The following is a 56,503-nucleotide window of genomic DNA, read 5'->3' as shown; positions in this document are numbered from 1 at the left end:
CACGGTCGGCGCGGTTCGCGCCCGCGGGGCTCACCAGCTCACTCCTCGCGCTCACCACACCAGCCTGCCAGACGGGCGGCCGATCGCCCATGCCCCCGCCCGTTCTACGGCTTGGGAATGCCGTCGAACTGGTCGGGCACGGTCAGCCAGGTGGCCCGGTTGACCGGCCAGAAGACGGTGAACGCCCGCCCGACCACCTCCCCCTCGGGGATCGTGGCCTCGGTGATGTTCTGGTTGGACTGCTGCCAGTGCTCGAGCGAGTCGCCCGAGGCGGACCGGTGGTCGCCCATCACCCACAGCCGACCCTTCGGCACGGTGATGTCGAACTCCTGGTCGGCCGCCTTGTCCTGGACGCCGTCGATCGAGAAGATGTACGGCTCGTCGAGCGACTTGCCGTTGATCATCAGGCGCTCCTGCGGGTCGCAGCAGACCACATGGTCGCCGCCGACGCCGATGACCCGCTTGATGAAGTCCTCGCCGTCGGGGTTGCCGCTCCACGCCGTGGGGGCCTTGAAGACGATCACCTCGCCGCGGTGCGGTGACCGGAAGTCGTAGACCAGCTTGTTGACCAGCACCCGATCATCGATCTTGAGAGTGTTCTCCATGGACGGGGAGGGGATGAAGAAGGTCTGCAGCACGAAGGCGCGGACCAGCACCGCGACCAGGATCGCCACACCCAGCAGGATCGGCAGCTCCTTCCAGAAGGAGCTACGCGGCTTGTCGGTCTGCTCGTCAATCACGCCAAGGAGCCTACGTTGCCGGGCCGGACGTCACCGTCCGGAACGCGCGGGAACCCCTCAGCACCACCGCCAAGGGGAGGATCAGCAGCACTCCGCCCTGCGGGGACGGGTGGGTCGGCGGCACACCGGCGGAGGCCGTGGCCGGGGCGGCCACGTCGTCGAAGGTCGCGGGCACCGACAGCGCCGCCCAGCGCGACGAGGGCCACACCACCATGAACGCCCGGCCGACGACGTTGTCGATGGGCACCGGCCCCTGACAGCGCGCGTCCTGGGAGACCTCGCGGTGGTCGCCCATGACGAAGATCTGACCCGGGGGTACGACCACCTCGTCGAAACGCCGGGAACGGCACTCCTGCGGGTTGGGCGGCAGGTCCAGTGGTGAGTCGCGCAGCACGTACGACTCGTCCAGCGGGGTCCCGTTCACGGTCACCCGCCCCTGCGAGTCGCAGCACTTCACGCGGTCACCGGGCACACCGATCACCCGCTTGATGAAGTCCTTCTCGCCGGGGCGGCTCACCCCGACCAGGTCCCCGACGGTCCGGCCGAGCTTGCCGGCGAACCCGGGCTCCGGCTGCTGGTCGACCTGCGGCGCCCACCGGTCGGTGCCCCGGAACACCACCACCTCGCCGCGCACCGGGTCACGGACGTCGTAGACGACCTTGTTGACCAGCACCCGGTCGCCGATCAGGAGGGTGTCCTCCATCGAACCGGACGGGATGAAGAAGGCCTGGAGCAGGAACGTGCGGATCAGCACCGCCAGGCAGAACGCCACCACCAGCAACAGCGGAAGCTCCTGCCAGAGGGGCATCTGTCGCCGAGTGCGGCGAACCCGCCGGCGCCACGGATCGACGGTGCCGTCCTCGTCAAGCGTCTGCACCACGCCACTCCCCGGTCCGCAGAAACACCACCGCCCGGGAGCCTCGTCGAGGCCCCACGGGCGGTTGTGGACGGCTGCCCGCCTCGTCGGCGGGGCCACCGCCTGACTGCGCCCGTACGACCAGGGTAATGCGGTCCGGTCGGTACGGCATACGCGCAGTTCAGGCGGCGTGGCGAGCGGGAAGTCAGCTGGGCTGCTTCTCCCGCTTCTCCTTGATCTTGGCCTTCTTGCCGCGCAGCTCGCGCAGGTAGTAGAGCTTGGCGCGACGCACGTCACCGCGGGTCACGACCTCGATCCGGTCGATGCCCGGGCCGTTGAGCGGGTAGGTCCGCTCGACGCCGACACCGAAGCTGACCTTGCGGACCGAGAAGGTCTCGCGCAGACCGTCACCCTGGCGGCGGATCACGACGCCCTGGAAGATCTGGACACGGGACCGGTTGCCCTCGACGACCCGCGCGTGCACCTTGACGGTGTCACCGGCACGGAAGTCGGGGATGTCGGTCCGCTTCGACTGGGCGTCAAGGGCGTCCAGGATGTTCATCGCTGCGTCCTCGTAAGGCTCACGGCGCACCGTCACTCGGTGCGCGGATGGGTGATTCTGATTCCCGGGTGGTGGCCGGCGGACCGACCCCGGTCGGGGATCCTCGCAGCCGCCCGCGGGCGCGGACGGATACGGCAACCTCCCTACTTTGCCACATCCCCCGGCGGTGGCTGAAATCCGGCCTGTTCCAGCGCCACGATGTCCCGTTTGTCGAGCCGCTCGGGGGGCAGCGCGGCCAGCAGGTCCGGACGTCGGGCCGCCGTGCGCAGCAGCCCCTCCTCGCGCCGCCAGCGGGCGATCCTGCCGTGGTCGCCGGAGCGGAGCACGTCCGGCACGTCGTGGCCGCGCCAGCTCGGCGGCTTCGTGTAGATCGGCGCCTCCAGCAGCCCGTGCGCGTGCGACTCCTCGTCCAGCGAGCCGGCGTTGCCCAGCACCCCGGGCAGCAGTCGGGTGACCGCCTCCAGCACGACGAGCACAGCGACCTCGCCGCCGAAGAGCACGTAGTCGCCGAGCGACACCTCGGTGACCGGCATCCGGGTGGCGGCGTGCGTCAGGACCCGCTGGTCGATCCCCTCGTACCGGCCGCAGGCGAAGAGCAGGTGCGACTCGGCGGCCAGCTCGTGGGCCATGGCCTGGGTGAACGGCACGCCGGCCGGCGACGGCACCAGCAGTCGGGGCGGCGCGGCCTCGGCCGGCGCGAGCGCGTCGAGCGCCGCACCCCACGGCTCGGGCTTCATCACCATCCCCGGGCCGCCGCCGTAGGGGGTGTCGTCGACCGTACGGTGCACGTCGTGGGTCCAGGTCCGCAGATCGTGCACGGCGAGCTGGAGTACGCCGTTGGCGCGGGCCCGACCGATCAGCGACAGGTCCAGCGGGGCGAAGTACTCCGGGAAGATCGACACGACGTCGACGCGCATGGGGGGTGGTCCTAAAGATCGAGCAGTCCGGCCGGCGGGTCGACGATCACGCGTCCACCGGCCAGGTCGACCTCCGGGACGATCGCCCGGACGAACGGGATCAGCGCGGTACGACCCTCTGGCCGCCGCAGCACCAGCAGGTCGGACGAGGGCGCGTGGTCGATGCGGGCGACCTCGCCCAGGTGTTCGCCGGCCGGGGTGACCACGGCGAGGCCCACCAACTGGTGGTCGTGGAACTCCTCCGGGTCCTCCGGAGGCTCGACGTCGGCGCTGTCCACCACGAGCAGCGTGCCGCGCAGCGCCTCGGCGGTGTTGCGGTCCAGGATCCCGTCGAAGGCGACCAGCAGCCGACCCTGGTGGAACCGGGCCTGCTCGATGGTCAGCTTTGCCGGCACCCGGAACGGCACGCCCGGCCCGTCGGCGGGCGCGGGCGGCGGAACCGCCCCCGGCTCAGTGCTGAGCACTGCGCCGGGGGCGAACCGTGCTTCGGGCTCGTCGGTCCGCACCTCCACGGTGACCTCACCGCGGATACCGTGCGGCTTGCCGACCCTTCCGACGACGAGCTGCATCAGTACGAGTCGACGATGTCGACGCGTACGCCGCGCCCACCGATGGAGCCGATCACCTGACGCAGCGCCTTGGCGGTCCGGCCGGACCGCCCGATCACCGTGCCGAGGTCCTCGGGGTGCACGCGGACTTCCAGCCGCTTGCCCCGACGGGAATCGACCATCCGGACCCGGACGTCGTCCGGGTGGTCGACGATGCCCTTGACCAGGTGCTCCAACGCGGGACGCAGAGGCATGTCAGGCCTGCTCACCGGCGTCGGCGGCGGGGGTCTCGGCCGGCGCCTCGGTCGCCGGGGCCTCAGCGGCCGGCGCCTCGGTGGCCTTGGCGGCCTTCTTGGCCGGCTTGGCCGGGGTCTCCGGGGCCAGCCCGGCGGCGGCCTTCGCCTCGGCCTCGTACGCCGCCTTGCGGTCGGCCCGCTCGGGGGCGACCTTCAGCGGCGGCGGGGCCGGCAGACCCTTGAACTTCTGCCAGTCACCGGTCAGCTCCAGCAGCCGCTGCACCGCCTCGCTCGGCTGGGCGCCGACGGACAGCCAGTACTGGACCCGCTCCGACTTGACCTCGATGACCGAAGGGTCCTCCTTCGGCTGGTACACCCCGACGAACTCGATCGCCCGGCCGTCACGCTTGGTGCGCGAGTCGGCGATGACGATGCGGTACTGCGGGTTGCGGATCTTGCCCATCCGCAGGAGCCGGATCTTTACGGCCACAGTTGTTTCGCTCCTGTTGCGATCTCACCAGCCCACGACGGGCGGTGTGCATGGGTGAGCGCCGACCGGCACAGTGGGGTTGGGCCGGAGACAACTCGGTGGACTGGCGACGCGCCCGGGTTAGAGGGCGCCGGACGCGCGCCGGATACCAGCGACCTATTCTGCCAGATCCGACGCCGATCATTCGCACCGGACCCGGACACCACGTCACCGGTGATCCGGAACACCTCTCAGCGCACCGGCGGGCGGTCCCACCCTGGCGGCAGTTCGTCCGGTACGTCCCAATCCGCGGGCGGGGTGAAGTCGACCCAGGTGCCGTCGAACGGGAACGCGCCGGCCTCGGCGAGCGCGATCACCCGCTCCCCCTCGGCGCGGACCGCCTTCTCGTCGGTCACCCAGTAGTCGGCGCCGAAGGCGAGCCGCTCGACGAACTCGTCCTCGTCCTTCCACTCCCAGCTCAGGTCCGGGCGTACCACCACGTCGAGGTCCTGGTCCACCACGTCGACGCCGGCCACCGGGCCGTCGTCCCAACGGACGCCGGGCTCCTCCAGGTTGACGTACCAGTGGGCGAACCGACCCTGCGCGTCCCGGAACCACCAGACCGAGTGCGCCGCCCCGGTGGGCAGGAACTTCAACAGCGGCGGACCGTTCCAGCGCCCGTGCGCCAACCGGTACGACGACGAGACCCACTGGGCGAACGGCATGGCCCGCATGTTCAGACCCGCCTCGGTGACCTCGTGGGCCACCGGCGAGTCCCGGGCGATCCAGACCAGCAGGCCCCGCTCGTCGTCGCTGACCACCCGCCCCGGGCGTACCCAGCCGATCCGGCCGTGTCGCACGTTGCGGTGCATGATCAGCCGACCCGGCTGGAACCGGTCGACCAGCACCTCAGTAGGCGCGGGCGAGGATGGCCACCAGGTCGGGCTCGTCCTCCGAGTCCGGCACCGAGCCGTCGGCCCGCAGCAGGCAGCGCACCGTCACGCCCTGCCCGTTCGCCTCGGCCTCGCCGGCCACGCCGACCGCCGACCACGGCACCCTGGCCCAGCCGGTGGCCGCCGCCTCGATCGCCTCGGCGAGGGTCGACACCTCCACCGTGCGGGACTGCCGGTGGGCCAGCGCCTGGTCGTGCAGCGCCTGCTGGTCGGCCTCCAACGCCGCGAGGACCGCGCCGACCACGTCGGCCACCGCGGTCGGGGACTTCGACCCATCGGTACGGCGTACCACCGTCGCGTTACCGGCGGCCAGATCGCGGGGGCCGACCTCGACGCGTACCGGATAGCCGCGCAGCTCGGCGTCGACGGCCCGGCGGCCGAACGCGGTGTCGGTGCGGTCGTCGAGCGCGACCCGGACACCGGCGTCGCGCAGGCCGTCGCGCAGCTTGGCCGCCGCTTCCGCGACGCCCTCGCCGTCCTTGACGATCATGATGTACGCCTGGATGGGTGCCAGCCGCGGCGGCACGCGCAGGCCGTTGTCGTCGCCGTGCGCCATGATCAGACCGCCGAGCATCCGCGTCGACGTGCCCCAGGAGGTCGTCCAGGCGTGCTCCCGGCCGCCCTCCTTGGAGGAGTAGCTGATGTCGAACGCCTGGGCGAAGTTCTGGCCCAGCTCGTGGCTGGTGCCCAGCTGGAGCGCCTTGCCGTCACCCATCATGCCTTCGCAGGTGTACGTGGCGGTCGCCCCGGCGAACCGCTCCCGGGCGGTCTTGAGGCCCACCACCACCGGGATGCCCAGCACGTTGACCATCAGGTCCTCGTACGCCTCGTGCAGGATCCGCCGCGCGTAGGCGCGGGCGTCCTCGCGGGTGGCGTGCGCGGTGTGCCCCTCCTGCCAGAGGAACTCGCTGGTCCGCAGGAAGATGCGGGGACGCAGCTCCCACCGGACCACGTTCGCCCACTGGTTGAGCAGCAGCGGCAGGTCCCGGTACGAGTCGATCCACTTGGCCATGAACTCGCCGATGACCGTCTCGCTGGTGGGACGCACCACCACCGGCTCGGCGAGCTGCTTGCCACCACCGTGCGTGACGACCGCCAGCTCCGGGGAGAAGCCCTCGACGTGCTCGGCCTCGCGCTTGAGGTAGCTCTCCGGGATGAACAGCGGGAAGTACGCGTTCTCCGCGCCGGCCGCCTTGATCCGGTCGTCCATCTCGGCCTGCATCCGCTCCCAGATGGCGTAGCCGGCCGGTCGGATGACCATGGTCCCCCGGACCGGGCCGTTGTCGGCCAGCTTCGCCTTGGCGATCAGGTCCTGGTACCAGCGGGGGAAGTCCTCCGCACGGGGAGTGAGCACGCGTGCCATGACCGCACATCCTATGCGCCGGGCGAGGCGCCACCGCGCCCGGGAGGCGTCGCGCCGCGCACCCCGCCCTTCACGAGGGCGCGGCGGGCCGGCCGGCGGCGCGCAGAATTCGACCATCATGACTGCGACGACGGGTGCCCCGCGCCCCGCGCCCCGCGCCCCGCGCCCCGCGCCCCGCGCCCCGCGCCCCGCGCCCCGCGCCAAGATCGTCACAACATCCCCGATGTTGCTGCCTCAGACGTGCCGGATGCAGCAACATCCCTGATGTTGCGCGGATCTTGGGCGGCAAGATCGTGCTACATCCCGGATGTAGTGGCATCCCGCGATGCCGAGGCCACTACATCCAGGATCGAGTGCGATCTTGCGCGGCACGGCGCAGCACGGCACGGCACGGCACGGCGCAGCACGGCACGGCGCAGCGCAACGTAGCGCAGACCAACGTGGCGCAGCGCAGCCCAAAGCGGCGCGGCAGGGGGTCAGCGCACTACTCGGCCGCGCAGGATGGTGCGGGACGGGGCACGGACGACCCGCAGGTCGTGGCGGGGGTCCTCGGGGTAGACGGTGAGGTCGGCGAGGCCGCCCTCGACCAGCCCGGGAAAGCCGAGCCACTCCCGGGCGCCCCACGAGGCGGCGGCGAGCACGTCCTCGGCGGGCAGGCCGGCGCGCTCGTGCAGCAGCAGCATCTCCTCGGCGGCCAGCCCGTGGTCGATGCCGCCGCCGGCGTCGGTGCCCACGTAGATTGGCACGCCGGCCTCGTGCGCGGCCCGTACCACCTCGGGGAAGCGGTCGCGCAGCGCGAGCATGTGTTCGGCGTACCCGGGGAACTTGGCTCGCGCCTGCTCGGCGATCCCGCCGAAGGTCGCAATGTTGATCATCGTGGGGACGAGGGCGGTGCCCCGGCGGGCCATCTCGTCGATCAGGTCGAGGCTCAGGCCGGTGCCGTGCTCCACGGAGTCCACCCCGGCGCGCACCATAATCTCGACGGCCGACTCGGAGAAGGTGTGCACCGCGGCGCGTACCCCGGCGTCGTGTGCGGCCCGCACGGCGGCGGTGAGGGTGTCCGCGTCCCAGGCCGGCGCGAGGTCGCCGACGCCCCGGTCGATCCAGTCACCGACCAGCTTGACCCAGCCGTTGCCGGCCTTCGCCTGGGCGGCCACCGTCGCGGCGACCTCGGTGGCGTCGACCTCCACGCCGATGTCCCGCAGGTAGCGCTTCGGGGGCGCGACGTGCCGGCCGGCGCGGGCCAGTCGCGGCAGGTCTGGTTCGTCGTCCAACTCGGGGTACGGGTACGGCGAGCCGGCGTCCCGGATCGCCAGCACCCCGGCGTCCCGGTCGAGCCGCGCCAGGTCACGGGCCTGGTCGAGCGAGGTGATCGGCGCGGCACCTCGGGCGATGCCGATGTGGCAGTGCGCGTCGACCAGACCCGGCAGGACGAAGCCGCCGTCCACGACGGTCTCCGCGTCGGGTACCGGGGTGAAGGTCACCCGGTCGCCGACCAGCCAGAGGTCCCGCACCTCGTCGTCGGGGAGCAGCACGCCGCGCACATGAAGGGCCATGCGCACAGTCCTACCCGATCACTCCTCGTCTGGGGCGAGCAGGTCGTTCTTCCGGCCGGTCAGCGCCGGCAGGTCCACGGAGACCTTCCACGGCCGCTCGGTGACGAACAGGTCCTCGGTATGCGCGACCTGCTCGTACTCGCGGTTCGCACCGAGCGCGTACTCGGTCAGCGTGACGCGCTCCTGCGACGGGTCCACCACCCAGTAGGACCGGATTCCGGCGTGCGCGTAGACCTTGGCCTTGTCGTACATGTCGCGGAAGCTGGAGGTCGGGGAGACCACCTCCACGGCGAGCAGGGCGTCCTCGACCGGAACGGACGACCGGTTGGCGTGCGTACGGCGGATGACGACCACGTCGGGGCGTGGCTCGTTGCGCCGGTCGACCCGCATCGACAGGTCGATGCTGACCAGGTAGTCCGGTGGACAGTTGACTTCGACGGCCAGCAGCAGTCGAACACAGAGATCTTGGTGCACGGCAGTCGGCGACGGCACGATCAACCTTCCGTTGATCAGTTCGTACGGAAGGTCCTTCGGCAGGTCACCGAGGTCGTCGACCGTCCACTCGTGCCGTTCGGGCAGGATCGGGGCCGCGGTCATGACATCTCCTTCCAGGGGGCGACATCACCCTAAGCGGCCGATCAGTCGCTCGCCGTTACCGACACGCGTCAGCGCGGGCCCTTGTCGCCGCCCTTGCCGAGCTTGTTGAAGTCGATCTTCGGCAGCTTGAAGCCGGGCGGGAGGCCCTGCCCCGCGGCGAGGTCGTTCGGGTCCATCCCCGGCGGGAGCTGCGGCATGCCACCCGGGAAGCCGGCCGGCATTCCGGCACCGGTACGCGGACGACCGCCGCCCTTGGTGCCCTTGCGCTTGTTCTTCGGCGACTTGGTCGCCTTGCGCCGACCGCCGCCGGGCAGGCCCATCATGCCGCCCATCTGCTTCATCATCTTCTGCGCGTCGGCGAAGCGGTTGAGCAGCTGGTTGACGTCCATCACGGTGACGCCGGAGCCGTTGGCGATGCGTGCCCGGCGGGAGCCGTTGATGATCTTCGGGTTGGTGCGCTCGCCCGGGGTCATCGACCGGATGATCGCGGTGACCCGGTCGAAGTGGCTGTCGTCCAGCTCGGCGAGCTGGTCCTTCATCTGCCCCATGCCGGGCATCATGGCCAGCACGTTGGCGATCGGGCCCATCCGCCGTACCGCGATGAGCTGGTCGAGGAAGTCGTCCAGGGTGAACTGCTCGCCGCCCATCAGCTTGGCGGTCATCTTCTCCTTCTGATCGGCGTCGAAGGCCTGCTCGGCCTGCTCGATCAGAGTGAGGACGTCGCCCATGCCGAGGATCCGGCTGGCCATCCGGTCGGGGTGGAAGACGTCGAAGTCCTCCAGCTTCTCGCCGGTGGACGCGAAGAGGATCGGCTGCCCGGTGACCTCGCGAACCGACAGCGCGGCACCGCCACGGGCGTCGCCGTCGAGCTTGGAGAGCACCACGCCGGTGATGCCGACGCCGTCGCGGAACGCCTCGGCGGTGCGGACGGCGTCCTGACCGACCATCGCGTCGATGACGAAGATGACCTCGTCCGGCGACACGGCGTCGCGGATGTCGGCGGCCTGCTGCATCATCTCGGCGTCGATACCGAGCCGGCCGGCGGTGTCGACGATGACGATGTCCCGGGCGGCACGCTTGGCGTGCTCGATCGACGCGCGGGCCACCTGCACCGGGTCGCCGGTGCCGTTGCCGGGCTCCGGCGCGTACACCTCGACCCCGGCCCGACCACCGAGCACCTGGAGCTGCCCGACGGCGTTGGGGCGCTGAAGGTCGGCGGCGACCAGCAGCGGCTGGTGCCCCTGGCCCTTGAGCCAGCGGGCCAGCTTGCCGGCGAGGGTGGTCTTACCCGAACCCTGGAGGCCGGCCAGCATGATCACGGTCGGCGGCTGCTTGGCGAACTGGAGCCGCCGCCCCTCGCCGCCGAGCACGTTGATCAGCTCTTCGTTGACGATCTTGATGATCTGCTGGGCGGGGTTGAGCGCCTGGGAGACCTCGGCGCTGCGGGCGCGCTCCTTGACGGCCGCGATGAAGCCCTTGACCACCGGCAGCGCGACGTCCGCCTCCAGCAGCGCGAGGCGGATCTCACGCGCGGTGGCGTCGATGTCGGCGTCGGTGAGCCGTCCCTTGCCGCGGAGCTTGGTGAAGATCCCGGACAGGCGGTCACTCAAGGTGTCAAACACGCGAACATCCCGTTTGTCAGTGTTCCGGCGGGCACAACGCGGCCGGCACTGCGGAGTCCGGCCACCGCTAGGGTAGCCGCCCGGCCGCCCGGCCGCCCGGCCGCACGGCCGCTGGCGGCCCGGCCTCACCCCGAAACCAAGCCCGATTGGTACGCGAAGACGACGAGCTGGGCCCGGTCCCGGGCTGCCAGCTTGCCCATCGCCCGGCTGACGTGGGTCCGCGCGGTCGCCGGGCTGACCACCAACCGGGCGGCGATCTCCTCGTTGTTCAGGCCCTCACCGACCAGGCCCACCACCTGACGTTCCCGGTCGGTGAGCGTGTCCAGTCGCGGGTGCGGACGGGGTGCCCGCGACGGCCGGGTGGCGAACTCCCGCACCACCCGGCGGGTCACCGACGGCGACAGCAGCGCCTCCCCCTCGGCGACCAGCCGGATCGCGCGCAGCAGCTCCGGCGGCCGGGTGTCCTTGGTGAGGAACCCGCTCGCGCCGTGACGCAGCGCGTCGAAGACGTACTCGTCCAGCTCGAAGGTGGTGAGCACCACCACCCGCGTACCGGTCAGGTCGGGATCGGCGACGATCCGGCGGGTCGCCTCGATCCCGTCGATGCCCGGCATCCGGATGTCCATCAGGACGACGTCCGGCCGCTCCCGCCGGGCCAGTTCGACCGCCCGCAACCCGTCGGCGGCCTCACCGGCGAGCGCCAGGTCGTCCTCGCTCTCCACCAACGCGCGCAGCCCGAGGCGGACCAGGTCCTGGTCGTCGGCGATCAGCACCCGGATCACGGGGACGGCTCCACCGGCAGCCGGGCCCACACGCGGAACCCGCCGGACGGGCGCGGTCCGACGGTCAGCTGCCCGCCCAGCGCCGTCACCCGCTCCCGCATGCCCGCGAGACCGTGCCCACCGGCCTGGCCGGGCCCGCCGCTCCGACCAGGGGTCAGGTCGAGGTCGCCGGCCGTGCCGTGCCGGCCGCCGACGCCCCGGTCGGTGACCTCGACGGTCACCTCGTCGGCCCGGTAGCCCACGGTCACCTCGGCACGCGCCACCCCGGCGTGCCGCAGCACGTTCGTCAACGCCTCCTGGACCACCCGGTACGCGGCCAGGTCCACCGCCGCCGGCACCTCCCGCGGGTCACCGACCAGGCGCAGGTCGAGGACGAGACCCGCGCCCGCCAGGCGGTCGCACAGTGCGGGGAGTCGCGCCAGACCGGGCACCGGTTCACGCTCCGCGCCCCGCCGTACCGCGCCCAACGTGACCCGCAGTTCGTCCAGCGCCTCCCGGCTGGAGCGGCTGATGGCGGTCAGCGCGACCTCCGCCTGCTCCGGCCGTTTCGGCAGCAGGTGCAGGGCGATCTCCGCCTGCATGCTGATCGCGGCCAACCCGTGCCCCACCACGTCGTGTACCTCCTGGGCGATGCGCAGCCGCTCCTCGTCGGCCTGCCGCCGGGCCTGTTCGGCACGCTCACGGACCTCCTCGGCGCGGGTACGGGCAGCCGCCTCCCGGCTGACCCGCACCACCACACCCACCGCGAACGGTACGACCACCCAGGCCGACGCGGGGAGCACTCCGGTCCAGCCCGGCGTGGGGCCGCGCGAGACGAAGACGTGCGCCAGCAACACCACGAACGCGCCACCGGCGGCGAGCGCCGCCGGACGCACCGGCAGCCGCGCCGCCACGGTGTAGACCGCGACCAGGAAGGCGAGCAGGACCGGACCGTACGGATACCCGAGCACCAGGTACGTCGAGGTGGCGAGCGTGACCACGACGAGCGTGCCGACCGGGGCGTACCGGCGGCCGGCCAGGGCCAGCGTGGCGACCGCGAGCACGACGCGGCAGAGGCCGTCCACCGGTCGGGATCCCGGCTGGTTGTCTCCGGCCAGCCCGGTCGCGAGTTGTCCGAACCCGAACAGCACGAGGGCGAGCACGGCGTCCGCCACCGCGTCCCGCGCCCGCCACCCGTTCCCCCGCATGGCCGTCATTCTGCCCGCGCAGACGCCTCCTGACGTGCGCCCACGAGCGGCACTGCCGCTACGTCCCGGGACGTAGCCACCACCTCGCCCACCCCCGTCATCCCGGCCCGGGCCGCGGACGTGCCTTGCGCGGCCGATGGCGTCGCAGCGGCCGCAGGGGCCGACGGCATCTGAGGGCGGGCGGCGTCTGAAGGGCCGACGGCATCTGAGGGCGGGGCGTCTGGCGGCCGGAGTCCCCCGGGGCGGCGGGCACCGCCGTGAGCCTGATGCCTGTGCGGCATCTTGATGCCACTGAGTCATCACGCGCAAAGAGCCCAGGCGGGCTGCGAGCGCCCGAAGGCTCCGAAAGGACCCACGACGACCGGCTGGGCCACGACCGCCAGCGCGGGCGACCGCTGCCAACGGCGGGCGCCACACGGCGATGGCAGCAGCGAGGACCGCAGCCCTCAGCCGGTCCCGGGGGCGCGTCGTCCGGCCGGCCGTTGGTCAGACGGCGGCGAGGACGGCGGCCTCCAGGCGGGCCCGGGTCGCGTCGTCCGGCCAGCCGCCCACGAGGTAGAAGGCGTCGACCACGTCCGCGCCGAGGGTCGAGATCCGTGCGGCCCGGACCAGGGCGCCGGCCTCGTCGAGCGCGCCGGCCACCCGGTAGAGCAGCCCGGCGGCGTCGGCGGCGCGCAGCTCGAGCAGGACGGCGTCGGTGGCCGCCTCGCGGTGCCAGACGACCCGGGGTGCGGCGCCGCTGCCCCGGGCGGCGAGCGCACGACCCCGCAGCCGTTGGGTGACGGACACGTCGCCGGCGACCGCACGGCGCAGGTCGGCACGGAGCGGGACCGGGTCGGCCGGCAGGCCGTAGCGGGGTTGCACCCGGCACTCGACGAGCGCTCGGCCGTCGACCACTGAGGCGTCGGCGGAGAGCACCTCCAGTCGGTGCAGGGCGAGGCAGCCGGCCACGGTGGCGAGCAGTCCCCGCCGGTCGGCGGCGGCCACCGCCACCCGGTCTCCGGTGAGGTGGACGACCGGCAGCGGCCCGGCCAGCAGCGCCGGGTCCGGGGCCGGGGGCTCGGGCAGCACACCGGTGTCCAGCGCGGTACGGACGCGGGCGACCAGTTCGGCGACGAGTCGACCCTTCCAGTCCGACCAGGCGGCCGGGCCGGTGGCGGCGGCGTCGGCGCGGACCAGGGCGTGCAGCAGGTCGAGCGTGCCGGTGTCGCCCACCGCCTCGGCGACCGACGCGATGGTCACCGGGTCGGCGAGATCCCGCCGGGTGGCCACGTCCGGCAGGAGCAGGTGCAGCCGGACGAGGGTGCCGATCAGCGCCACCTCCGGGGCGGGCAGCCCGACGCGGGTCGCCACCGTCTCGGCGAGCGGCACCCCGACGGTGCTGTGGTCGCCGGGCAGGCCCTTGCCGATGTCGTGCAGCAGGGCGCCGAGCAGCAGCAGGTCGGGGCGGTCCACCTCGCGGGCGTGCTTGCTGGCCTCGTGGGCGGCCTGCACGAGGTGCCGATCGAGGGTGTAGCGGTGCACCGGGTTGTGCTGGGGCAGGCTACGCAGCCGGGTCCACTCGGGCAGCCAGCCGTCCACCAGCCCGTACCTGTCGCAGGTCTCCCAGGCCGGAACCAGGCCGGGACCGGCGCCCAGCAGCGTGGTGAGCGCGGCCCGAGCCTCGGCCGGCCAGGGCGCCGGCAGCGGGGGGCAGTACGCGGCCAGCCACTCGCAGGTGGCCCGCGCGATGGGCAGCCGGGTGGTGGCCGCCGCGGCGGCCACCCGCAGGGACAGGCTCGGGTCGGGACGCGCGCCGATCGCCGTCCGGGCCAGCACCAGCTCTCCGTCGTGCTCGACCACGTCCCGGGCCACCGGTCGACGGACCGGGCTGCCGTTTCCGCCTCGCGACCGGCCCGAGCGCAGCCGGTCGGCGGCGCGGAAGGCGTCGTCGAGGGCGTGGCTGACCGTGCGCGCGTCCCCGGCCACCCGCCGCAGGAGGGCGTCGCCGTCCTCCACGACGGCTCCAGGCCGCCGCGCGGCGTCAGACGCGCCGGGCTGGAGTTGTCGTAGGCCGAGCAGCGCGGCGACGCCGTCGCGTTCCTGCGCGACCAGTCGGTCGACCCGGCGGCCGACCTGCTGGTGCAGGGCGTCGCGCGTGTCCAGCAGCCGCAGGTGGGCGGCGCGGACGGCGGGACGCAGCGCGTCGGTGATCCCGGCGGCGGAGATCGCGCGCAGCAACCCCACGTCGCGCAATCCGCCGGCGGCCTCCTTGAGGTCGCCTTCGAGGAGGAAGGCCAGCTCGCCGTGCGCCTGCCAGCGGGCGACGGTGACCTCACGCAGACCGGGAAGCTGGCGTACGGCGGTCCGCCGCCAGTGGTCGGCGGCGGTGCGGATCAAGGCGTCGGCGAGCGCCTGGTCGCCGGCCACCAGGCGGGCGTCGAGCAGCCCGAGGGCCACCTTGACGTCGTCCTGGGCCATCGAGAGCGCCTCGGAGACGGTCCGTACCGAGTAGTCCAGGCGCAGGCCGGCATCCCAGATCGGGTACCAGACCTTGGCGGCCAACTCGTCCGTGCCGGGCACTCCGGCGTGCAAGAGCACCAGGTCGAGGTCGCTGTAGGGGGCGCACTGCCGCCTCCCCAGGCCCCCGACGGCCATCAGCGCGACACCGTCGCGCGCGGGCAACAAGCCACGCAGGAACTCGTCGTACGCGGCCGCCCGCCCCACTCGGGCGGCCTCCCCGATCCCCCCGGGTACGCCGACGACCTCGTTGATCAAGAGGTTCGCGTCACCGTTGTCGGCATCTCCCGACGCGTTCTTCTTGATCAACGAGGTCATCTCCGTCGTTGTCCGGATCAGAGGGCGTCGAGGCCGCGCTCGCCGGTACGCACCCGGACGACCTCCTCGACACCGGTGACCCAGACCTTGCCGTCGCCGATCTTGCCCGTACGGGCGGCACCGACGATGGCGTCCACGATCTTCTCCACGTCGATCTCGTCGGTGAGCACCTCGACCCGGATCTTGGGCAGGAACTCGACCGTGTACTCGGCACCCCGGTAGACCTCGGTGTGCCCCTTCTGCCGTCCGTACCCCTGAACCTCGCTGACGGTCAGCCCGGCCACGCCCAGGGCGTGCAGAGCTTCCTTCACCGCGTCCAGCTGGTACGGCTTGATGACCGCGGTCACCAGCTTCATGTCCAACCCCTCCATCTAGAGAACGTTAACCGGCGACCTTGGCGCTGACCGGCTCGGTGGAGTCGGTCTCGGGGGCGACGGTGCTCGACGCGCCACCGGAGGTGCCGATGCCGGCCATCGCGAACGCGCCGCCCGTGCCGCCTCCGGCCGGGGACAGGTCGTAGCTGCTCTCGGCGTGCTCGGCGATGTCGATGCCCTCGACCTCGGCCTCGTTCTTGATGCGGAAGCCCATCGTCTTCTCGATCGCGAAGGCGAGCACCCAGGCGATGCCGAACGACCACGCGGTGACGATCAGACCGGCGAGCGCCTGCCGACCGAGCTGGGTCACGCCGCCGCCGTAGAACAGGCCGTCGGAGGCCCCGACCACGTCGCTGATCGCGGCGTTGACCGAGTTGGTGGCGAAGAGGCCGAGCCAGAGCGAGCCAATCCAGCCACCGACGAAGTGCACGCCGACCACGTCGAGCGAGTCGTCGTAGCCCAGCTTGTACTTGAGGCTGACGGCGAGCGCGCACACCGCACCGGCGACGATGCCGAGCAGCACGGACGCCCACGGGGCGATGAAGCCACAGGCCGGGGTGATGGCGACCAGGCCGGCGATGGCACCGGACGAGGCACCGACCATGGTCGGCTTGCGGTCCTTGATCCACTCGACCGCGATCCAGCCGAGCACGGCGGCCGCGGTGGCGAGCTGGGTGTTGATGAAGGCGAGGCCGGCGACCCCGTCGACGGTCAGTTCCGAACCCGCGTTGAAGCCGAACCACCCGAACCACAGCAGACCGGCACCGAGCGCGACGAGCGGGATGTTGTGCGGCTTCATGCCCTCGCGGGGCCAGCCGAGACGCTTGCCGAGCACCAGGGCCACGGCCAGGGCCGCCGCACCGGCGTTGATGTGCACCGCGGTACCACCGGCGAAGTCCAGCGCCTTGATGTGCAGCCCTTCGGCACCGGCGCCGATGAAGCCACCACCCCACACCCAGTGGGCGACGGGGAAGTAGACCAGGGTGGCCCAGCCGAACGCGAACAGCAGCCAGCCGGCGATCTTGGCCCGGTCGGCGATGGCGCCGCTGATCAGCGCGACGGTGATCACGGCGAAGACCATCTGGAACGCCATGAACACGTAGAGCGGGATGCCGATGCCGCTGGGGTTCTCTGCCGTGGCACCCCACAGGTCGGATTCGGCGAGGAAGGTCTTGGTACCGAGGTACGTGCTCGGGTCACCGATGATGCCGCTCTGATCGGTGCCGAAGGCGACGCTGAAACCGTAGAACCACCACAGAACAGAGATGAGCCCGATAGCCGTGAAGCTCATCATCATCATGTTGAGTACGCCCTTGGCCCGGTTGAGGCCGCCGTAGAACAGCGCCAGTCCAGGGGTCATGAGCAGCACGAGCGCGGTCGAAACCAGCAGCCACGTGGTATTGGCGCCGTCGATCGTCGGTGCTTCAGGCACGCTGGCCTCCTAAAGGTGAAGTCCTCCTTCGCGGCTTTCCGGGGCAGCGTCGCCCGTAGGCCGGTTGCGCGGAAGCTTTGTTGCCGGCTGTTTCACCCAGGGTCCCGTGCGGGTTTCCAATTCGTGACGGGTTGTTTCGTACGTGTCACGGAGTCCGCACAGTACGCGGCATGGACAGGGGTGGATCGCCCGGACGGTGTACGTCGATGGCTGACCGGTCAGGCGCATCGACCAGCTCGCCGACCACGACCGGCCGGGCATCGACGAATCCGCGCTCAGCGGAGGGCGTTCTCCAGAGCGTGCCGCTCGTAGTCGAGTAGCCGCAGGTCGCGCATCGGACGCCGCAGGTGCCCCTTGTGCACGATCCGGACGAACGCCGGCTCACCGGCGGCGGCCATCCGGCGGATGCCCTCGACGTGGTCCACGATCCGCTTGCGGATGGTGCGGATCAGCCGGTGCCGGTCCCGGGGGATCAGCCCGTACGCGTCGGCGAAGAGCCGCAGCCGGCGTGGCCGGTCCGGGTGCTTCCAGCCCAGCGTGATCGAGTCCCGGTCGGCGAAGATCGGCACCCAGGTCCACGCCGCGTACGCCACGTCGTAGATCCGCGCACCCGGCGAGGCGAGGTCGAAGTCGATCAGCCCGAGGGTGCCGTCCGGACGCCAGATCACGTTGTGCGGGGCGGCGTCGTGGTGGCAGATCACCTCGGTGTCCGGCGGCGGGGGCCCGAACGAGCGCCAGACCGCCCCGGCCGGCGGGGCGAAACCGTACTGCGCGTCGTGGAACATCCGCAGCATGGTGGCGACGGTGACCAGCGCCTCGTCGGTCACCCAGTGCGGGGCGAGCGGGTATTCCCCGCACTCCCCCTCCAGGTACGACAGCACCTCACGGTTGCGCTCGTCCATCCCGAGCGCCCGGGGGGCACCGGTGAAGCCGACGTACTCCAGGTGCCGGAGCAGGGCGTGCACGGACGGGGTCCACGGCCCGGCGTTGCGACGGACCGTGTCGCCGACCCGGACCACGGTGCTCACGTTGCCGCCGTGCAGCGGGATCTCCTGCGAAGTCACGTACGGTCTCCCGAGGCGCTGCGAGGAATGGCCGGGGTCACGCCAGCCCGCGTACGCGCGATCGTCACTGGTCACCCGAGACTACGCGTCCCGTCCAGCGGGCTCGGTGCCCAGCAGCGCGTCGACGAACTGCGCCGGGTCGAACGGCGCGAGGTCGTCCTTGCCCTCGCCGAGGCCGACGAGCTTCACCGGGATGCCGAGCTTGCGCTGCACGGCGATCACGATGCCGCCCTTGGCGGTGCCGTCGAGCTTGGTCAGCACCACACCGGTCACGTTGACCGCCTCGGTGAAGACCCGGGCCTGCTCCAGACCGTTCTGGCCGGTGGTGGCGTCGAGGATGAGCAGCGTCTCGTCGATCGGGCCCTGCTTCTCCACGACCCGCTTGACCTTGCCCAGCTCGTCCATCAGGCCGACCTTGTTCTGCAGGCGACCGGCAGTGTCGATGAGCACCGTGTCGACGCCGGTCTCGATGCCCCGCTTGACGGCGTCGAACGCGACGCTGGCCGGGTCGGCCGCCTCGGGGCCGCGCACGGTCTCCGCGCCGACCCGCTCGCCCCAGGTCTGCAACTGGTCGGCGGCGGCGGCCCGGAAGGTGTCGGCCGCGCCGAGCAGCACGCTGCGGCCGTCGGCGACCAGCACCCGGGCGACCTTGCCGCAGGTGGTGGTCTTGCCGGCGCCGTTCACGCCCACCACCAGCACGACCGCCGGCACGCCGTCCTTGGGCGCGGTGCGCAGTGCGCGGTCCATGCCCGGGTCGAGGGCGTTGACCAGCTCGGCCGCGAGCAGCGCGCGGAGTTCGCCGGCCGAGCGCGTGCCCAGTACCCGGGTGCGTTCCCGCAGCCGGTCGACGATGTCGCGGGTGGCGTCCACGCCGACGTCGGCGGTGATCAGGCTGTCCTCGATCTCCTCCCAGACGTCCTCGTCGAGGTGGTCGCGGGCGAGCAGGCCGAGCAGTCCCTTGCCGAACACGTTCTGCGAGCGCGACAACCGCGACCGGAGCCGGACCAGCCGCCCGGCGGTCGGCTCGGGGACCTCGACCTGCGGTTCGAGCACCGGCGGCGGCTCGACCAGGACGCCGGTGGACAGATCGGACTCCGGTGCCTCGACCGGCGGACCGGCGAGATCCTCTTCGGCCCGGGTGTCGACCTCGGTGCGCGGAAGCGGCGGCTCGGGCCGCCGCCGCAGACGGGGCACGACCAGCCCGACTGTGCCGGCGATCAGCACACCGAGCAGGACCAGAGCGAGGACGAGATATTCGGCCATGCCGGAATCCTGTCAGATGCCGGCGACGGCGTCCCAGCCACCGCACCCGGCCGGTCTCCGGAAACCGGCGGTAGGCTCGCGTCATGCCCGCCGCACACCTCCTGATCGGCCCACTGCTGCGGCGAGTGGTCGACACCCGGGCGACGATCTGGGTGGAGACCGCCGCGCCCGCCGTGGTCACCGTCCGCACGGCCGGCGGCGCCACCGGCACCGCATCCACCTTCTCGGCGTACGACCACCACTACGCCCTCGTCGTGGTGGAGGGCCTCACCCCGGACAGCACCACCACGTACGAGGTGCTGGTCGACGACGAGCTGGTGTGGCCCGTGGAGAGCAGCGGCTTCCCGCCCAGCGTCATCCGGACCCGGGCGGCCGACGACCTGGACCAACCGGTCAACCTGATCTTCGGTTCGTGCCGGGAGACCACCCAGCACGCCACCACCCGCAAGCTCCCGCCGGACGCCCTGGACGCGTACGCCCGGCGGTTGATGGCCGACCCGGAGTCGAACCCGCTGCCGGACCTGCTGGTGCTCCTCGGTGACCAGGTGTACGCCGACGTCACCTCACCGACCGTGCGTCGGCTGCTGCGCCGACGCCGGCGGCGGCCCAAGGGCGCTCCGGCCGATCAGGTGGTGAGCTTCGACGAGTACACGAAGCTCTACCTGGAGTCGTGGCGCGACCCGGAGATCCGCTGGCTGCTCTCCACCGTGCCGAGTGTGATGATCTTCGACGACCACGAGATCATCGACGACTGGAACACCTCGGCGTCGTGGCGGGCCGAGATGCGCGAGCAGCCGTGGTGGGCCGAACGGATCGGCAGCGGGCTCGCCTCGTACTGGGTCTACCAGCACCTGGGCAATCTCGCGCCGGACGAGATCGCCGCCGACCCGGTCTACGCCAAGGTCGTCGCCGCCGAGGACGCCACCGGCGTGCTGCGCGAGTTCGGGCACCGGGTCGACCAGGAGGCCGACCTGGCGCACGACACCGAGCGCTGGCGGGCCGTGCAGTACCAGTGGAGCTACGCGCTCGACCTGGGGCGTACCCGGCTGGTCATGCTCGACAACCGGTGCAGCCGGGTGCTCGATCCGGGCAGCCGGGCGATGCTGCCGCCGGGTGAGTGGTCGTGGTTCCTGGACCAGGCCCACGGCGTCTACGACCACCTGGTGGTGGGTGCCTCGCTGCCGTGGCTGCTACCCCAGGGCATCCACCACATCGAGGCGTGGAACGAGAAGCTGGCCGACTCGCGTCGGCCGTGGGTGGCCCGGACGGCCGAGAAGCTGCGCCGGGCCCTCGACCTGGAGCACTGGGCGGCGTTCCGGCGGTCCTTCGAGGCGCTCGGTGAGACGTTCGCCCGGATCGGCACCGGCACTCCGAGGGCGTCCGGCGCACGGATCGGGGCCGGCCCGGCGTACGCCCCACCGGCGTCGATCAGCGTGCTCTCCGGGGACGTGCACCACTCGTACGTGGCCCGGGCACGGTTCGCCGACCCTTCGGTGGTCACGCCCGTGCACCAGCTCACCTGCTCGCCGATCCACAACCAGGTGCCGGCCGGCATCCGACCGCTGATGAAGATGGGCTGGTCGTCGGGGCCGGCGGGCGCGACGCGGGCACTGGCCCGCTCGGCGGGTGTCCGCCGGCCAGGGGTGCGCTGGCGCAAGCTGGCCGGCCCCTACTTCGGCAACGCCGTCGCCACCCTGACCCATCGGGGTCGGCAGGCCGACGTGGTCATCGAGGGCACCACCAGCGACGGGCACCTACGCCCGGTGATGAGCCGCCGCCTCTCCGGCGACGGATGACCGGGCCTCGCCGTACTCTCTAGGCCGTGAGCGAGCATCAGCCGGAGCCGATCCGGGCCGTCGAGCACGAGCTGACCGCGCTGCTGCGCCGGGGGCGGGCGGTTTCCTGGGAGATCGCCCGCGAGGTGCACCCGACCCTCGAACCGAACACCTACGGGCTGCTGCTCTGGTTGCGGCGCAGCGGGTCGATCCGGCTGACCGAGCTGGCGGCGCGCCTCGGCGTGGGCAAGGGCACGCTCAGCCGGCAGATCAACGGGCTGGAGGCGCTGGGCCTGGTGCACCGCGAGCCGGACCCGACGGACCGGCGGGCGGCACAGATCAGCCTCACCGAGGAGGGGCAGCACCGGTTCGACGTCGCCCGGTCGGCCCGCTTGGGCGAATTCCTGCGCACGCTCGACGACTGGCCGGCCCGGGACGTGGAGGAGTTCGCCCGGCTCCTCGGCCGGTTCAACGATTCCTGGAGATGACCCGTACGCGGGGAATGTCGCCGCCATCGGCCTAGTTGTTGCTTGAGGCAACCAAACGTACGGGCTGGAGGCACCACACGATGAGCCAGGCGACAGCGTCCCGAGCGCCCGCGGTCGACATGACCCACCGGCAGATCCTGGAGGCCCTCTCCGGACTGCTGCTGGGCATGTTCGTCGCGATCCTCTCCTCCACGGTCGTCTCGAACGCGCTGCCGCGCATCATCACCGAGCTGCACGGCGGACAGTCCGCCTACACCTGGGTGGTCACCTCGGCGCTGCTCGCGACCACCGCGACGACCCCGATCTGGGGCAAACTGGCCGATCTGACCAGCAAGAAGACACTTGTCCAGCTCGCGCTGGGCATCTACGTCCTGGGCTCGGTGCTGGCCGGCCTGGCACAGGGCACCGGCGAGCTGATCGCTTGCCGGGTGCTCCAGGGCGTCGGCGCCGGCGGCCTCACCGCCCTGGCGCAGGTGATCATGGCGACGATGATCGCGCCGCGGGAGCGGGGCCGCTACAGCGGCTATCTCGGCGCGGTGATGGCCGTCGGCACCATCGGCGGGCCGCTGATCGGCGGCGTGATCGTCGACACCTCGTGGCTCGGCTGGCGCTGGTGCTTCTACGTCGGCGTGCCGTTCGCCATCGCCGCCCTGGTCGTGCTCCAGAAGACCCTGCACCTGCCGGTGGTCAAGCGCAGGGCGCAGATCGACTGGTGGGGCGCCACCCTGATCACGGCGGCGGTCTCGGTGCTGCTGATCTGGGTCTCCCTCGCCGGTGACCAGTTCGCCTGGGCGTCCTGGCAGACCGTCGCGATGGTCCTCGGCGCTCTGCTCCTCGGCGCGCTCGCCATCCGGGTGGAGACCCGGGCCGCCGAGCCGATGATCCCGCCGCGGCTGTTCCGCAACCGCACGATCACCCTCGCCGTCGTCGCCAGCGTCGCGGTGGGCGTGGGCCTGTTCGGCGCGTCGATCTTCCTGGGCCAGTACTTCCAGATCAGCCGGGGCGAATCGCCGACCATGGCCGGCCTGATGACCCTGCCGATGATCCTCGGCCTGCTGGTCGCCTCGACCGTCGGCGGGCGGATCATCACGAAGACCGGCCGCTGGAAGCGGTTTCTGGTGGCCGGCTCGGCGCTGCTCACCGTCGGCTTCGCGCTGATGGGCACGCTGCGCGCGGACACCAGCTACACCCTGCTCAGCGTCTACATGCTGCTGATCGGCGTCGGCCTGGGCCTCACCATGCAGAACCTCGTCCTCGCCGTGCAGAACACCGTCGGCACGCACGAGCTCGGCGCGGCCAGCTCGGTGGTGGCGTTCTTCCGCAGCCTGGGCGGCGCGATCGGCGTCTCCGCCCTCGGCGCGGTCCTCGCCCACAAGGTCAAGGACTACACCGCCGACGGACTGGCCCAGCTCGGCATCCCCGCCTCCCGCTCCGGCAGCGGCGGCACCCTGCCCGACGTGCACACCCTGCCCGGTCCCCTGCGGACCGTGGTGGAAGCCGCGTACGGCCACGGCGCCGGTGACATCTTCCTGGCCGCCGCCCCGTTCGCGCTGATCGCGTTCATCGCGGTGGTCTTCATCCGGGAGGTGCCGCTGCGGCAGCACAACGCCAGCCCGGTTTCCGGCACGGGCGAGCGGGAATCGAACCCCGTAGTGAGCGTCGGCGCGACCCCCGCCGACGGGCAGAGGTGAGGTAGAGCCATGAGCGTGGGAGCACCGGACCGCGAGGAGTACGGCCCCCGGGTCAGCTCGCTGCCCTTCGAGCGCGGCACCGACGGCCCGCGGGTGATCATGGTGGGCGTCGACGGGACCCGTACCTCCGGACGGGCCGGCTCCTACGCCGCCGGGCTGGCCCGCCGGCAGGGTGCCGCCCTGGTGGTGGTCTTCGTCAGCTCGGCGAGCGGCCTCACCTCGCTGGTGCCCGGGATGGACGCCGGCGCGGTCCAGCGCACCCACGACGAGCTGGCCGACGAGCTGCGCCGGGAGTGCCGGCGCGGCGCCGAGCAGCTGGGCATTCCGGTGACGCTGCTGTGCCGGCGCGGCGACGCGTACACCGAGCTGTGCGCGGCGGCCGACGAGTTCCGGGCGGACATGGTGGTGGTGGGCGCGTCCGAGCAGGCCGGTCACCGGCTCGTCGGCTCGGTCGCCACCCGGCTGGTCCGCAAGGGCCACTGGCCCGTCGTCGTGGTGCCCTGAATAACCCGTCGCGAACGGTCACAGGTGCCCGGCAGGATGCGCGCCATGACATGGACCGCACCGGAGATCACCCGGACCCCTGAACCGTACGTCGGCGACGAGCGCACCATCCTCGACGGCTGGCTCGACTACCACCGGCAGACCCTGCTGCTCAAGTGCGCAGGGCTCACCGAGGAGCAGTTGCGCACGCCGAGCGTCGAGCCGTCCGGGCTGACCCTGCTCGGCCTCGTCCGGCACCTCGCCGAGGTGGAGGCGTGGTGGTTCCGGGAGAACTTCGCCGGCGAGCGGGTCGACTACCCGTACTTCACGCCCGAGAACCCGGACGCCGACCACGACGTGAGCGCGGCCGACGCCGAGGCGGACTTCGCCATCTTTCACCGCGAGGTGGCGCTGGCCCGCGCGGCCGCCGCCGGGCACTCGCTCGACGAGACGTTCACCGAGGTCGGCCCGAAGAAGCGCACCTTCAACCTGCGCTGGGTGTACGTGCACATGATCGAGGAGTACGCCCGACACAACGGCCATGCCGACCTGATCCGGGAACGCATCGACGGCGCCACCGGCGAGTGAGCGAAGCTCAGTAGTCCAGGGCCGCCCGCAGGTAGCGCAGGTCGGTGTGGCCGCCCCAGCGGTGCGCCGACAACCCGGCGGCCCGCGCGCCCCGTACCGCCCAGTCCTCGTCGTCGACGAAGAGCACCCGGGCCGGCGGGGTGGCCAGCGCCTGGCAGGCGGCCTGGAAATACTCCGGCGCGGGCTTGTGCACACCGAGCGTGGACGAGTTGACCACCACGTCGAACTCGCCGACCAGGCCGAGCGCGGCGAGGTCGGCGTCGAGCAGGTCGGTGGCGTTGGTGCCCAGGCCGACGGGAATGCCGGCGGCGCGCACCTCCCGGACGAAGTCGAGCACCTCGGTGTCCACCTCGCCCCGGTAGCGCTGCCACTGCTCGACGGCCGCGCGGGCCCGGTCCGGCCCGCCGGCCGGCTCGGCGAGCGCGTCGGCCACGCTGCTCACCCAGTCGGCGTGGCTGACCTGGCCGGTGAGCACCGGCTGGAGCCTCCCCCACTGCATGGCGATCTCGGTGAGCACCCCCTCGGAGAGGCCGTACTCCCGCTCAACCCCGGCGGCGACCGCCGGGTCCCACCGACGCAGTACGCCGTCGAAGTCCAGCAGGAGCGCCTTCGCGCGTTCCCGAGCCACTACCCGTTCTCCTCGCCGCGGCCGGGCCGCTGGTCGTCCTCGTCGGCCCGGTTGAGCCTCTGACTGATCACCTGGGTGACCCCGCTGCGCATGGTCACCCCGTAGAGCGCGTCGGCGATCTCCATCGTCCGCTTCTGGTGCGTGATGACGATCAGCTGACTCTTCTCCCGCAACTGTGCCAGCAGCGTGATGAGCCGGCCCAGGTTCACGTCGTCCAGGGCCGCCTCCACCTCGTCCATGATGTAGAACGGGCTGGGCCGGGCGCGGAAGATCGCCACCAGCATGGCCACCGCGGTCAGCGACCGCTCGCCACCGGAGAGCAGCGACAGTCGCTTGATCTTCTTGCCCGGCGGGCGGGCCTCGACCTCGACGCCGGTGGTGAGCAGGTCCTCGGGGTCGGTGAGGATGAGCCGGCCCTCACCACCGGGAAAGAGCACCGTGAACACCTGCTGGAACTCGCGCGCGGTGTCCTCGAAGGCACTGGCGAAGACCTCCAGGATCCGCTCGTCCACGTCCTTGACGACGGTGAGCAGGTCCCGACGGGTGGCCTTGAGGTCCTCCAACTGCTCGGAGAGGAACTTGAAGCGCTCCTCCAGCGCCGCGAACTCCTCCAACGCGAGCGGGTTGACCTTGCCGAGCAGGGCGAGTTCGCGTTCCGCCTTGGCGGCCCGCTTCTCCTGCACCGGCCGCTCGTAACGGACCGGCTCGGGCACCGGCAGACCGTCGCGCTCGGCGGCGGCGACGTCGACCTGGGTCGGTGGAACGAGCTGGGTCGGGCCGTACTCGGCGACCAGGGTCTCCACGTCCAGCCCGAAGTCCTCGGCGGCCTTCGCCTCCAGTTGCTCGATGCGCAGCCGCTGCTCCGCGCGGGCCACCTCGTCGCGGTGCACCTGGCTGGTCAGGCGCTCCAGCTCCGCGCCGAGGCGCTTGGCCGCTCCGCGTACCTCCTGAAGCTCGGCCTCGCGGGCGGCGCGTTCGCGCGCGACGGCGTCGCGGTGCTGCTCGGCCGTCGCGATCGAGGTGGTGAGCCGGGTGAGCGCCGCGCGGGCCCCGCCCGCGACGGCCCGGGCGATGCCCGCGCCCCGGGCGCGCGCGGCCCGCCGGGCGGCGGCGCGCTCCCGGGCGGCCCGCTCCGCGGTCGCCTGCCGGGCGAGGGAGTCGGCGCGGCCGGCGATCGAGGAGACGCGCTCCTCGGCGGTACGCACCGCGAGCCGGACCTCCATCTCGTTCTGGCGGGCCTGCGGCACCATGGCGGCGAGCTGGTCCCGCTCCTCGGTGGAGGGCTCGGCGTCGACCGGGGTCTCCTCGGCCAGCCGCAGCCGCTCCTCCAGTTCGTCAAGCGTGGCGAGGTCCCGTTGCCGGGCGGCCTCGGCGCGGGCCCGGGACTCGCCGAGCCGGTCGGTCTCCGCCTTGGCGGACCGGGCGGCCGCGCCCAGCTCGGCGAGCCGCCGGGCGGCGGCGTTGCGGTGACTCTCCGCCTCGCGTTTCTCGGCGGCGGCGTGCTGCACGGCCTCCTTCGCGGCGGTCACCTCGGCGCGCGCCTCGACGAGCTGGTCACGCAGCTCCGCGCCGGTCCGCTCGGCGGTGAGCCGGTTGGCACGGGCCTCCTCGACGGCCGCCTGCACCTCGATGTAGCTGGGCGCCTTGGCCGACCCGCCGGCCGCCGCGTACGCCCCGACCACGTCGCCGTCCGGGGTGACGGCCCGCAGCTCGGGGTTGCCGGCGACCAGGTCGGCCGCCGCGGCGAGATCGTCGACGAGCGCCACGTCGCGCAGCGCCCGGTGCACGGCCGGGCGCAGCTCCGGGCCGCACTCGACCAGGTCGGGGGCCCAGCGGGCGCCGTCGGGCAGCTTCGGGCGCAGCGCGTCGGCCGATCCGGTCATGCCCGGCCCGGCGGGGCTGCCGACCAGCAGACCGGCGCGACCGGCGTCGGAGATCTTGAGCAGCCGCATCGCCTCGACGGCCTCGTCCACCCCGCTGACGGCGACCGCGTCGGCGAGGCCGCCGAGCGCGGCGGCCAGCGCGGCCTCGTGTCCGGGCGCGACGGTGAGCAGCCCGGCGAGGCTGCCGAGCAGGCCGGGGACGTCCCCGGCGCGGGCGAGCAGGGCCCCGGCACCGTCCTTGCGCCGCAGGCCCAGCGCCAGGGCCTCTTCGCGGGCCTTCCAGGTGGCGGCGTCCTTCTCCGCGGCCCGCTCGGCGTCGGCCAGCGACCGGACGGCCGCCTGGGCGCGCTCCTGGACGGCGAGCGCCTCGGCGTGCCGGGCGTCCAGGTCCGCGTTGTCGCGGTCCGCCTCGGTGGACTGGGCGGCGACCGCGTCGAGGTCGGCCTGGGCCTGTTCGGCGCGACCCAGCGCGTCGGCGTGCGCGACGGCGAGGCGTTCGATCTCCTCACCGGCGCTGGTGGTCCGGGCGCGGGCCGAGTTGACCTGGCCGGTGAGGCGGGCCAGTCCCTCGCGGCGGTCGGCGATGGCCTTGGCGGCGGCGACCAGCTCGCGTTCGGCGGCGGCGAGCTGCCGTTCCAGCTCCTGGCGGTGCTCGACCGCCTCGGCCAGCCGGATCTGGTCGTCGGTGAGCGCCGCGCGCAGCTCCTCCTCCTGCTCACGGACGCGCTCGGCCTCGGCCTCCAACTGCTCGGGGTCGCGGCCGGGGCGTTCGTCATCGCCGGAGGCGCTGAGGTGCCGCAGCCGCTCGGTGGCGAGCTGTTCGATGGAGCGGAAGCGCTCCTGCAGCGCGGACAGCTTGTACCAGGTGTCCTGCGCGGCGGCGAGCAGCGGCGCGTCCTCGGCGAGGGCGGCCTCCAACTCGCCGAGCCGGCCCTGCACCTCGGCGTGCTCCCCCTCGATCTGCTCGCGCCGCTCCCGCAGCGCGGTCTCGTCGGCGATCTCGCGGTCCAGCGTGGTGCGCAGGGTGGCCAGGTCGTCGGCGAGCAGGCGCAGCCGGGCGTCGCGCAGGTTGGCCTGGATGGCGGCCGCCCGGCGGGCCACCTCGGCCTGCCGGCCCAGCGGCTTGAGCTGGCGACGCAGCTCAGTAGTCAGGTCGGCCAAACGGTTGAGATTCACTTGCATCGCGTCGAGCTTGCGCAGCGCCTTTTCCTTGCGCTTGCGGTGCTTGAGGACGCCGGCCGCCTCCTCGATGAACGAGCGGCGGTCCTCCGGCTTGGCGTGCAGCATGCCGTCCAGGCGGCCCTGCCCGACGATGATGTGCATCTCCCGGCCGATGCCGGAGTCGGAGAGCAGCTCCTGGATGTCGAGCAGTCGGCAGGTGTTGCCGTTGATCTCGTACTCGCTCTCGCCGGAGCGGAACATCCGGCGGGTGATGGAGACCTCGGTGTACTCGATCGGCAGCGCGCCGTCGGTGTTGTCGATGGTGAGGGTGACCTCGGCGCGGCCCAGCGGCGCGCGGCCGGCGGTGCCGGCGAAGATGACGTCCTCCATCTTGCCGCCACGCAGCGCCTTGGCACCCTGTTCGCCGAGCACCCAGGCGATGGCGTCGACGACGTTCGACTTGCCGGAGCCGTTCGGGCCCACCACGCAGGTGATCCCGGGCTCCAGCTTCAACGTCGTGGCGGAGGCGAAGGACTTGAAGCCCTTCACCGTCAGGCTCTTGAGATACACCTTCTCGATCCTCGTCCGGTGGCCGCCGTACCGTCGCCGGCTGCGGGGACCTGGGTGAACCCGCAGACTAACCCGGTGACGGCACCCGCCCGGCACGCGACCCGCCCCGGCCGGGACGACGGCCCGCGCCGCCCGTCACGCGGCAGGTGGCCCCACTCTCGTCGCGATGGTGACGAAAAGACAAACACCGCTCATGATCAGAAAGTGCGTGCCGCCGTTCTGTCGAAACGGCGGGGGCGCCAAAGGGCGAGCCAGTTACAAGATCATAAATCGTCGGCCGCGAAAGGGGCCGGACAGCGTTGCGCGCCGGCACACGGGTGTCGGCGCGCATTTTTGCGGTGGTGCTGCGATTCAGTTTTCCGACCTTGAAGATCAGGTCAGCGCCGGCTCGGCGAGACGGAGCAGGTCGTCCGCTTCCGCCGCAGCCGCCGCGAGCCGATCATTGTCGGCACGCAGACGCGTGATCTCGAACTCCAGTGCCTGAACCCTGGCACGCAGTCGGGTGACCTCGTCGAGCAGACGCCGGTCGGGCGCTGCACCTACGTGGCCGTAGAGGGCCTTCGCCATGCTGACTCCTTGATATGCGCTGCCGGAAAGGCCGGCCAAGCGCGCGCCCATTAAAGTACGCGGCTGTCATTCCAGAGGTTGTATCTGGGCATGACCGGGCGCGACTGGCGACACCTATATATTGAGCCGCAAACCCCTCCTTCGTCAAGTTCTCGCAGGCCGTAGATCATCTCCACGTCGACCTGTCCACTTGTCGGGGGGCTGCCGCAAGGCACGGACACGCTCTGTCCGGACGCCTTTACTGTACGCCCGTATTCCCGGAAGTCACCGCCTTGCCGTCCGACTTCCTCTTAACTCTTCCTTAGCCACGTTGCCGCAGGTCGCGGGCGAGTCGTAGCGTCACCCGGGCCAACAACCGACCCCGTGGAGGCAGAGGCGTGTACGGCTGGACCGACCCGATGGACCCGAACGGCGCCTCCCGGCGCGCCGCGCGGCCGACCGACGAGCCGGACTGGCTGAGAGACCGCCCGGAGCCCCGCTCGGCGTACCTGTTCGGGGACGACCCCGACCAGCCCGCCGACGAGTGGCACGCCGCCGAGCCCACCGCCCGGTGGCGACCCGCCCCCACGGACGCGCCGACCACGAGCTGGCCGGGACACACGCGGGGCGACGAACCGACCTTCGACACGCGGCCGACCGAGATCACGGACGGGTGGCGCGCCGAGGGCGGCGCGTACGCCACCGGCGGAGGCGACACGGAGGCGGCCGGCGACGGACGGACCGGCACCGGGCGGCACCGCTCGCCGCGGAACTGGCGTCGCCCGCTCATGATCGGCGGCGCTGCCGCGACGGCCACCCTCGTGGTGAGCATCGGCGTCGGCGCGCTCGCGATGCCGGGCGGCAACGGCACGGCCGACGAGCCGACCGCCGTCGACGACACCGTCGCCGCCGCACCGGCAGTCCCCACCGAGGAGGCGACCAGCGACGCCCCGGCCCCGCCGTCGGCGACCAGCTCGCCCAGCCCGGCCCGGCCGAGCCCGTCGCCGAGCAAGGTCGTCAAGCCCACCCCGGCCTCGTCGCGGACCACCGCCACGTCCCGTCGCAGCGTCGATCGCAGCACCGCCCCGAGCACCACCGGCGGCACCGTCAGCGACCAGGCCCGCCAGGTGGTGGACCTGGTCAACGCCGAGCGGGCCAAGGCCGGCTGCAAGGCGCTGAGCATCGACGACAAGTTGATGACCGCCGCGCAGCGGCACAGCCAGGACCAGGCCGACCACAGCAAGATGACGCACACCGGCAGCGACGGCAGCGACACGGGCGTCCGGCTGGACCGCGTCGGCTACGCGTGGCGTACCTACGGCGAGAACGTGGCGTGGAACCAGAAGACGCCGGCCGCCGTGATGGACGCCTGGATGAACAGCTCCGGACACCGCGCCAACATCCTGAACTGCGCATTCACCGAGATCGGCGTCGGCATCGCCAGCAGCAACGGGCCGTACTGGACGCAGGTCTTCGCGGCGCCGCGCTGACCGCGCGTCGTCCGCGCCCCCGCGCTCGTTGACCCGGGTGGGTACGCCGACGTAGGCGGCGGCGTACCGGTGGGGGCGGCGACGGGCCGCCCGGGACCCGGGAGCTGCCGATGCGGATCCGGCCGCGGCGACGTCGCGCCGCACCCGCGCTGCGCCGGATCGTGTCGGCCGCCGTCGCACTCGTCCTGGTGGTGCCGGCGTACGGCTGCCGGCGCGAGCTGACCCCGCCCGGCGCGCCCACCCCGTGGCCGGCCGCCCAGTCCCGCCACTGGCAGTGGCAGTGGCAACTCGACGGCCCGCTCGACGAGACGGTGGACGCGGACGTCTTCCTGCTCGACCCGGTGGCGACCACGGCGGCGCAGACGGCCGAGCTGCGCGCACGGGACCGACGGCTGATCTGCCAGGTGGCGGTCGGCTCGGTGCGCCCGAACGACCCGGACGCCAGCCGGCTGCCCGCCGCCGTGCTCGGCGCCCCCGGTCGAGAGTCCGGCAGCCGGTGGCTCGACGTACGGGCCTGGGACGCGCTGGAGCCGGTGCTGGCCGACCGGTTCCGGCTGTGCCGGGGCAAGGGCTTCGGCGCGGTGGCGCTGGCCGACGCCGACGGGTACGCGCACCGCAGCGGCTTCCCCCTGGGCTTCGACGACCAACTGCTGTTCAACCGCCGGCTGGCCCGCCTGGCCCGCTCGCTGGAGCTCTCCCCCGGGCTGGTCAACGACGTGCCGCAGCTGGCGGCCCTGGCGCCGGACTTCGACTTCGTGGTCAACGAGGAGTGCGTCCGGCTCGACCAGTGCGCCAAGCTGCTGCCGTTCGCGGACGCCGGCAAACCGGTCTTCCACGTCGAGTACGTCGGCACGACCGACGAGTTCTGCGTCACGACGGTCGGCTACGGCTTCGCGTCGATCCGCAAGGATCGGGAGTTGGACGCCTGGCGGGAGCCCTGCCCGCTGCCGTGACCGACCGGTGCCCCCGTCCACGGGGTATGGACGGGGGCACCGGTCGGCGGGGGTTCAGGCCTTGCTGGCCGGGCTGTGCTCGGTCGGGGTGCGCGGGGACGGTACGTCCGCCTGCTCCGCGCTGAGGGGGGTGGCCAGGTTCTCCAGCGACTGGCCCTCGGCCCGGACGCCGAGCGCCATCTCGACCAGCCCACCGATGATCATCACGATGGCGCCGATCACGAAGGCCAGCACGGTGTCGCCGACCTCGCCGGTACCGACCAGCTTCGAGAAGAGCAGCGGGCCGGTGATGCCACCGGCGGCGGTACCGATCGCGTAGAAGAACGCGATGGCCATGGCGCGGGTCTCCATCGGGAAGATCTCGCTCACGGTCAGGTACGCCGCGCTCGCGCCCGCGGAGGCGAAGAAGAGCACGATCCACCAGCAGGCCGTCATCGTGGTGGCGCTGAGCGAACCGTTGTGGAACAGCCACGCGGTGCCCAGCAGCAGCAGACCGGAGAGCACGTACGTGCCGGCGATCATCGGTACCCGCCCGACCGTGTCGAAGAGCCGACCCAGCAGCAGCGGCCCGGCCAGGTTGCCCACCGCGATCACGGCGAAGTAGTAGCCGCTGTTGCCCGGCTGCACGTCGAAGAAGGTCTCCAGGATCTGGGCGAACCCGAAGGTGATCGCGTTGTAGAGGAACGCCTGACCGATGAAGAGCGAGAAGCCCAGGATGGCCCGCTTCGGGTAGCGGGCGAAGAGCGTCTTCGCGATGGCCAGGAAGTTGGTGCTGCGGCGCTGCCGGATGGTGATGTAGTCGTCGGCCTCGGTGAGTTCCCGGCCGGTCTCCCGGCGTACCTCGGCTTCGACCGAGTCGACCAGCTCGTTCGCCTCGTCCGCCCGGCCGTGGATGAACAACCAGCGTGGACTCTCCGGTACGTGCCGGCGGACCAGCAGGATCACCACGCCCAGGATCGCGCCCAGGCCGAAGGCCACCCGCCAGCCCAGGTTCGTCGGCAGGCCGTTGAGCAGCGGCACCGTCAGCAACGCGCCCATCGCGGCGCCCAGCCAGAAGGTGCCGTTGATGATGATGTCGATCCGGCCGCGGTGCCGGGCCGGGATCAGCTCGTCGATCGCCGAGTTGATCGCCGCGTACTCGCCACCGATACCCATGCCGGTGAGGAACCGGAACAGGAAGAACCACCAGGTGTCGAAGGAGAGCGCGGTCAGCGCGGTGGCGACCAGGTACAGGCCCAGGGTCAGCAGGAACAGCTTCTTGCGCCCGAACCGGTCGGTGAGCCAGCCGAAGAAGAGCGCGCCGGTGCACGCGCCGGCCACGTAGAGCGCGGCGGCCAGCCCGGTGACCTGGCTCTGGGTGATGTCCAGACCGCTGCCGGGCTCGGCCAGCTTGCCGGACAGGTTGCCGACGATGGTCACCTCGAGGCCGTCGAGGATCCACACGGTGCCCAGGCCGATGACGATCATCCAGTGCCAGCGGGACCACGGGAGCCGGTCGAGCCGGGCCGGAACGTTGGTGCGTACGGGGGCGGTCTGCACGTCGGTCATGGCGTACCCCGGCGTGGTTCGGAATACCCCGGCGCGTCGGCCCGCGAGGGGGCAGCCGGGGTGCGCTGTTCGTCCATGCCGGCCCAGATGCCCCGCCCCACGCTCGACTAATCCTCGCGTCCACCCGCACCGGACGGCCGGTGCCGGGCCGCGGGTCGCGGCCCGGCACTCAAGGCGGTCGGCTGCTCAGGAGACGGGCACCAGCTCCGGGGCGGGGGTCGGCGGATCGGTGGGCGCGGGTGCCGGACGGCGGCGCAGGAACCGTGGCGCCCACCAGTTCGCGTCACCGAGCATGGTCATCAGGGCCGGCAGCACCACGCCCCGGATGATCGTGGCATCCAGCAGGATCGCCGCCGCCAGACCGATACCGAGCTGCTTCATGTCGATCGTGCTCAACGTCGCGAAGATCGAGAACACCCCGACCATCACGATCGCCGCGCTGGTCACCACCCCGGCCGACGAGGTGATGCCGTACGACACGGCGTCGCGGTTGGACATCCCGGCCCGGACCCCCTCACGGATCCGGCTCACCACGAACACGTGGTAGTCCATCGAGAGGCCGAACAGCACCACGAACAGGAACAGCGGCAGCCAGGAGACGATCGCACCCATCGACGTGAAACCGAGCAGCCCCTCGGCCCAGTCGCCCTGGAAGACCAGCACCAGCAGCCCGTACGCGGCGCCGGCCGAGAGCAGGTTCAGCACGATCGAGCTGGCCGCCACCACGACCGAGCGGAAGGTGAACGTCATGACGAGGAATGTGAGCACCAGCACGAAGCCCATCACCAGCGGCAACTTGTCGCGGACGTGCGCCGCGTAGTCCTCGCTGTCGGCCACGCTCCCGCCCACCGCGTACTCGATGCCAGGGATGCCCCGCAGCTCGGCCGGGACCAGGTCGGTGCGCAGCTTCTCCAGCGACTCCACCGACCGGTCGTCGCGGCTGGCGTACGGGGTGGCGACGTCCAGCACCGACACCCGCCGGTCGGCCGACACCTTGATCTTCGGGCCGTCCGCCTCGGTGGGGGCGAACAGCGGATCGGCGGAGGCGCGGGCGGCCAGGTCGGTGAGCGCCGCGCCGACCCGGTCGGCCTGGTCGGCCGGCGCCCGGACGGCCACCACATGGTTGGTGCCGGTGCTCGGGAAGGCGGCGGTCAGCCGGTCGTACGCCTGCATGGCCGGTGTGGTGCGCGGCAGGTCCTCCATGCCGGGGAACTTCAGCTTCATGCCGAGTGCCGGCGCGGCCAACGCGAGCAGCAGGCCGACCGAGATGACCAGCGTCGCCACCGGCGCCCGCAGCGCGGGACGCAGCACCGCCGGCCAGAGCCGGGGCGTACGGGCCTCGCCGTGCCGCCCCGTGCGCGGCGCGGTGAGGCGCCACAGCAGCGGCACCCGGGGACGGTCGACCCAGCGGCCCAGCCGGGCCAGCAGGGCGGGCAGTACGGTCAGCGAGCCGGTCACCGCGACGGCGACCACCAGGATCGAGCCCACGGCCAGGGACGAGAAGACGACGTCACCGGCGAGGAACAGCCCGGCCATCGCGATGATCACCGCGACCCCGGAGACCACCACGGCGTGCCCGGAGGTCTCGGCGGCGATCTCCACGGCGTCCAGGCCGGAGCGGCCCTTGGCGCGTTCCTCCCGCTCCCGGCGGATGTAGAACAGCGAGTAGTCGACCCCCACCGCCATGCCGATCAGCAGGATCACCGGTGACGTGGTGTCGGTGGCCGGCACCAGGTGCGAGGCGAGCGTGGACAGACCCATCGCCGCGGCGACCGACGAGAGCGCCAGCAGCACCGGCACGCTGGCCGCGACCAACGCTCCGAACGCGATGATCAGAATGGCCAGGGTCACCGGCAGGCTCAGCAGCTCGGCCCGCTCGAAGTCCTTGCCGAGGGTGTCGTCGAGCGCCTGACCGATCGACGGCCCGCCGACCTGCTCGACGCGTACCTCGGGATGCGCGCTCTGCACCCCGGCGGTGACGTTGCGCAACGGCTGTACCCGGTCGGACGCCGTCTCCGGATCGCCGGACATGGTAATCGGCAGCAGCAGCGCGGACCCGTCCCGCGCGGTGACCGGCGGGCCGACCTCGGCGACCCCGGTGACCGTACGCAGCCGGGCGGCGGCATCGTCGGCGGCCGCCTTCGCCGCGGCCGGGTCCAGGGCGCCACCCCGGGAGGTGATGAGGACGTTCTCCACGGCCGGGTCGTCGAAGGCCCCGCCGTCCACGATGAGGCTGGCCCGTCCGGCCTCGCCGATCGCCTGGTCGCCGCTGGTGGCCTCGTTGAGGCCGGCGGCGTTGCCCCCGACGAAGCACACCGCCACGAACACGACCCACAACGCGATCGCCCGCCACGGATGCTCGGCGCTCCACCGCGCCATCCGCACCGTCACCGGTCTGCTGCCCATCAGTGCCCCCCTGTCACGTCGACCCCCTGCCGACCGTGCTGACGTTAGGGGCGTGACGAGGCGGTCACATCGGGGAACGGCCCCGGCCCACCCCGGAGTCGTTCCACCGGGGGCGGCGGGTCCGCCGGACGGGCATCAACCCGCGATTCGGGCGTACGCCGGGGAAGTGCCCGGAGCGGCCGACCGCGACCCGCCGGCACCGACCCGGAATCGACTCCGGGTCATCCCCGAAGGGAACCCCGAGGCCGGGGCTGACACCGCGGGCAGCTGTACGAGGAGCGGTTCATGAACGACTCGCGCCGGATCGGCGTACCGCAGCGCCGGCACGGCTCGCCCTCGCGGCCGTACGCGTTCAGCGCACGGTCGAAGTAACCGCTCTCGCCGTTGACGTTGACGTAGAGGGCGTCGAAGCTGGTGCCGCCCTCCTTGATGGCCTCGGCGAGTACGTCACGGACGTGGCCGAGCAGGCGCTGGGCGGCCGGGCCGGTGAGCGCGTCGGTGGGGCGGGCACCGTGCAGCCGCGCACGCCAGAGCGCCTCGTCGGCGTAGATGTTGCCCACGCCGGAGATCAGCGTCTGGTCGAGAAGGGCCCGCTTCACCTCGGTCCGTCGCCGGCGCAGCGCGGCGACGAACGCCTCGTCGGAGAACTCCGGGTCCATCGGGTCGCGCGCGATGTGCGCGATCTCGGCCGGCAGGTCGGCGCCGCCCTCGCTCACCGCCAGTCCACCGAACGTGCGCTGGTCGACGAAGCGCAACTCGGGCCCGTCGTCGGCGAACCGGAACCGGACCCGCAGGTGGGTCTCGTCGGCGGTGCCGGGCGGCTGGAGCAGCAGCTGACCCGACATGCCGAGGTGCCCGACCACCGCGTCGCCGCTGTCCAGCGGGAGCCACAGGTACTTGCCGCGCCGCCGGACGTCCAGGATCGTCCGGCCGGCGAGGACGTCGGCGAAGTGCGCGCCACCGGGTACGTGCCGGCGGACGGCCCGCGGGTGCCGGACCTCGACCGAGGCGATCCGTCGGCCGGTGACCCACTGGGCCAGCCCCTGCCGGACGGTCTCCACCTCGGGCAGCTCAGGCATGGCGGGAACCCTGCTCCTGCGCCACGTCGGCCGGCATGACCTGCGCCAGGTGGTCGGCCTCCTCGGCCTGGGCCGCCTGCTCGGCGCGCTCCAGCGGCCCGGCCGCGACACCCTGGTCGGCCGCGACACCCTGGTCGGCCGCGGCGCCCTGCTCGGCCGCGGCGCCCTGCTCGGCCGCGGCGCCCTGCTCGGCCTGCTCGTGCTGGTCCGAGAGCATCCGCCAGGCCGCCTCGGCGGCGCGCTGCTCGGCCTCCTTCTTGCTGCGCCCCTCCGCGCCGCCGTACCGGTTGCCGGCTACGACGACCCAGGCCGTGAACGTCTTGAGGTGATCCGGTCCGGTGCCCTCGATCCGGTACTCGGGCACGCCGAGGCCGAGCGCGGCGGTCAACTCCTGCAGGCTGGTCTTCCAGTCCAGGGCGGCGCCCCGGCCGGCCGACTCGGCCATCAGCGGGTCGAAGAGGCGGTGGATCACGATCCCGGCGGTGTCCAGCCCGTACTGGAGGTAGATCGCGCCGAGCAGCGCCTCCAGGGTGTCGGCGAGGATGCTCGCCTTGTCCCGGCCACCGGTGGTCTCCTCGCCCTTGCCCAGCAGCAGGTACGCGCCGAGGCCGTCCGGGCCGAGGCCACGGGCCACGTCGGCGAGCGCCCGCATGTTCACCACGCTCGCCCGGAGCTTCGCCAACTGCCCCTCGGGCAGGTCCGGGTGGTTGTGGAACAGGGCGGTGGTGATCACGACCCCGAGCACGGAGTCGCCGAGGAACTCCAGCCGCTCGTTCGTCGGCAGGCCGCCGTTCTCGTACGCGTACGAGCGGTGGGTCAGCGCGCGTTGCAGCAGGTCCGGCTCCAGGCTGACGCCGAACGCGGCTTCCAGGTGACTGACGGACGCCCGCCGCCGCTTGTCGTTGCTCATGATGTGCGTACCTCGGTGTCGGTGGAGCGGTCGGTGCGGTCCGTCGCGGCGTCGCCGTCGAGCAACGCGGAGACCAGATCGGTGGCACGCCGCCGCCAGAGGTGAGCGGCGAGGGCAATGCCGGAGGCGACGTCGGCGGGGCGGGCGGAGCCGTGACAGACGACGACGGTCCCCGCGACGCCCAGCAGGGCCGCCGCGCGGGGAGCGCCACCCTCGGCGGGTGGGCCGCCGGCCATGGCGTACGCGCCCTCGATCGCCTTGAGCAGCACGTTACCGGTGAAGCCGTCGGTGACCACCACGTCGGCGCGCGCGCCGACGGCCACGTCGTACCCCTCCACGAGACCGACGTAGCGCGCCCCGGCGGGCAGCGGTTCGACGGCGAGCAGGGGGTCGGTGGCTCGGCGTACCCGGTCGCCCTTGCCGGCCTCGGTGCCCACCGAGAGCAGGCCGACCCGCGGCGCGGCGATCGAGTGGGCCACCGCGGCGTACGCGGCGCCGAGCACGGCGTGCCGGGCGAGGGTGGCGGGGCGGGGTTCCAGTGAGCCGCCCACGTCGAGCAGGACCACCGGCCCGGCGACCGCGGGCAGGGTGGCGACCAGGGCGGGCTGGCGGATCTCCGACCAGCGCCCGAGCCCGAGCACGGCGGCGGTCACCGTGGCACCGGTGGCACCGGCGGAGACGAGGGCGTCGGCGGTGCCGTCGCGGACGGCGGTGACGGCGGCCCGGACGGTGCTCTCCGAGCGGGCGGCGCTGGGATGGTCGGCCATGCCGACGGCGGCGCGGACCGGCCGGACCGTGATCCGGGTCCGTTCGGCCGGGGCGAGGGCAGCGATCAGCGCGTCGGCGACCTCGGTCGGACCGACGAGCAGCAGATGCAGATCAGGGTCGGCGCGCATGGCCCGCAGAGCGCCGTCAACCACGACGGCGGGAGCGTCGTCCCCGCCGAGGAGGTCAACGGCGATCCGCGCGGCGCCCGGCTCCACCGGAACACCGGCCGGGTTGGGCCGGCCGGTGTCGGAGGGAGCCGGGACACCGGGCGAATGCCAGGGTGCGCGCGCCGCCCGACCCGGGGTCGGGGGCGTCACTCGGCGTCCAGGTCAGACCTCGAGAACCTGGCGGCCGTTGTAGGTGCCGCAGACGGAGCAGGCGGCGTGCGGCAGCTTCGGGGACTTGCACTGCGGGCACGCGACGGTCGCGACCACGGTCGCCTTCCAGTTCGCCCGGCGGGACCGGGTGTTGCTGCGCGACATCTTGCGCTTGGGGACGGCCACGGTTCTTACTCCTCTGTACGGGTCAGTTGCGTCAGGCCCGCCCAACGCGGGTCGATCTGCTGGTGACTGTGGTCGGCCGGCAGATCGTCCCAGTGCGCCCCGCAGTCGGGGCACAGTCCTGGGCAGTCCTCCCGGCAGAGCGGGTTGGTCGGCAGCGTGAGCACCAACGCGTCCCGCAGCGCCGGCTCCAGGTCGATCAGATCGCCCTGCATCCGGCCCACCTCGTCCTCGTCGGTCGTGGCGTCCGTGGTGCTGTTCTCGTACGCGTACAGCTCCTGGATCGTCACGGCCATCGATTCGTTGATCTCGCGCAGGCAGCGCCCGCACTCGCCCCGGACGGGACCGGTGATGGTCCCGGAGACGAGCACGCCCTCGGACACCGACTGCAACCTCAGATCGAGGTCGAGGTCTGCGCCCTCCGGCACGCCGATCAACTCCACACCGAGGTCCACCGGTGCCGGCACGACCCGCTTGACCTCACGCAACGCACCAGGGCGGCGCGGCAGGTCTCTCGTGTCGAGGACCAGCGGCGACCTGGGGTCGAGTGTCGATGGCGAGTGCTTGGGCATAGTGAGACTCCGGCCGGTGAGAGGCCGACAAAAAAGGTTACCTGGGCGACCGCCCGGCCGTCGAACCGGGGGCGACGCCTGCGGCGTGAATGTCGGCTGGTGAGGTGCCGCTCAGAAGGGTAGCGGGCGTTCCGCCTCATCCCCACCGAAGGTGCCGATCTCCCGCAGCGCGTGCATCTTGTCGCGGCCACGCTCTATCGAGGCGAGGGCCCGGGTGAGGAACTGCTCGAAGTTGGCCAACGCCGTGTCGACGTAGTCGTCGACCTCCTCGCGCAGGCGCTGCGCCTCGGCGCGGGCCTCGGCGATGATCCGGGCGCCCTCGTGCTCGGCCGACACGGTGATCTCGTTCACCGACACGAGGCGGGCGTGTTCTGCCTCACCCTCGCTGATGATCCGGTCCGCCTCGCGCTTGCCCGCGTCCATGATCTTGTCGCGCTCCTCCAGGAGCGCGGCGGCGCGGCGCAGGTCGGCAGGGAGGTCCGCGCGCATCTCGTCCAGCGCGGCGATCATCTCGCCCCGGTCGACCATGCAGTTGTTCCGCGACATCGGGACGGAGCGCGCCTGCTCCACCATGGCGATCAGTTCGTCGATGCGATCGAGCGGGTCCACCGGTACCTCACTCCTGTCGTTCGTCGGCCGACCTCCATGATGCGGGCTACGGCCGGTTCCCCGCTGTGCTCATCATGGCGTGCCCGCCCCACACGATCCCCCACCACCCCAACCCGGCGCGTCGCGAAGCCGTCACTCCCCGCCTCCACCGCGCCGATCTTGCGGTTTCTGTCGCCGCAAAGCGCCACGAAAGGAGCAATACGTCAACCGAAAGTGCAAGATCGCGGGGAGGTGGCGGTGCGGGGTCAGGGGCGGGGGGTCAGGCGGGCCTGGAGGGCTTCGCGGACCGGGTCGGGGACGTGCGCGGAGATGTCTCCGCCCCACTTGGCCACGTCCTTGACGAGGCTGGACGAGAGGAACGAGTAGAGCGGATTGGTCGGCATGAAGAGCGTCTCGACGCCGGCCAGCCCGATGTTCATCTGGGCCATCTGCAACTCGTAGTCGAAGTCGCTGACCGCCCGCAGCCCCTTGATCAGGACGCTCGCCTGCTGCGCCCGGCAGAAGTCGACGAGCAGCCCCCGGAACGACTCGACCCGTACGTTGTCGTACGAGGCGGTCACCTCGCGGAGCATCTCGATCCGCTCGTCGACGGTGAACAGGCCGCTCTTGGACTGGTTGACCAGGACGCCGACGATCACCTCGTCGAACAGCCGGCTGGCGCGGCCGATGATGTCGAGGTGTCCGTTGGTGACCGGGTCGAACGAGCCGGGACAGACCGCACGTCTCATGATCGGCGACCGTACCAAAGGGTGGTCTCGCCATACCGCCGACTGCGCTGCGGGGTGATCCCCTGCACCCACTCGAAGTCCCTGGTCCGGCGGGACCGCTCCACCACCACGAGGGCGTCGGGCATCAGCCAGCCGCCGTCGACCAGCGTCGTGAGCAGCGCGGTGATCTCCGTGTCCGGCACGGCGTACGGCGGATCGGCGAAGACCACGTCGTAGCCGCCACCGTCCGGACCGGCGGCCAGCACCGTCGCCACCTTGCCGGCCACCAGACGTACGGCGGCGCCGGCCCGCAGGGTCGCCACGTTCTCCCGGATCACCCGGGCGGCTCGCGGATCGGACTCCACGAGCAGGACGTGCCCGGCGCCCCGGGAGAGCGCCTCCAACCCGACCGCGCCGGAGCCGGCGTACAGGTCGGCGAAGCGCGCACCGTCGAGGTCGACCTCGGACTCGACGGCGCTGAACAGCGCCTCCCGGACCCGGTCGGACGTGGGTCGGGTGCCGGCGCCGGGCGGCGCGGCGATCCGTCGGCCACCGAGCGTCCCGGCCACGATCCGGGTCACCGTCTCCTCCTGCTCATGACCACGACGCTACGCGATCAGCCGGACTCGACGGCCGACACGGTCGGTACCGCCACGCGGACGACGTGATCACTTCTCGTATATCAATGATCTCAAGTTCATAACATCAGTCTTAGCAAATCCTGAGCGCTGTATCACGACGGGCGATATCGCTAGGGTCTGCCGGGTGCCGGCGACAACCCGCCGGCCCACGGCTCGGGAGGGCGCCTCTCCGATCGGACGTGCAGTGACCGTCCACTGTCTCTCCCGTGCCACACCCCTGACGCTTCAGCACTCCAGGAGTACCCGTGATCCGTCCCAAGCTGTCGCTCCGGCGACCGCTGGCCATCCTGGGAGCCGCCATCGTCGGCCTCACCGGGGTCGTCGCGGTGGCCGCCCCAGCCAGCGCGCACCACACCACGATCAAGGCCACCGTCGACTGCGACCGGCAGACCGGCGAGCGCGTGATCACGTGGAACGTGGAGAACAGCGAGCGCGACAAGGCCGTGACGCTCCAGCGGGTGACCGCGGAGCCGGCGACGCCGGTGACCGTGCCCGTCGAGGGCGCCAAGGCGGTGCCGCTGCAGGGCTACGTCATCAAGAAGGGCGGCTCCGTGCAGGCCGTCCAGCGGGTGCCGGGCAACACCGCCAGCGCCAAGCTCGTGGTGTTCGGCAAGTGGAAGAAGAACGGCCAGGAAGCCACCAACGACGGCAGCATCACCATCCCCGCCGACCGGTCCTGCGCTCCGGCCCCGAAGTGCGTCGAGCTCGACAAGGCCAAGTACAGCCACACCTTCGACGGCCCGAAGGGCACCGCCACCGTCAAGCTCGACGGTGACCTGCCGCTCTGTGGCGAGGGCAAGCAGTACTTCACCCTGGTGTCGTACTTCGCGCCGCGGCCGCAGTTCGCCACCCCGCAGTACGTGTACGGCACGCCGGACAGCGACTTCGTCAGCGCCACCCAGACCGAGATCACGCTGAACGTCGAGATCCCGGACTGCCACACCCAGGTCGACCTCATCTGGGGCGACAAGGACCAGGTCATCGACGAGATCGTCGACGGCGGCAAGCGCTACGACAACAAGAAGCTGGGCTCGCCGGGCACCCCGGGCAACCGGTCCAAGGGCCCGCAGGGCTGGTACAACGGCGGCAGCAAGAGCTGCGCCACCCCGGCCTCGACCTTCGCGTCCAACTGCGACGGTTCGGTCGCCGTGTCGCTGAGCAACGACGGCAAGATCAGCAAGTACGCCGTCGAGTTCGAGGTCAAGGGCGAGAACGGCTTCACCAAGAAGGTCTCCGTTGCCCCGGGCAAGGCCGACACCAGCATCGTGGTGCCCGCCGCCGACGCCGGCAAGATCGAGGTCCTGGTCGACGGCAAGGTCATCGAGAACGGCACCTACTCGTGGGCGCGCCCCGAGGACTGCCCGCTGCCGGCCGTCACCACCAAGGCCGACTGCAAGGAGTTCGCCCTCACCGTGACCAACCCCGAGGGTGGCATGCCGGTGAAGACCACGTTCACCTACGGCGACAAGACCGAGACCCGTACGGTCGCGGCCGGCGCCTCGGAGACGGTGACCTTCAAGGCCGGCAAGGCCGAGTCGGCGCTCGTCGCCCTGCCGGACCTGGACCTGGAGCTCGAAGCCGTCTACACGCCGGAGGGTGACTGCGGCGGCAGCGGTGGCGGCGGCGAGGACGAGCCGGGCCTCCCGGTCACCGGTGCGGCGGCGGGCGGCATCGCCGCCGGTGCGATCGCGCTGCTGATCGCGGGCGCGGTGCTCTTCGTCATCGCCCGTCGGCGTCGGGTGACCTTCACCGCCTGACCTGACCTGCGCTGAAGCCCGAGGGCGCGTCGACCACCCGGTCGACGCGCCCTCGGTCGTTGTGCGTTGACAGTATCTGCGGTGCAGGCAGCGGTCCCGCGCCGGTTTCGACCCCGCAAGCAGGAAAGGGGGCGTCAGCACGCCAAGGAATCGACGCTATCCGAGGTAGGGAGTCTCGCGGCCTTCGACGTAATGCCGAAGGCGGAGTCGAACGGTGTCGTGGATGGGGATTCGGTCGAATTCGGCGGGGTCGATGAAGCGGACGTCCGTCGACTCGTCGCTGATGCTGATCGTGCCGCCGATGACGTGAGCCTGGTAGGTGACCGTGAATTCCTGGCGGACCTCGCCGTCGGGGTAGGCGATGACGTGCGCGGGATCGCTGTAGATCCCCAACAGACCGGTCACCTCGACGTCCAGGCCGGTCTCCTCCCGTACCTCGCGGACGACGCACTGTTGCAGGGTTTCGCCGATGTTCATGGCGCCGCCGGGTAGGGACCAGTTACCGGAGTCGCTACGCCGCTGTAGCAGTACGCGGCCGTGCTGGTCGGTGACGACGGCGGCGGCGGCGGGAACGAGACTGTTGGCGAGCGGCGCTTGCGGGTCGTGGTGGTAGTCGCGTCGGCCGGTCACCGGGCTTCCTTCGGGTAGGCGGTGGTGGTCTGCCATATCTGCTCGAACTGGTCGGCATGGGCCGCGAAGATGCCGTGCGGCGAGAGTTCGCGCAGATGCAGGGCGGGATGTTGGTAGCCACGTGCGCGGTACAGGTGCGGGGTGACGATCATCTGATGGTCGAAGCGGAACACCGAGTTGTACAGGTGCACGGTGTGCAGGCCGATCTCCACACCGGGCACCTGGTGCAGGGGTTCACAGAAGTTGAGGGCGTTGCGGATTCGGCCGGGTAGCGTGCCGCCGATCTGTTCGAGGGCGTCGCGTTCGGCGACGTGCGGGCAGTCAGGATCGGCGAACGCGAGCCGGATATGAGCGCCGCCAGCGGCCTTGTCCGAGATGAGCTGCATCGTGTTGGGTACCAGCTCAAGCAGAAACGGGAAGGCGTAGCCGAGCAGGTCGATCCGATTGCTCGCGCCGGTGAGCAGCGCGGCCCAGACATGGTGCGGGATGTCGGCGCGGTGGGCGTAGGCGGCGACGACCTCGGCAGTGGCCTCCGCGCCGGGCGCCTGGTCGGGACGGGTCTGAGGCCAGAGGTCTGCTTCGGTCTCGCCTAGGACGTCGGCGACGGCAAGCCGGGTGCGCTGGTGCGGGACGCGGCCGGCGAGCCACCGGGTGACGGTCTTGACATCGACGCCGACGGCTGTGGCGAGGGCAGCCGAGTCGAGGTGGGCGCGGAGCATGGCCGCGCGAAGGCGGTGACTCATACCGTCTAACCCTAGTGGACACACTGGGACGCTTATGGATCGCGAAAGTGTCCGAACTTGTGTCCATGAGGACGTTGGAGTGCCCACAGCCGCTTCGTAGGTTCAGCGCCAGGGCCTCGCCGGTTCGCTTGCGGCAGATTCGCCGTGCTGGTGAGTGCCAGGGGAAGAGCCACCAACACCTCGAGGTCTCTTCCCCTTCCAACGGTCCGAGAGGGTGGTGGAGTTGTTGTTGTCGGCGCATCAGCCGGTAAGGCCGCAGTGGAACTGCGCCGGGTGCGGGTCACCGTGGCCGTGCAGAACCAGGAAAAGGCAACTTGTTGAGGAGTTCACCGGCGCGCGGATATCGCTGATGCTGCATCTTTCGGCGCACCTCGTGCAGGCATGTGCGGACCTGCCACTTACACCGTCCGGGGTGTTGCACTCGCGGTTTCTCGCCTGGCCGCGTTCGGCGGCACTGCGCGACGAGCAGACGCGATAACCTCAGCCCTCCCTCCAGCATGTGAGGCTCAGTCGCAGGTCCGCCCCTCCAGCCACTGGATCTTCCATTCGGAAGTCCGGAAGAGCTTAGCCAGATCATTCTCATCTTTCGCCCAGAGATCGCCCCCATCAGCAGGGTTTTCAACATCGTCCACAAGATATACGTAATATCCCCCGGTGACATTTCCATCGAAATGAACGTGGAGGTAGTAGCCTTCACTCTCCCCAGCCAGAATCCGGCCGAATTGATTTAGAGGAATTTCAGGCACGTTCAACTCGCCCGCGGCAACAGTCCGCCGTACTGACTCCCCGACACGATGCTCGCCCTGCCATAGGAAACCGTCAGCCCTTCTCCAGGTACTCCGCGCGGTCCTCGTCGACCAGCGCCGCCACCGACGCGGCCAGCGCCGGGTTGCGGGTCAGCTCCGGATCGTCCCCGATCAGGGTGATGGCCTCGGCGCGGGCGTCGCGGATCAGGTCGGCGTCGCGGCGCAGCGACAGCAGCCGCAGGTGCGAGCGGTGGCCGGACTGGGTCGCCCCCAGCACGTCGCCCTCGCGGCGCTGCTCCAGGTCCAGTTCGGCGAGCTTGAACCCGTCGCTGGTGGAGGCCACCGCGTCCAGGCGTTCCCGCGCCGACGAGCCCTCGGCGGCCTCGCTCACCAGCAGGCAGAGCCCGGCGGCGGTGCCCCGGCCGACCCGGCCCCGGAGCTGGTGCAGTTGCGAGACGCCGAAGCGGTCGGCGTCCAGCACGATCATCACGGTGGCGTTGGGCACGTCCACGCCGACCTCGATGACCGTGGTCGCCACCAGCACGTCCAGGTCACCGGCGGCGAAGGAACGCATCACCGCGTCCTTCTCGTCGGCGGGCAGCCGGCCGTGCAGCACCCCGATCCGCAGCCCGTGCAGCGGCCCGTCGGCCAGCAGCGGGGCCACCTCGGTCACCGCCAGCGGAGGCCGCCGGCCGTTGTCGTCCTCGGGGGGCGGCTCCTCGTCCGACGTCGGCCCGTCTCCGATCCGCGGGCACACCACGTACGCCTGGTGGCCGGCGGCCACCTCCTCGCGCAGCCGACGCCACGCCCGGTCCAGGAAGGCCGGCTTCTCGGCGGCCGGGACGACGTGCGAGGCGATCGGCGACCGGCCCCGGGGCAGCTGCGAGAGGGTGGACACCTCCAGGTCGCCGTAGACGGTCATCGCCACCGTGCGCGGGATCGGCGTCGCCGTCATCACCAGCGTGTGCGGCGGCTGGTCGGCCTTGGCGCGCAGCGCGTCGCGCTGCTCCACGCCGAAGCGGTGCTGCTCGTCGACCACCACCAGACCCAGGTCGGCGAAGTCGACACCCTCGTAGAGCAGCGCGTGGGTGCCCAGCACGATGCCGGCGGCGCCGCTGGCCACCTCGCCGAGCGCCCGGCGGCGGGCCGCCGCGCCCAGCGAACCGGTGACCAGCTCGACCCGGGTGGCGTGCTCGGCGGAGTCCAGCTCACCGGCCCGCCCGAGCGGCCCGAGCAGGTCGAGCATGCCGCGGTGGTGCTGAGCGGCCAGCACCTCGGTGGGGGCCAGCAGCGCGGCCTGCCCGCCCGCGTCGACCACCTGGAGCATGGCCCGCAGGGCCACCACCGTCTTGCCCGAGCCCACCTCGCCCTGCAGGAGGCGGTGCATGGGGTGCGCGGCGGCCAGGTCCTCGGCGATCTCCGCGCCCACCTCGCGCTGGCCGGCGGTCAGCTCGTACGGCAGCCGGGCGTCGAACGCGTCCAGCAGCCCACCGGCGCGCGGCGGCCGTGGCCGGGCCGGCCAGTCGGCGGCCCGGTGCTTGCGCTGCACCAGCGTCAACTGGACGGCGAACGCCTCGTCCCACTTGAGCCGCCGTCGCGCCCGGTACAGGGCCTCCTTCGTGGACGGGCGGTGGATCTCCCGCAGCGCCGCGCCCAGGTCGACGAGGTTGCGGCTGGCCCGGACGGTGGCCGGCAGCGGGTCGTCCGGCGGGGTGAACGTGTCCAGCACGACCCGTACGCAGCGGGCGATGACCCAGGTCGGTACGGCAGCGGCGGCCGGGTAGACGGGGATCAGCGCGCCCGCGAACTCCTCGATCTCGTCGTTGACCGCCGCCTCGCCCTCGCCCCCCTCGCCGAGCAGGACGTACTCCGGGCCGTTGAGCTGCCGTTTGCCCCGGAACTCGGTGACCTTACCGGCGAACAGCCCCCACCGGCCGGGCCGCAGCTCGCGTTCGCGCCACGCCTGGTTACCGAAGAACGTCAGCGTCAGCACACCGCCGGAGCCGTCGCCGACGGTCACCTCGAGCAGGTTGCCCCGACGCTGGCGCATCGGCCGTACGGCGGTGCGCTGCACCTGGGCCAGCACGGTGACCTGCTCGCCGACGTCCAGCGAACGGATGTCGGTGTGCTCGCCGCGCTCGTCGTAGCGGCGCGGGAAGTGGTATATCAGGTCACCGGCCGTGTGCAGGTCGAGCTGGGCGGCCAACGCCTTGGCCGTCTTGTCGCCGACGAGCTTCTTCAGCGGCGTGTCCACCGTGGCCGGCTCACTCATTCGACCCCCACCAGGAGCGGATAGAACGGTTGACCGCCCGGGTACGCCTGCACCTCGACGAACGGCCAACGTCGCGCGACGTGCGCGCGGACGGCATCGATGAGCCCGGCGGGGGCGTCCACCCCGGCGAGCAGGGTGACCAGCTCCCCGCCACCGCCGAGCATCCGGTCGACCACGGCGGAGCAGGTGTCGGTGAGGTCGCTGCCGATCAGGTGCACCTCGCCCTCGACCAGCGCCAGCACGTCACCGGGCCGGCAGGGGCCGGCGACCGTGAGCGCCTCGCGGCTGGCGTGGCAGACCTCGGCGTAGCGGCAGGCGCCGGCCGCCTCGGCCATCGCGATCACGTCGTCCTCGAACCGGCGGCCGCCGTCGCGGACCGCGAGGGCGGCGAGTGCCTGCACCGGTGAACGGGTCGGCACCACGCTCACCTTGACGCCGTGCCGGTGCGCCTCGCGGGCCGCCGCGCTGGCGACCGCCTCCGTGTTGGGATCGTTCGGCAGGACGACCACCCGGGTCGCCCCCGTGCCGCGCACCGCGGCCAGCAGCTCACCGATGGACGGGTTGCCGGGCACCACCGTCGCGCCCTCGGCGGCGAACAGCTCGGCGATCCCGGCGCCGGTGGCCACCACCACGGCGGCCCGGCCGTCCTCGGTCGGACCGCCGGACGGCTCCGGCTGGTCGGCGAAGCGGGTCACCGAGATCCGGTACGGGCGGCCGGCGGCGATCCCCGCCTCGACCGCCGCGCCCACGTCGTTGACGTGCACGTGCACGGTCCAGGTGCCGTCCGGCTCGCGCCCGTCGCCGACGACGACGAGCGAGTCGCCCAGCGCGTCCAGGGTGCGGCGCAGCGCGGCCACCGCGTCGGCGCGCGCGTCGAGCAGGTACTGCACCTCGTAGGCGTACTCCTCGGAACCGGTCTCGCGCGCGACGGTGGCCGCCGGGCGGGCGGTGCGCGGCTGCGGCGCGGGCGGGGGCGCGCTCTCCCCGGTGAGCACCTCGACCAGGGCGTCGAGCAGGACACAGAGCCCGCGTCCGCCGGCGTCGACGACGCCCGCGCGGGCCAGGGCCGGCAGTTGCTCGGGCGTACGGGCCAGGGCCTCGGCCGCCGCCCGGGCGGCGTTCCGGGCCACCACCGCCAGGTCGTCGCTGCCCGCCTGCTCGGCCCCGGTGGCCGCGGCGGCGACGACGGTGAGCAGGGTGCCTTCGACGGGACGGCCGACCGCGGCGTACGCGGCGGTGGTCGCCGCCCGTAGCGCGCCGGCCAGGGCCCGGCCGCGCACCGCCGGCACGGCGACGACCGCGTCGGCGAACCCGCGCAGGATCTGCGAGAGGATGACCCCCGAGTTGCCCCGCGCGCCCAGCAGCGCCCCCTGCGCCATCAGTCGCAGCGCGTGCCCGTGGGCGGTCGGGCCACTGTCGGGGAGGGTGTCCAGGTCCATCGACAGGGCCTGCTGGGCCGAGGTGAGGGTGAGCACCAGGTTGGTGCCGGTGTCGCCGTCGGGCACCGGGTAGACGTTGAGCTGGTCGATCTCGCCCTGGTGGCGCTTGAGCGCGACCAGCCCGCTCGCGCACCACCGGCGGACCGTGGCGGCGTCGAGGGTGTCCAGCACGGGCAGAAGCCTACTGGCGCGCACCGACACGCGTCGGACTCGTCCGGCGTGTCCGGTTGACCGGCGTTCGACCTGCCCACCCTGCCGGCCCGACCAGCCGGGTTCCGCCTGGCAGGTACAGTGGCCGCCGGGACCAGCCCCCGGTCAGGGCGGTTGGTCACCTCGGCGGGGCATCGGGTAGGCTGACGCGGTTGCCCGGGCAGCACCTGCCGGCGACCTCATGAACGTTTCAATCCCAGGAGTATCCCGTGGCTAGCGTGTGCGACGTCTGTGGCAAGGGACCGGGCTTCGGCCACAACGTGCCCTGGTCCAAGAAGAAGACCAACCGCCGCTGGAACCCGAACATCCAGTCGGTGCGCACCCCGGCCGGTGGTGGCAACACCAAGAAGCTGCAGGTCTGCACCTCGTGCATCAAGGCCGGCAAGGTCACCCGCGCCTGACGCGGCGGCACCAACTCTTCTCGTTCGGCTCAGCCGGCGGGCCCTGCGGCCCGCCGGCTCTGTCGTGTCCGCGCCCGGCGTGACGCCGGTCGCTCAGAGCGTGCGGCCGAAGGAGACGCAGCCCTCCGCGTCCTTGTAGAAACCGAAGTTGGGGATCCGGTCGTAACCGGCGGACGCGTACATGGCGATCGCCTCGGGCTGCCTGTCCCCGCACTCCAGGACCATCCGCTTGCGGCCGTGCTCGCGCGCCGAGCGCTCGACGGCGGCGAGGACCGTGCGCGCCACGCCGCGTCCACGCGCGGCCGGGGCGGTGTACATCCGCTTCAGCTCGGCGGTGTCGGTGCCGTGGCTGCGCCAGCCGCCGCAGCCGACCGGCTCACCGGCCAGGTAGGCGACGAGGAACGCGCCGTCCGGCGGCTCGAACTCACTCGCCGCCACCGGGGTGTCGTCGCCGGTTCCCCCGTAGCGGGTGGCCAGGTCGGCCAACGCCGCCTTGATCAATTGCTGCGCCACCGGCGCGTCGAACCGCACCAGCCGGATCTCGATCTCACTCACGGTATCCAGGGTACGGCCGCCGGATGCCCTCATCGGAAGTGGTCCCAGCCCCGGGGCCCGTCGTAGGCACCGCCGTCGACCGTCACCCCGACACCGTCCGTCACCGTGCCGATGGGCCGCCACTGCGGCGGCAACGCCACCGTCGGGGGAAAGGTCGCGGCCAACGCGTGGTCCTCGCCACCCGCCAGGATCCAGGTGTACGCGTCGACGCCGAGCGCCTGCGCGGCGTCCGCCATCTGCCGGGGCACCTCGAAGGCGTCGCGGCGCACGTCGATCGCCACCCCGCTGGCCCGCGCGACGTGCCCCAGGTCGGCGAGGAGCCCGTCCGAGACGTCGATCATCGAGGTCGCGCCGAGCTGGGCGGCCTGCGGTCCGGCCGGATAGGGAACCTGCGGCCGCCGGTACGCCTCGACCAGCAGCCGGGGAGTACGGAAGCCCCGGCTGAGCACGGTCAGCCCGGCCGCCGCGTACCCGATGCGACCGGCCAGGGCCAGCACGTCGCCCGGCCGGGCACCGGAGCGCACCACGGGCGCCCGGCCGCCGAGGTCACCCAACGCGGTGACCGCGATGGTCAGGGTCGGGCTCGACGACATGTCCCCGCCCACCACGCTCGCGCCGACCGTGGCGGCCTCGGCGGCCAACCCGTCGGCCAGCTCCTCCGCCCAGCTCGTCTCCAGATCGGCGGGCATGCAGAGGGCGACCAGCAGGGCGGTCGGGACGGCGCCCATCGCCGCGACGTCGGCCAGGTTGGCGGCGGCGGCTCGGTGACCGACCTCGCGCGCCGACCCCCAGTCCCGCCGGAAGTGTCGCCCGTCGACCAGCACGTCCGTGCAGGCGACCACCCGGCCGTCCGGCGCGGCCACCACCGCCGCGTCGTCACCCGGCCCGAGCACCGTCGTCGGACCCATCGACAGGCGGGCGGTGACCCGCCCGATCAGCCCGAACTCGCCGATCCCGGCCACGCTGGCGGCACTGCCGGCGTTCGACCCGTTCTGCCCGGCACCGCCGCGCTCGCTCACCGCTGCTCCTTGACCACCGATAGGGATCCGACCTGGTCCGTAAGGTAGTTTCACCCTTCGGGCCGCCTTCGGGCGGCGACGGACGGAGGTCGAGTCGTGGTACAGGCGTACATCCTCATCCAGACCGAGGTCGGCCGCGCACGGGACGTGGCGGGTCTCATCGCGGACATCGCCGGCGTGGTACGCGTCGACGCCGTTACCGGGCCGTACGACGTGGTCGTCCTCACCGAGGCGAACACCGTCGACGAGCTCGGCAAACTCATCGTCAGCAAGGTGCAGATGGTGCCCGGCATCACGCGCACCCTCACGTGTTCGGTGGTGCGGCTGTAAGTGGACGAGATGACGACCCCCTCGGCGGTGCGGAACGACGACGGCGAGCGGGAACCGGCGGACACCTCGCCCGAGCCGGCTGACGGTACCGACGCGGACGCCGCTGCGGCCGTCGACGCGCCGGCCGGCCGGGACCGAACCGTCCGGGGAGCGGCCCTGCTCGCCACGGTGATCGCACTGCCGGTCACGCTGCTGGTGGCCGTGCTGGCCTTTGCCAAACTCGCCCCGGAGACGCCGGCCGCCGCGCCGAGCCCGTCGGCGAGCACCACCCGGGCGCAGTCCAGCGCGCCGGTCGAGATGGCCGCGCCGACGCTCCCCGAGCGCCCGGCCACGGTCTGTCGCGCGCTGCTCTCCCAGCTCCCGCAGACCATCCGCGACCTGGCCCAGCGTCCGGTCACGGCGGGCCCCGAGCAGAACGCCGCGTACGGCGACCCCGCGCTCACCGTGGCCTGCGGAGGCACCGAGCCGACCATTCCGGCCACCGACGAGGTCTGGGTGGTCAACCGGGTCTGCTGGCACCCCGTCGAGGAGACCGACGCGACGGTACTCACCACCGTCGACCGGGAGACGCCGGTGACGGTCCGCATCCCGCGCTCCTACACCCAGCCGTTGCAGTGGGCCGCCCCGATCTCCAGCGCCATCGTGGCGTCGGTCCCCTCGGGCGGCGCCGTCCCCAGCGGCTGCCAGGGCTGACACACCGACGCGTGGCCCGTACGACGGGCCACGCGTCGAGGACGTCCGCGGCTCAGTGCAGGCCGACACCGCGCCGCTGGGCGGTACGGATCAGCCGGTTGACCAGCTTGGGGTACTCCAGGCCGGAGGCCGCCCACATCCGGGGGAACATCGACGTCGGGGTGAACCCGGGCATCGTGTTGATCTCGTTGAGGTAGACGTCCAGTTCCGGGGTGACGAAGAAGTCGGCGCGGGCCAGGCCGGCGCAGTCCAACGCGGTGAACGCGCGGATGGCGTACTCCTGCACCTGGCGGGTCACCTTGTCGGGCAGGCCGGCCGGGATGTCGTACTCGCAGGAGTCGTCGAGGTACTTGGCCTCGAAGTCGTAGAAGTCGTGACCGGTCACGACACGCACCTCGGCCAGCATGGACGCCTCGGGCGTGCCACCGGCCTCGCCCTCCAGCACACCGCACTCGATCTCGCGGCCGACGATCGCGGCCTCGATGATGACCTTGGGGTCGAACTGCCGGGCGGTGGCGACCGCCTCGTCCAGGTCCGACCAGTCGGTGACCCGGGTGATGCCGAACGAGGAGCCGGCGCGGGACGGCTTCACGAAGACCGGCAGGCCGAGCCGCTTCTTGTCCTGCTCGCTCAGCGTCATCCCGCTGCGCAGCACCGCGTACGGGCCGACCGGGATGCCCTCGACCGCGCAGAGCTTCTTGGTGAACTCCTTGTCCATCGCGGCGGCGGAGGCGAAGACGTTCGCCCCCACGTAGGGGATGCCGGCCATCTCCAGCATGCCCTGGATGGTGCCGTCCTCGCCGTACGTGCCGTGCAGCACGGGGAAGACCACGTCCACGTCGGCCAGCGCCCGGGGGCCTTCGGTCGGGTCGAGCACCATGAGCCCGTTGCCGGTGGGGTCGGCGCGCAGCACGATGTCCGCTCCGGACTCCGCGGTGATCTCCGGGAGCTGGCGGGCGTCGATGGCGAGCTGGGCGGGATCGCCACTGGTCAGCACCCACTGGCCGGCGCGGGTGATACCGACCGGCACCACCTCGTACTCGTCGGGGTCGAGGGCGCCGAACACGCTGCCGGCGCTGACGCAGGAGATGCCGTGCTCCGGGCTGCGGCCGCCGAAGACGATCGCCACGCGGGTCTTGCCTGGGGTGGTCACTCCGGTCACCTCTTCGTACGCGACTGCGGCTGGTCGTGCTCGCCGGTGGCGCTCACCCGGTTGACCTTACTGTGCGTGGCGATCAGGCGCGGCGATACCCGGCGAGCCACGACGCGACACGGCATTCGGTCAACAGAGCATATACGGTGCGTGACGGAATGGTGGGGTCGAATTCAGTCCCGGGCGTGCCGGCGACCGACCGCGATCACTTTGACCCGTTGCCGGCCGGCCCGGACCATGCCCAGCGCCATGAAGGCGCCGGCGATCCGGTCGGCGGCTTCCCTGCTGCTCGCGCCCACGACCTGCCGGCGACGCTCGGGGGCGATCCGCTCGTTGCGGTCGACGCCCTCGACGGGACGCACGTCGGTGAGCACGACCAGGAAGCGGGTCATCCCCGAACCCCGCGGCGCGGGGGCGGAGACTTCGGACCGGTACGCACGTCGTCTCCTTCCGGCGGGTGGGCACGGGCGGCACGCGGCGATCGGGTACGGGGGAGAAACCCGATCGCCGCGCGCCCTATCCCCTCCGGTCGCTCACCACCACCGTCGCCACGACAACCGGCGGTGAGGACGCGATAACAGATTGACACGTCTACAGCCATGAATGCAACTCTCATCGACCATCTCTCATGTACCCGTTCCCGTAAATGTGTGCGACCATCGATGCATGGCCCCCAAGACCGCCCGCGCCCGCCGACTCGGCATCGCCCTACGCCAGTTCCGGGAAGCCGCCGGGCTGACGCTGGAGTCCGCCGCGGACGAGATCAACAGCACCCGCAGCACGCTCTCGCGGTACGAGAACGCCCAGACGCTGGTCAGTCCGGCCACCGTGCGCGCCCTGCTCACCTCGTACGGGGTGGAGGCCGAGGAGGTGGCCGCCGCGGTGCAACTCGCCAAGGACGCGCGGAAGCCGGGTTGGTGGGTGTCGTACTCGTACCTGCTCGCCCCGGGCACCATCGACTTCATCGCCCTGGAGGCGGAGGCCACCGCCATCTCCAACTTCGAGCCGTCGGTGGTGCCCGGCCTGTTGCAGACCGCCGACTACATCCGCGGCGTGATGCGCGGCGGCCCGCACACCCTCGGCGACGAGTCGGTGGAGCAGCGGGTCAAGGTCCGGCTCGACCGCCAGCAACGGCTCACCGCCGACACCCCACCCATCCTCGACGCGATCATCGACGAGGGCGCGCTGCTGCGTCCCGTCGGCGACGAGTCGGTGATGGAGAGCCAACTGCGGCACCTCGTCAAGATGGCCGAGCTGCCGAACATCACCGTCCAGGTGATTCCGCTCTCCGCCGGCTACCACCGGGGCACCCGTGGCTCGCTGCACATCCTGGAGTTCGCCGATCCGGAGGACCCGATCATCGCGTCGGTGGAGACCGTCGCCGGTCAGATGATCCTCGACCGGGCGGGCGAGACGCGTACCTGCACCAAGATCATGGAGCATCTGCGCAGCGTGGCGCTCAGCCCGGCGGACAGCCGGGCGATGCTCCTGTCAGTCCTGAAGGGACGGTAGGAGACCGATGACACCGACGATCACAGCGGCGTTGGCCGCGGCGGCGTGGCGCAAGAGCAGCCGTAGCGGCGACGAGGGAGCCTGCGTGGAGGTGGCCGCGACCCCCCGACTGGTGGCCGTCCGCGACTCCAAGGACCCGGCCGGCCCGGCCCTGCTGTTCCCCCCGGCGGCCTGGGCCACCTTCGCCCAGGCCCCACCGCACCGCTGACGACTACGCACGCCGTCCGACCGCGCCCCGCCGACCGGGCTGACACAGCCCGGAACGCGGGGCGTGGCCGGGCCGGGGCCGGGTCAGGCGACCAGCGGGCGGGGCTCCGGCGCGGCACGTACGGCCTCCAGGGCGGCGATCGCCACGCCCCGGGCACCGGCCATGTCCCGGTCCGGCACGAGCGCGAAGGTGGCGACGGCGGCCTGCTCCACACGGAGCACGGTGTGCTCGCGGACCGTCGCCAGGAACCAGTCCCGGAATGCCGGCGCGGCCTCCACCACACCGCCACCGACGAAGTACGCGTGCGGGTCGGTGAAGTTGGCCGCCAGGGTGAACAGCCGGCCCAGCGCCATCGCCTGCTGGGTGAAGAGGTCCCGGGCGAGGGCGTCACCCCGCTCGCCGTAGCCCCGTACGAGTTTGGCCGCCCGGGCCACCGGTTCGGCCGCGAGGGGGTGCCCGGGATACCGGGTGAGCCAGTACGGCAGCAGGTTGCGCTCGATGCCGGTCAGCGACGCGATGCTCTCGACATCGCCGGTGAAGCCGCAGGCGCAGGTCGGCTCCGACTGCTCCGGGCCGAGCAGGCCTCCCAGCGGAATGTGCACGTGGCCCAACTCGCCGGCCATCCCGGCGGCGCCGGCGATCACCTTGCCGCTCTCGACCACTCCGCCACCGAGGCCCGTGCCGACGATCGCCGACACCGACGACCGGGTCATCGCCTCGTCACCGAAGTACACGTGATGGGCGTAGAGCGCGGCCGCGTTGCCGTCGTTGTGGTAGACCACCGGCAGGCCCAGCCGACGTTCCAACGCGCCGCGCACGTCGAAGCCACGCCAGGCCGGCTGCGAGAAGTTGGTCGAGCCGCGCGACGAGATGACACCGGTGGCGCTGGCGGGTCCGGGGGTGTCGAGCCCGACCGCCCGGACCAGTTCGCGGGGGACGCCGGTCTGCGCCAGCGCCCCGTCGAGCGCCCGTGCCAGCGCCTCGATCGCCGCCTCCGGGCCGGCCTGCACCTCGCTGGGGATCTCCAGGAGGCCGTCGACCAGGAAGCGTCCGTCCACCGTCAGCACGGTGGCGTTGTTGCTGGTGCCGCCGTTGTCCAGACCGACGACCACCGGCACTCCTGCGCTGCCCACCGCAACCGCCTCCCGCCCTCATGAGTGTGAGCCGAGGCTAGTGCCAACCCCGCTCCCCCGCCACGCCCCGCCCCCACCCGACCCAGGATCCCCGCGATCTTGCACTTTCTGTGCCGACAAAAGGCACGTATAGCCACACCTCGACCACCGAAAGTGCAAGATCGCGGGGAAGGTCAGTGGGGGCAGCGGGCTGTTACCGCTGTCGCCTCACGGTCCTCGTCGTGGTGGACGTTGGGGATCAGGCCGGCCGCGTGGAAGGTTGCGCAGAGCGCGGCCAGCTGGGTCTGGCCGGCCTCCACCACCAGGTGCCCGCCCGGGGCCAACCAGGTTGCTGCCTCGACGCCCACCCGGCGCAGCACGGCGAGCCC

Annotated in this window: 58 protein-coding genes (2 of these 58 only partly in view); 14 read left to right on the top strand and 44 right to left on the bottom strand. The window is 72.1% G+C overall.

Going from position 1 to position 56,503, the window contains the following annotated elements:
• The 20 genes from ACN269_RS26495 to ftsY all read right to left on the bottom strand — a co-directional run.
• A protein-coding gene (locus tag ACN269_RS26495; RefSeq protein WP_421474957.1) for an NUDIX hydrolase crosses the window boundary here: on the bottom strand, window positions 1-91 show its 5' end (the start). Its footprint begins 467 nt before the window's first position; the window shows 91 of its 558 coding nt (coding positions 1-91); the start codon lies at window positions 89-91; its stop codon lies beyond the left edge, outside the window.
• A gap of 13 nt (window positions 92-104) precedes the next feature.
• On the bottom strand, window positions 105-740 hold the full coding sequence (lepB, locus tag ACN269_RS26490; protein WP_421474956.1) for a signal peptidase I: 636 nt from the start codon (window positions 738-740) through the stop codon (window positions 105-107).
• A 10-nt stretch (window positions 741-750) separates the two neighbouring features.
• Window positions 751-1,620 (bottom strand): signal peptidase I, encoded by an 870-nt coding sequence (gene lepB / locus ACN269_RS26485; RefSeq protein ID WP_421474955.1) that lies wholly within the window; start codon window positions 1,618-1,620, stop codon window positions 751-753.
• 181 nt (window positions 1,621-1,801) lie between these two features.
• Window positions 1,802-2,158 carry a 50S ribosomal protein L19 gene (gene rplS, locus ACN269_RS26480; RefSeq protein WP_421474953.1) on the bottom strand — a complete coding sequence of 119 codons (357 nt, stop codon included), beginning with the start codon at window positions 2,156-2,158 and terminating at the stop codon, window positions 1,802-1,804.
• A gap of 143 nt (window positions 2,159-2,301) precedes the next feature.
• The gene (gene trmD, locus ACN269_RS26475; RefSeq protein ID WP_421474952.1) at window positions 2,302-3,075 is read right to left on the bottom strand and encodes a tRNA (guanosine(37)-N1)-methyltransferase TrmD; all 774 of its coding nucleotides are present in this window, start codon (window positions 3,073-3,075) and stop codon (window positions 2,302-2,304) included.
• A gap of 11 nt (window positions 3,076-3,086) precedes the next feature.
• Complete coding sequence (rimM, locus tag ACN269_RS26470; protein WP_421474951.1) at window positions 3,087-3,644, bottom strand: ribosome maturation factor RimM; 558 nt, start codon at window positions 3,642-3,644, stop codon at window positions 3,087-3,089.
• Window positions 3,644-3,877: an RNA-binding protein gene (locus tag ACN269_RS26465; protein ID WP_013284588.1), complete on the bottom strand. Its 234-nt coding sequence runs from the start codon at window positions 3,875-3,877 to the stop codon at window positions 3,644-3,646. Before ACN269_RS26465 ends, rimM begins: the two co-directional genes overlap by 1 nt.
• 1 nt (window position 3,878) lies before the next feature.
• Window positions 3,879-4,349 carry a 30S ribosomal protein S16 gene (rpsP, locus tag ACN269_RS26460; protein ID WP_421474950.1) on the bottom strand — a complete coding sequence of 157 codons (471 nt, stop codon included), beginning with the start codon at window positions 4,347-4,349 and terminating at the stop codon, window positions 3,879-3,881.
• Window positions 4,350-4,579: 230 nt separating this feature from the next.
• A complete protein-coding gene (locus ACN269_RS26455; RefSeq protein ID WP_421476578.1) occupies window positions 4,580-5,200 on the bottom strand; it encodes a DUF402 domain-containing protein in 621 nt (206 codons plus the stop codon).
• Between the two features lie 37 nt (window positions 5,201-5,237).
• The gene (proS, locus tag ACN269_RS26450) at window positions 5,238-6,644 is read right to left on the bottom strand and encodes a proline--tRNA ligase (protein ID WP_421474949.1); all 1,407 of its coding nucleotides are present in this window, start codon (window positions 6,642-6,644) and stop codon (window positions 5,238-5,240) included.
• Window positions 6,645-7,120: 476 nt separating this feature from the next.
• Entirely contained in the window at window positions 7,121-8,200 is a 1,080-nt protein-coding gene (locus ACN269_RS26445) for an amidohydrolase family protein (protein ID WP_421474948.1), read from the bottom strand.
• Between the two features lie 18 nt (window positions 8,201-8,218).
• Window positions 8,219-8,797 (bottom strand): Uma2 family endonuclease, encoded by a 579-nt coding sequence (locus ACN269_RS26440; protein ID WP_421474947.1) that lies wholly within the window; start codon window positions 8,795-8,797, stop codon window positions 8,219-8,221.
• Window positions 8,798-8,865: 68 nt separating this feature from the next.
• Window positions 8,866-10,419 (bottom strand): signal recognition particle protein, encoded by a 1,554-nt coding sequence (ffh, locus tag ACN269_RS26435; protein ID WP_421474946.1) that lies wholly within the window; start codon window positions 10,417-10,419, stop codon window positions 8,866-8,868.
• A gap of 125 nt (window positions 10,420-10,544) precedes the next feature.
• A complete protein-coding gene (locus ACN269_RS26430) occupies window positions 10,545-11,201 on the bottom strand; it encodes a response regulator (protein ID WP_396801733.1) in 657 nt (218 codons plus the stop codon).
• Entirely contained in the window at window positions 11,198-12,388 is a 1,191-nt protein-coding gene (locus tag ACN269_RS26425; protein ID WP_421474945.1) for a sensor histidine kinase, read from the bottom strand. The genes ACN269_RS26430 and ACN269_RS26425 overlap by 4 nt, the downstream gene beginning before the upstream one ends.
• 486 nt (window positions 12,389-12,874) lie before the next feature.
• A complete protein-coding gene (locus ACN269_RS26420; protein ID WP_421474944.1) occupies window positions 12,875-15,205 on the bottom strand; it encodes a [protein-PII] uridylyltransferase in 2,331 nt (776 codons plus the stop codon).
• Window positions 15,206-15,222: 17 nt separating this feature from the next.
• Entirely contained in the window at window positions 15,223-15,561 is a 339-nt protein-coding gene (locus tag ACN269_RS26415) for a P-II family nitrogen regulator (protein ID WP_007456507.1), read from the bottom strand.
• 25 nt (window positions 15,562-15,586) lie between these two features.
• A complete protein-coding gene (locus ACN269_RS26410; RefSeq protein ID WP_421474943.1) occupies window positions 15,587-17,011 on the bottom strand; it encodes an ammonium transporter in 1,425 nt (474 codons plus the stop codon).
• 275 nt (window positions 17,012-17,286) lie between these two features.
• Entirely contained in the window at window positions 17,287-18,150 is an 864-nt protein-coding gene (locus ACN269_RS26405; RefSeq protein WP_355051563.1) for an aminoglycoside phosphotransferase family protein, read from the bottom strand.
• A 6-nt stretch (window positions 18,151-18,156) separates the two neighbouring features.
• The gene (gene ftsY / locus ACN269_RS26400) at window positions 18,157-19,338 is read right to left on the bottom strand and encodes a signal recognition particle-docking protein FtsY (RefSeq protein ID WP_421474942.1); all 1,182 of its coding nucleotides are present in this window, start codon (window positions 19,336-19,338) and stop codon (window positions 18,157-18,159) included.
• An 83-nt stretch (window positions 19,339-19,421) separates the two neighbouring features.
• Here ftsY and ACN269_RS26395 point away from each other — a divergent pair, with 83 nt between their 5' ends.
• The 5 genes from ACN269_RS26395 to ACN269_RS26375 all read left to right on the top strand — a co-directional run bounded on the left by ACN269_RS26395 (window position 19,422) and on the right by ACN269_RS26375 (window position 24,363).
• The gene (locus tag ACN269_RS26395) at window positions 19,422-21,134 is read left to right on the top strand and encodes an alkaline phosphatase D family protein (protein ID WP_421474941.1); all 1,713 of its coding nucleotides are present in this window, start codon (window positions 19,422-19,424) and stop codon (window positions 21,132-21,134) included.
• Between the two features lie 26 nt (window positions 21,135-21,160).
• Window positions 21,161-21,601, top strand: a complete 441-nt coding sequence (locus ACN269_RS26390; protein WP_421474940.1) for a MarR family winged helix-turn-helix transcriptional regulator — start codon at window positions 21,161-21,163, stop codon at window positions 21,599-21,601.
• An 80-nt stretch (window positions 21,602-21,681) separates the two neighbouring features.
• Window positions 21,682-23,292: an MDR family MFS transporter gene (locus tag ACN269_RS26385; protein WP_421474939.1), complete on the top strand. Its 1,611-nt coding sequence runs from the start codon at window positions 21,682-21,684 to the stop codon at window positions 23,290-23,292.
• Window positions 23,293-23,301: 9 nt separating this feature from the next.
• Entirely contained in the window at window positions 23,302-23,796 is a 495-nt protein-coding gene (locus ACN269_RS26380; protein WP_421474938.1) for a universal stress protein, read from the top strand.
• Window positions 23,797-23,841: 45 nt separating this feature from the next.
• Entirely contained in the window at window positions 23,842-24,363 is a 522-nt protein-coding gene (locus ACN269_RS26375; RefSeq protein ID WP_421474937.1) for a DinB family protein, read from the top strand.
• Window positions 24,364-24,370: 7 nt separating this feature from the next.
• Here the strand turns inward: ACN269_RS26375 and ACN269_RS26370 are convergent, their stop codons facing one another.
• From ACN269_RS26370 to ACN269_RS26360, 3 genes are all read right to left on the bottom strand, one after another.
• The gene (locus tag ACN269_RS26370; protein WP_421474936.1) at window positions 24,371-24,991 is read right to left on the bottom strand and encodes an HAD family hydrolase; all 621 of its coding nucleotides are present in this window, start codon (window positions 24,989-24,991) and stop codon (window positions 24,371-24,373) included.
• On the bottom strand, window positions 24,991-28,605 hold the full coding sequence (gene smc / locus ACN269_RS26365) for a chromosome segregation protein SMC (RefSeq protein WP_421474935.1): 3,615 nt from the start codon (window positions 28,603-28,605) through the stop codon (window positions 24,991-24,993). Before smc ends, ACN269_RS26370 begins: the two co-directional genes overlap by 1 nt.
• 372 nt (window positions 28,606-28,977) lie before the next feature.
• Window positions 28,978-29,172, bottom strand: coding sequence for a hypothetical protein (locus tag ACN269_RS26360; RefSeq protein ID WP_007456482.1), 195 nt, complete (start codon window positions 29,170-29,172; stop codon window positions 28,978-28,980).
• A 377-nt stretch (window positions 29,173-29,549) separates the two neighbouring features.
• Between ACN269_RS26360 and ACN269_RS26355 the strand changes: the two genes are divergently transcribed.
• Window positions 29,550-30,641 carry a CAP domain-containing protein gene (locus ACN269_RS26355; RefSeq protein ID WP_421474934.1) on the top strand — a complete coding sequence of 364 codons (1,092 nt, stop codon included), beginning with the start codon at window positions 29,550-29,552 and terminating at the stop codon, window positions 30,639-30,641.
• Between the two features lie 110 nt (window positions 30,642-30,751).
• Window positions 30,752-31,594, top strand: coding sequence for an endo alpha-1,4 polygalactosaminidase (locus ACN269_RS26350; protein ID WP_421474933.1), 843 nt, complete (start codon window positions 30,752-30,754; stop codon window positions 31,592-31,594).
• A gap of 54 nt (window positions 31,595-31,648) precedes the next feature.
• Here ACN269_RS26350 and ACN269_RS26345 read toward each other — a convergent pair whose 3' ends face one another.
• The 10 genes from ACN269_RS26345 to rsmD form a co-directional block, all read right to left on the bottom strand.
• Complete coding sequence (locus tag ACN269_RS26345) at window positions 31,649-33,142, bottom strand: MFS transporter (RefSeq protein WP_421474932.1); 1,494 nt, start codon at window positions 33,140-33,142, stop codon at window positions 31,649-31,651.
• A gap of 186 nt (window positions 33,143-33,328) precedes the next feature.
• Window positions 33,329-35,548: an MMPL family transporter gene (locus tag ACN269_RS26340; RefSeq protein ID WP_421474931.1), complete on the bottom strand. Its 2,220-nt coding sequence runs from the start codon at window positions 35,546-35,548 to the stop codon at window positions 33,329-33,331.
• Between the two features lie 221 nt (window positions 35,549-35,769).
• Window positions 35,770-36,627 (bottom strand): bifunctional DNA-formamidopyrimidine glycosylase/DNA-(apurinic or apyrimidinic site) lyase, encoded by an 858-nt coding sequence (mutM, locus tag ACN269_RS26335; protein ID WP_421474930.1) that lies wholly within the window; start codon window positions 36,625-36,627, stop codon window positions 35,770-35,772.
• On the bottom strand, window positions 36,620-37,537 hold the full coding sequence (gene rnc, locus ACN269_RS26330; protein ID WP_421474929.1) for a ribonuclease III: 918 nt from the start codon (window positions 37,535-37,537) through the stop codon (window positions 36,620-36,622). Before rnc ends, mutM begins: the two co-directional genes overlap by 8 nt.
• Window positions 37,534-38,520, bottom strand: a complete 987-nt coding sequence (locus tag ACN269_RS26325; protein ID WP_421474928.1) for a phosphate acyltransferase PlsX — start codon at window positions 38,518-38,520, stop codon at window positions 37,534-37,536. Before ACN269_RS26325 ends, rnc begins: the two co-directional genes overlap by 4 nt.
• Before the next feature lie 114 nt (window positions 38,521-38,634).
• Entirely contained in the window at window positions 38,635-38,808 is a 174-nt protein-coding gene (gene rpmF, locus ACN269_RS26320) for a 50S ribosomal protein L32 (protein ID WP_030335284.1), read from the bottom strand.
• 5 nt (window positions 38,809-38,813) lie between these two features.
• Window positions 38,814-39,377, bottom strand: coding sequence for a YceD family protein (locus tag ACN269_RS26315; RefSeq protein ID WP_421474927.1), 564 nt, complete (start codon window positions 39,375-39,377; stop codon window positions 38,814-38,816).
• A gap of 111 nt (window positions 39,378-39,488) precedes the next feature.
• Window positions 39,489-39,986, bottom strand: a complete 498-nt coding sequence (locus tag ACN269_RS26310) for a hypothetical protein (RefSeq protein ID WP_234590503.1) — start codon at window positions 39,984-39,986, stop codon at window positions 39,489-39,491.
• A gap of 245 nt (window positions 39,987-40,231) precedes the next feature.
• Window positions 40,232-40,714 (bottom strand): pantetheine-phosphate adenylyltransferase, encoded by a 483-nt coding sequence (gene coaD, locus ACN269_RS26305; protein WP_421474926.1) that lies wholly within the window; start codon window positions 40,712-40,714, stop codon window positions 40,232-40,234.
• A complete protein-coding gene (gene rsmD, locus ACN269_RS26300; protein WP_421474925.1) occupies window positions 40,711-41,274 on the bottom strand; it encodes a 16S rRNA (guanine(966)-N(2))-methyltransferase RsmD in 564 nt (187 codons plus the stop codon). The genes coaD and rsmD overlap by 4 nt, the downstream gene beginning before the upstream one ends.
• 305 nt (window positions 41,275-41,579) lie before the next feature.
• On the opposite strand from rsmD, the gene ACN269_RS26295 reads away from it, so the two are divergent.
• Window positions 41,580-43,091, top strand: a complete 1,512-nt coding sequence (locus tag ACN269_RS26295) for a cell wall anchor protein (RefSeq protein WP_421474924.1) — start codon at window positions 41,580-41,582, stop codon at window positions 43,089-43,091.
• A 156-nt stretch (window positions 43,092-43,247) separates the two neighbouring features.
• Here ACN269_RS26295 and ACN269_RS26290 read toward each other — a convergent pair whose 3' ends face one another.
• Both ACN269_RS26290 and ACN269_RS26285 read right to left on the bottom strand, forming a co-directional pair.
• Entirely contained in the window at window positions 43,248-43,721 is a 474-nt protein-coding gene (locus tag ACN269_RS26290; protein ID WP_421474923.1) for an NUDIX domain-containing protein, read from the bottom strand.
• Window positions 43,718-44,440: an XRE family transcriptional regulator gene (locus ACN269_RS26285; RefSeq protein WP_421476576.1), complete on the bottom strand. Its 723-nt coding sequence runs from the start codon at window positions 44,438-44,440 to the stop codon at window positions 43,718-43,720. Before ACN269_RS26285 ends, ACN269_RS26290 begins: the two co-directional genes overlap by 4 nt.
• Before the next feature lie 253 nt (window positions 44,441-44,693).
• Here ACN269_RS26285 and ACN269_RS26280 point away from each other — a divergent pair, with 253 nt between their 5' ends.
• Window positions 44,694-44,942, top strand: coding sequence for a flavin reductase (locus tag ACN269_RS26280; protein ID WP_421476574.1), 249 nt, complete (start codon window positions 44,694-44,696; stop codon window positions 44,940-44,942).
• A gap of 28 nt (window positions 44,943-44,970) precedes the next feature.
• Here ACN269_RS26280 and ACN269_RS26275 read toward each other — a convergent pair whose 3' ends face one another.
• From ACN269_RS26275 to ACN269_RS26265, 3 genes are all read right to left on the bottom strand, one after another.
• Window positions 44,971-45,210: a hypothetical protein gene (locus ACN269_RS26275; protein WP_421474921.1), complete on the bottom strand. Its 240-nt coding sequence runs from the start codon at window positions 45,208-45,210 to the stop codon at window positions 44,971-44,973.
• A gap of 73 nt (window positions 45,211-45,283) precedes the next feature.
• On the bottom strand, window positions 45,284-47,482 hold the full coding sequence (gene recG / locus ACN269_RS26270; RefSeq protein WP_421474919.1) for an ATP-dependent DNA helicase RecG: 2,199 nt from the start codon (window positions 47,480-47,482) through the stop codon (window positions 45,284-45,286).
• The gene (locus tag ACN269_RS26265; protein WP_421474918.1) at window positions 47,479-49,092 is read right to left on the bottom strand and encodes a DAK2 domain-containing protein; all 1,614 of its coding nucleotides are present in this window, start codon (window positions 49,090-49,092) and stop codon (window positions 47,479-47,481) included. Before ACN269_RS26265 ends, recG begins: the two co-directional genes overlap by 4 nt.
• A 248-nt stretch (window positions 49,093-49,340) precedes the next feature.
• On the opposite strand from ACN269_RS26265, the gene rpmB reads away from it, so the two are divergent.
• On the top strand, window positions 49,341-49,532 hold the full coding sequence (gene rpmB, locus ACN269_RS26260; protein WP_091671657.1) for a 50S ribosomal protein L28: 192 nt from the start codon (window positions 49,341-49,343) through the stop codon (window positions 49,530-49,532).
• Window positions 49,533-49,625: 93 nt separating this feature from the next.
• Here rpmB and ACN269_RS26255 read toward each other — a convergent pair whose 3' ends face one another.
• Together ACN269_RS26255 and ACN269_RS26250 are read right to left on the bottom strand one after the other, a co-directional pair.
• The gene (locus ACN269_RS26255) at window positions 49,626-50,120 is read right to left on the bottom strand and encodes a GNAT family N-acetyltransferase (RefSeq protein WP_421474917.1); all 495 of its coding nucleotides are present in this window, start codon (window positions 50,118-50,120) and stop codon (window positions 49,626-49,628) included.
• Window positions 50,117-51,049 carry a thiamine-phosphate kinase gene (locus ACN269_RS26250; protein WP_421476573.1) on the bottom strand — a complete coding sequence of 311 codons (933 nt, stop codon included), beginning with the start codon at window positions 51,047-51,049 and terminating at the stop codon, window positions 50,117-50,119. The genes ACN269_RS26255 and ACN269_RS26250 overlap by 4 nt, the downstream gene beginning before the upstream one ends.
• Before the next feature lie 153 nt (window positions 51,050-51,202).
• Between ACN269_RS26250 and ACN269_RS26245 the strand changes: the two genes are divergently transcribed.
• Window positions 51,203-51,436 (top strand): Lrp/AsnC ligand binding domain-containing protein, encoded by a 234-nt coding sequence (locus ACN269_RS26245; RefSeq protein ID WP_007456453.1) that lies wholly within the window; start codon window positions 51,203-51,205, stop codon window positions 51,434-51,436.
• A complete protein-coding gene (locus ACN269_RS26240) occupies window positions 51,437-52,129 on the top strand; it encodes a DUF3515 domain-containing protein (protein WP_421474916.1) in 693 nt (230 codons plus the stop codon).
• 52 nt (window positions 52,130-52,181) lie between these two features.
• Here ACN269_RS26240 and ACN269_RS26235 read toward each other — a convergent pair whose 3' ends face one another.
• Both ACN269_RS26235 and ACN269_RS26230 read right to left on the bottom strand, forming a co-directional pair.
• A complete protein-coding gene (locus ACN269_RS26235) occupies window positions 52,182-53,282 on the bottom strand; it encodes a D-alanine--D-alanine ligase family protein (protein ID WP_421474915.1) in 1,101 nt (366 codons plus the stop codon).
• A gap of 173 nt (window positions 53,283-53,455) precedes the next feature.
• Window positions 53,456-53,674: a hypothetical protein gene (locus ACN269_RS26230; protein ID WP_203151201.1), complete on the bottom strand. Its 219-nt coding sequence runs from the start codon at window positions 53,672-53,674 to the stop codon at window positions 53,456-53,458.
• Window positions 53,675-53,948: 274 nt separating this feature from the next.
• On the opposite strand from ACN269_RS26230, the gene ACN269_RS26225 reads away from it, so the two are divergent.
• Window positions 53,949-54,794 (top strand): helix-turn-helix domain-containing protein, encoded by an 846-nt coding sequence (locus ACN269_RS26225; RefSeq protein ID WP_421474914.1) that lies wholly within the window; start codon window positions 53,949-53,951, stop codon window positions 54,792-54,794.
• A gap of 7 nt (window positions 54,795-54,801) precedes the next feature.
• Entirely contained in the window at window positions 54,802-55,002 is a 201-nt protein-coding gene (locus ACN269_RS26220; protein ID WP_421474913.1) for a DUF397 domain-containing protein, read from the top strand.
• Between the two features lie 83 nt (window positions 55,003-55,085).
• On the opposite strand, the gene ACN269_RS26215 is transcribed toward ACN269_RS26220, so the two are convergent.
• Window positions 55,086-56,135, bottom strand: coding sequence for an ROK family protein (locus ACN269_RS26215; RefSeq protein ID WP_421474912.1), 1,050 nt, complete (start codon window positions 56,133-56,135; stop codon window positions 55,086-55,088).
• Window positions 56,136-56,308: 173 nt separating this feature from the next.
• Window positions 56,309-56,503, bottom strand: the final stretch of a protein-coding gene (locus tag ACN269_RS26210) for a putative protein N(5)-glutamine methyltransferase (RefSeq protein WP_421474911.1). Its footprint extends 591 nt past the window's final position; only the last 195 of its 786 coding nucleotides appear in the window; its start codon lies off the right edge, out of view — the gene reads right to left on this strand; it ends in the stop codon at window positions 56,309-56,311.

The organism is Micromonospora sp. WMMD736 (assembly GCF_049179015.1).
In the GTDB taxonomy this organism is placed as follows: domain Bacteria; phylum Actinomycetota; class Actinomycetes; order Mycobacteriales; family Micromonosporaceae; genus Micromonospora.
This window is presented reverse-complemented; position numbering and strand designations above follow the sequence as displayed.

Bases quoted from the DNA above. Each gene is read 5' to 3' on its own strand.
- recG (WP_421474919.1), bottom strand. From the start codon at position 47,482: ATGAGTGAGCCGGCCACGGTGGACACGCCGCTGAAGAAGCTCGTCGGC.
- rimM (WP_421474951.1), bottom strand. From the start codon at position 3,644: ATGCAGCTCGTCGTCGGAAGGGTCGGCAAGCCGCACGGTATCCGCGGT.
- ACN269_RS26230 (WP_203151201.1), bottom strand. From the start codon at position 53,674: ATGACCCGCTTCCTGGTCGTGCTCACCGACGTGCGTCCCGTCGAGGGC.
- ACN269_RS26285 (WP_421476576.1), bottom strand. From the start codon at position 44,440: ATGCTCCGCGCCCACCTCGACTCGGCTGCCCTCGCCACAGCCGTCGGC.
- ACN269_RS26375 (WP_421474937.1), top strand. From the start codon at position 23,842: ATGACATGGACCGCACCGGAGATCACCCGGACCCCTGAACCGTACGTC.
- ACN269_RS26220 (WP_421474913.1), top strand. From the start codon at position 54,802: ATGACACCGACGATCACAGCGGCGTTGGCCGCGGCGGCGTGGCGCAAG.
- ACN269_RS26315 (WP_421474927.1), bottom strand. From the start codon at position 39,377: ATGCCCAAGCACTCGCCATCGACACTCGACCCCAGGTCGCCGCTGGTC.
- coaD (WP_421474926.1), bottom strand. From the start codon at position 40,714: ATGAGACGTGCGGTCTGTCCCGGCTCGTTCGACCCGGTCACCAACGGA.
- ACN269_RS26385 (WP_421474939.1), top strand. From the start codon at position 21,682: ATGAGCCAGGCGACAGCGTCCCGAGCGCCCGCGGTCGACATGACCCAC.
- ACN269_RS26465 (WP_013284588.1), bottom strand. From the start codon at position 3,877: ATGCCTCTGCGTCCCGCGTTGGAGCACCTGGTCAAGGGCATCGTCGAC.
- ACN269_RS26415 (WP_007456507.1), bottom strand. From the start codon at position 15,561: ATGAAGCTGGTGACCGCGGTCATCAAGCCGTACCAGCTGGACGCGGTG.
- ACN269_RS26380 (WP_421474938.1), top strand. From the start codon at position 23,302: ATGAGCGTGGGAGCACCGGACCGCGAGGAGTACGGCCCCCGGGTCAGC.
- ACN269_RS26440 (WP_421474947.1), bottom strand. From the start codon at position 8,797: ATGACCGCGGCCCCGATCCTGCCCGAACGGCACGAGTGGACGGTCGAC.
- ftsY (WP_421474942.1), bottom strand. From the start codon at position 19,338: ATGGCCGAATATCTCGTCCTCGCTCTGGTCCTGCTCGGTGTGCTGATC.
- rplS (WP_421474953.1), bottom strand. From the start codon at position 2,158: ATGAACATCCTGGACGCCCTTGACGCCCAGTCGAAGCGGACCGACATC.
- ACN269_RS26445 (WP_421474948.1), bottom strand. From the start codon at position 8,200: ATGGCCCTTCATGTGCGCGGCGTGCTGCTCCCCGACGACGAGGTGCGG.
- ACN269_RS26425 (WP_421474945.1), bottom strand. From the start codon at position 12,388: ATGCGGGGGAACGGGTGGCGGGCGCGGGACGCGGTGGCGGACGCCGTG.
- ACN269_RS26360 (WP_007456482.1), bottom strand. From the start codon at position 29,172: ATGGCGAAGGCCCTCTACGGCCACGTAGGTGCAGCGCCCGACCGGCGT.
- ACN269_RS26225 (WP_421474914.1), top strand. From the start codon at position 53,949: ATGGCCCCCAAGACCGCCCGCGCCCGCCGACTCGGCATCGCCCTACGC.
- ACN269_RS26255 (WP_421474917.1), bottom strand. From the start codon at position 50,120: ATGAGGGCATCCGGCGGCCGTACCCTGGATACCGTGAGTGAGATCGAG.
- ACN269_RS26395 (WP_421474941.1), top strand. From the start codon at position 19,422: ATGCCCGCCGCACACCTCCTGATCGGCCCACTGCTGCGGCGAGTGGTC.
- ACN269_RS26345 (WP_421474932.1), bottom strand. From the start codon at position 33,142: ATGACCGACGTGCAGACCGCCCCCGTACGCACCAACGTTCCGGCCCGG.
- proS (WP_421474949.1), bottom strand. From the start codon at position 6,644: ATGGCACGCGTGCTCACTCCCCGTGCGGAGGACTTCCCCCGCTGGTAC.
- rnc (WP_421474929.1), bottom strand. From the start codon at position 37,537: ATGAGCAACGACAAGCGGCGGCGGGCGTCCGTCAGTCACCTGGAAGCC.
- mutM (WP_421474930.1), bottom strand. From the start codon at position 36,627: ATGCCTGAGCTGCCCGAGGTGGAGACCGTCCGGCAGGGGCTGGCCCAG.
- ACN269_RS26455 (WP_421476578.1), bottom strand. From the start codon at position 5,200: ATGCACCGCAACGTGCGACACGGCCGGATCGGCTGGGTACGCCCGGGG.
- ACN269_RS26420 (WP_421474944.1), bottom strand. From the start codon at position 15,205: ATGACCTCGTTGATCAAGAAGAACGCGTCGGGAGATGCCGACAACGGT.
- ACN269_RS26350 (WP_421474933.1), top strand. From the start codon at position 30,752: ATGCGGATCCGGCCGCGGCGACGTCGCGCCGCACCCGCGCTGCGCCGG.
- trmD (WP_421474952.1), bottom strand. From the start codon at position 3,075: ATGCGCGTCGACGTCGTGTCGATCTTCCCGGAGTACTTCGCCCCGCTG.
- ACN269_RS26340 (WP_421474931.1), bottom strand. From the start codon at position 35,548: ATGGGCAGCAGACCGGTGACGGTGCGGATGGCGCGGTGGAGCGCCGAG.